Origin of the sequence: Promicromonospora sp. NPDC023805 (genome assembly GCF_040639635.1) — a bacterium.
Classification (GTDB): domain Bacteria; phylum Actinomycetota; class Actinomycetes; order Actinomycetales; family Cellulomonadaceae; genus Promicromonospora.
In genome coordinates this window covers 1-57,671 of record NZ_JBFAAH010000032.1, presented here as the reverse complement: position 1 = coordinate 57,671, position 57,671 = coordinate 1, and the positions used below count along the sequence as shown (strand labels likewise).

General features: G+C 69.6%; 42 protein-coding genes (1 of these 42 running past the window's edge). 38 read left to right on the top strand and 4 right to left on the bottom strand.

Going from position 1 to position 57,671, the window contains the following annotated elements:
- The 35 genes from AB0F70_RS24240 to AB0F70_RS24070 all read left to right on the top strand — a co-directional run.
- Positions 1-651, top strand: the 3' portion of a protein-coding gene (locus AB0F70_RS24240; RefSeq protein ID WP_357454624.1) for a demethylmenaquinone methyltransferase. Its footprint begins 45 nt before the window's first position; only the last 651 of its 696 coding nucleotides appear in the window; its start codon lies off the left edge, out of view; it ends in the stop codon at positions 649-651.
- Positions 652-835: 184 nt separating this feature from the next.
- Positions 836-2,143: a geranylgeranyl reductase family protein gene (locus AB0F70_RS24235; protein WP_357454621.1), complete on the top strand. Its 1,308-nt coding sequence runs from the start codon at positions 836-838 to the stop codon at positions 2,141-2,143.
- 58 nt (positions 2,144-2,201) lie between these two features.
- Positions 2,202-2,561 carry an NADH-quinone oxidoreductase subunit A gene (locus AB0F70_RS24230; protein WP_020016036.1) on the top strand — a complete coding sequence of 120 codons (360 nt, stop codon included), beginning with the start codon at positions 2,202-2,204 and terminating at the stop codon, positions 2,559-2,561.
- Between the two features lie 80 nt (positions 2,562-2,641).
- On the top strand, positions 2,642-3,193 hold the full coding sequence (locus tag AB0F70_RS24225) for an NADH-quinone oxidoreductase subunit B family protein (protein WP_357454617.1): 552 nt from the start codon (positions 2,642-2,644) through the stop codon (positions 3,191-3,193).
- The gene (locus tag AB0F70_RS24220; RefSeq protein WP_357454614.1) at positions 3,190-3,957 is read left to right on the top strand and encodes an NADH-quinone oxidoreductase subunit C; all 768 of its coding nucleotides are present in this window, start codon (positions 3,190-3,192) and stop codon (positions 3,955-3,957) included. Before AB0F70_RS24225 ends, AB0F70_RS24220 begins: the two co-directional genes overlap by 4 nt.
- On the top strand, positions 3,954-5,309 hold the full coding sequence (locus tag AB0F70_RS24215) for an NADH-quinone oxidoreductase subunit D (protein ID WP_357454611.1): 1,356 nt from the start codon (positions 3,954-3,956) through the stop codon (positions 5,307-5,309). Before AB0F70_RS24220 ends, AB0F70_RS24215 begins: the two co-directional genes overlap by 4 nt.
- Positions 5,306-6,118, top strand: a complete 813-nt coding sequence (nuoE, locus tag AB0F70_RS24210) for an NADH-quinone oxidoreductase subunit NuoE (RefSeq protein WP_357454608.1) — start codon at positions 5,306-5,308, stop codon at positions 6,116-6,118. Before AB0F70_RS24215 ends, nuoE begins: the two co-directional genes overlap by 4 nt.
- Positions 6,119-6,123: 5 nt before the next feature.
- On the top strand, positions 6,124-7,473 hold the full coding sequence (gene nuoF / locus AB0F70_RS24205; protein WP_357454647.1) for an NADH-quinone oxidoreductase subunit NuoF: 1,350 nt from the start codon (positions 6,124-6,126) through the stop codon (positions 7,471-7,473).
- Complete coding sequence (locus AB0F70_RS24200) at positions 7,470-10,076, top strand: NADH-quinone oxidoreductase subunit G (protein WP_357454605.1); 2,607 nt, start codon at positions 7,470-7,472, stop codon at positions 10,074-10,076. The genes nuoF and AB0F70_RS24200 overlap by 4 nt, the downstream gene beginning before the upstream one ends.
- A complete protein-coding gene (gene nuoH, locus AB0F70_RS24195) occupies positions 10,073-11,383 on the top strand; it encodes an NADH-quinone oxidoreductase subunit NuoH (RefSeq protein WP_357454602.1) in 1,311 nt (436 codons plus the stop codon). Before AB0F70_RS24200 ends, nuoH begins: the two co-directional genes overlap by 4 nt.
- Before the next feature lie 55 nt (positions 11,384-11,438).
- Positions 11,439-12,266, top strand: a complete 828-nt coding sequence (gene nuoI / locus AB0F70_RS24190) for an NADH-quinone oxidoreductase subunit NuoI (RefSeq protein ID WP_357454644.1) — start codon at positions 11,439-11,441, stop codon at positions 12,264-12,266.
- Positions 12,263-13,027, top strand: coding sequence for an NADH-quinone oxidoreductase subunit J (locus tag AB0F70_RS24185; RefSeq protein ID WP_357454599.1), 765 nt, complete (start codon positions 12,263-12,265; stop codon positions 13,025-13,027). The genes nuoI and AB0F70_RS24185 overlap by 4 nt, the downstream gene beginning before the upstream one ends.
- Positions 13,027-13,326, top strand: coding sequence for an NADH-quinone oxidoreductase subunit NuoK (nuoK, locus tag AB0F70_RS24180; RefSeq protein ID WP_116673522.1), 300 nt, complete (start codon positions 13,027-13,029; stop codon positions 13,324-13,326). Before AB0F70_RS24185 ends, nuoK begins: the two co-directional genes overlap by 1 nt.
- A gap of 19 nt (positions 13,327-13,345) precedes the next feature.
- Positions 13,346-15,271, top strand: coding sequence for an NADH-quinone oxidoreductase subunit L (gene nuoL, locus AB0F70_RS24175; protein WP_357454641.1), 1,926 nt, complete (start codon positions 13,346-13,348; stop codon positions 15,269-15,271).
- A gap of 11 nt (positions 15,272-15,282) precedes the next feature.
- Positions 15,283-16,866: an NADH-quinone oxidoreductase subunit M gene (locus AB0F70_RS24170; RefSeq protein WP_357454595.1), complete on the top strand. Its 1,584-nt coding sequence runs from the start codon at positions 15,283-15,285 to the stop codon at positions 16,864-16,866.
- Positions 16,863-18,644, top strand: coding sequence for an NADH-quinone oxidoreductase subunit NuoN (gene nuoN / locus AB0F70_RS24165; RefSeq protein ID WP_357454591.1), 1,782 nt, complete (start codon positions 16,863-16,865; stop codon positions 18,642-18,644). The genes AB0F70_RS24170 and nuoN overlap by 4 nt, the downstream gene beginning before the upstream one ends.
- A complete protein-coding gene (locus tag AB0F70_RS24160; protein WP_357454588.1) occupies positions 18,641-19,729 on the top strand; it encodes a polyprenyl synthetase family protein in 1,089 nt (362 codons plus the stop codon). Before nuoN ends, AB0F70_RS24160 begins: the two co-directional genes overlap by 4 nt.
- A 274-nt stretch (positions 19,730-20,003) precedes the next feature.
- Positions 20,004-26,063, top strand: coding sequence for an Ig-like domain-containing protein (locus tag AB0F70_RS24155; RefSeq protein ID WP_357454585.1), 6,060 nt, complete (start codon positions 20,004-20,006; stop codon positions 26,061-26,063).
- A 141-nt stretch (positions 26,064-26,204) separates the two neighbouring features.
- On the top strand, positions 26,205-27,179 hold the full coding sequence (locus AB0F70_RS24150; RefSeq protein WP_357454582.1) for a MoxR family ATPase: 975 nt from the start codon (positions 26,205-26,207) through the stop codon (positions 27,177-27,179).
- The gene (locus AB0F70_RS24145; RefSeq protein ID WP_357454579.1) at positions 27,176-28,498 is read left to right on the top strand and encodes a DUF58 domain-containing protein; all 1,323 of its coding nucleotides are present in this window, start codon (positions 27,176-27,178) and stop codon (positions 28,496-28,498) included. The genes AB0F70_RS24150 and AB0F70_RS24145 overlap by 4 nt, the downstream gene beginning before the upstream one ends.
- The gene (locus tag AB0F70_RS24140) at positions 28,495-30,951 is read left to right on the top strand and encodes a transglutaminase-like domain-containing protein (protein WP_357454576.1); all 2,457 of its coding nucleotides are present in this window, start codon (positions 28,495-28,497) and stop codon (positions 30,949-30,951) included. The genes AB0F70_RS24145 and AB0F70_RS24140 overlap by 4 nt, the downstream gene beginning before the upstream one ends.
- A complete protein-coding gene (locus AB0F70_RS24135; RefSeq protein WP_357454573.1) occupies positions 30,951-32,681 on the top strand; it encodes an RDD family protein in 1,731 nt (576 codons plus the stop codon). The genes AB0F70_RS24140 and AB0F70_RS24135 overlap by 1 nt, the downstream gene beginning before the upstream one ends.
- The gene (locus AB0F70_RS24130) at positions 32,678-33,517 is read left to right on the top strand and encodes a protein phosphatase 2C domain-containing protein (protein ID WP_357454570.1); all 840 of its coding nucleotides are present in this window, start codon (positions 32,678-32,680) and stop codon (positions 33,515-33,517) included. Before AB0F70_RS24135 ends, AB0F70_RS24130 begins: the two co-directional genes overlap by 4 nt.
- A gap of 1 nt (position 33,518) precedes the next feature.
- On the top strand, positions 33,519-35,210 hold the full coding sequence (locus AB0F70_RS24125; protein ID WP_357454567.1) for an FHA domain-containing protein: 1,692 nt from the start codon (positions 33,519-33,521) through the stop codon (positions 35,208-35,210).
- Positions 35,211-35,279: 69 nt separating this feature from the next.
- Positions 35,280-36,917 (top strand): serine/threonine-protein kinase, encoded by a 1,638-nt coding sequence (locus AB0F70_RS24120; protein ID WP_357454564.1) that lies wholly within the window; start codon positions 35,280-35,282, stop codon positions 36,915-36,917.
- A gap of 63 nt (positions 36,918-36,980) precedes the next feature.
- On the top strand, positions 36,981-37,679 hold the full coding sequence (locus AB0F70_RS24115; protein WP_357454561.1) for a hypothetical protein: 699 nt from the start codon (positions 36,981-36,983) through the stop codon (positions 37,677-37,679).
- Between the two features lies 1 nt (position 37,680).
- On the top strand, positions 37,681-42,156 hold the full coding sequence (locus AB0F70_RS24110) for an FtsK/SpoIIIE domain-containing protein (protein ID WP_357454558.1): 4,476 nt from the start codon (positions 37,681-37,683) through the stop codon (positions 42,154-42,156).
- A gap of 114 nt (positions 42,157-42,270) precedes the next feature.
- Positions 42,271-42,555 (top strand): WXG100 family type VII secretion target, encoded by a 285-nt coding sequence (locus tag AB0F70_RS24105; RefSeq protein ID WP_357454554.1) that lies wholly within the window; start codon positions 42,271-42,273, stop codon positions 42,553-42,555.
- Between the two features lie 150 nt (positions 42,556-42,705).
- Entirely contained in the window at positions 42,706-43,728 is a 1,023-nt protein-coding gene (locus AB0F70_RS24100; RefSeq protein WP_357454550.1) for a hypothetical protein, read from the top strand.
- Positions 43,728-44,540: a hypothetical protein gene (locus tag AB0F70_RS24095; RefSeq protein ID WP_357454547.1), complete on the top strand. Its 813-nt coding sequence runs from the start codon at positions 43,728-43,730 to the stop codon at positions 44,538-44,540. Before AB0F70_RS24100 ends, AB0F70_RS24095 begins: the two co-directional genes overlap by 1 nt.
- A complete protein-coding gene (locus AB0F70_RS24090; protein WP_357454544.1) occupies positions 44,537-44,761 on the top strand; it encodes a hypothetical protein in 225 nt (74 codons plus the stop codon). Before AB0F70_RS24095 ends, AB0F70_RS24090 begins: the two co-directional genes overlap by 4 nt.
- 240 nt (positions 44,762-45,001) lie before the next feature.
- A complete protein-coding gene (locus AB0F70_RS24085; RefSeq protein WP_357454541.1) occupies positions 45,002-45,226 on the top strand; it encodes a hypothetical protein in 225 nt (74 codons plus the stop codon).
- 136 nt (positions 45,227-45,362) lie between these two features.
- The gene (locus AB0F70_RS24080; RefSeq protein ID WP_357454538.1) at positions 45,363-46,766 is read left to right on the top strand and encodes an FAD-dependent oxidoreductase; all 1,404 of its coding nucleotides are present in this window, start codon (positions 45,363-45,365) and stop codon (positions 46,764-46,766) included.
- Positions 46,767-46,921: 155 nt separating this feature from the next.
- Positions 46,922-47,857 carry a zinc metalloprotease HtpX gene (gene htpX, locus AB0F70_RS24075; protein ID WP_357454535.1) on the top strand — a complete coding sequence of 312 codons (936 nt, stop codon included), beginning with the start codon at positions 46,922-46,924 and terminating at the stop codon, positions 47,855-47,857.
- Between the two features lie 117 nt (positions 47,858-47,974).
- The gene (locus tag AB0F70_RS24070) at positions 47,975-48,469 is read left to right on the top strand and encodes a YajQ family cyclic di-GMP-binding protein (protein ID WP_357454532.1); all 495 of its coding nucleotides are present in this window, start codon (positions 47,975-47,977) and stop codon (positions 48,467-48,469) included.
- A gap of 72 nt (positions 48,470-48,541) precedes the next feature.
- Here AB0F70_RS24070 and AB0F70_RS24065 read toward each other — a convergent pair whose 3' ends face one another.
- Both AB0F70_RS24065 and AB0F70_RS24060 read right to left on the bottom strand, forming a co-directional pair.
- A complete protein-coding gene (locus tag AB0F70_RS24065; RefSeq protein ID WP_357454529.1) occupies positions 48,542-49,720 on the bottom strand; it encodes a site-specific integrase in 1,179 nt (392 codons plus the stop codon).
- Positions 49,689-50,354 (bottom strand): hypothetical protein, encoded by a 666-nt coding sequence (locus AB0F70_RS24060; RefSeq protein WP_357454526.1) that lies wholly within the window; start codon positions 50,352-50,354, stop codon positions 49,689-49,691. The genes AB0F70_RS24065 and AB0F70_RS24060 overlap by 32 nt, the downstream gene beginning before the upstream one ends.
- Before the next feature lie 94 nt (positions 50,355-50,448).
- Here AB0F70_RS24060 and AB0F70_RS24055 point away from each other — a divergent pair, with 94 nt between their 5' ends.
- The 3 genes from AB0F70_RS24055 to AB0F70_RS24045 all read left to right on the top strand — a co-directional run bounded on the left by AB0F70_RS24055 (position 50,449) and on the right by AB0F70_RS24045 (position 55,740).
- Positions 50,449-50,652 (top strand): helix-turn-helix domain-containing protein, encoded by a 204-nt coding sequence (locus tag AB0F70_RS24055; protein WP_357454523.1) that lies wholly within the window; start codon positions 50,449-50,451, stop codon positions 50,650-50,652.
- A gap of 463 nt (positions 50,653-51,115) precedes the next feature.
- Entirely contained in the window at positions 51,116-54,730 is a 3,615-nt protein-coding gene (mobF, locus tag AB0F70_RS24050) for a MobF family relaxase (RefSeq protein ID WP_357454520.1), read from the top strand.
- 389 nt (positions 54,731-55,119) lie between these two features.
- Positions 55,120-55,740, top strand: coding sequence for a hypothetical protein (locus tag AB0F70_RS24045; protein ID WP_357454517.1), 621 nt, complete (start codon positions 55,120-55,122; stop codon positions 55,738-55,740).
- Positions 55,741-55,911: 171 nt separating this feature from the next.
- Here AB0F70_RS24045 and AB0F70_RS24040 read toward each other — a convergent pair whose 3' ends face one another.
- Positions 55,912-56,223, bottom strand: coding sequence for a hypothetical protein (locus tag AB0F70_RS24040; RefSeq protein ID WP_357454515.1), 312 nt, complete (start codon positions 56,221-56,223; stop codon positions 55,912-55,914).
- Positions 56,224-57,149: 926 nt separating this feature from the next.
- Positions 57,150-57,572, bottom strand: a complete 423-nt coding sequence (locus AB0F70_RS24035) for a hypothetical protein (protein ID WP_357454512.1) — start codon at positions 57,570-57,572, stop codon at positions 57,150-57,152.
- Positions 57,573-57,671: the final 99 nt, after the last annotated feature.

Genomic DNA, 57,671 nt, shown 5'->3' with positions numbered 1-57,671 from the left:
ATGTTCGACGGGATCGCCGCCCGCTACGACCTGACCAACGACCTGATCTCCCTGGGTCAGGACCGGCGCTGGCGTCGCCTCACGGTCGACGCGGTCGCCGCGATGCCCGGCGAGCGCGTGCTCGACCTCGCCGCGGGTACCGGGACCAGCAGCGAACCCTTCGCCGCCGACGGCGCGTTCGTGGTCCCGTCCGACTTCTCGATCGGCATGCTGCAGGTCGGCAAGGAGCGTCGGCCGGACCTGCCGTTCGTCGCAGGGGACGCGATGCGGCTGCCGTTCGCCGACGCGTCCTTCGACGCGGTGACCATCAGCTTCGGCCTGCGGAACGTGGCGGACACGGACGTGGCGCTGCGCGAGATGCTGCGCGTCGTCCGGCCCGGTGGTCGCGTGGTGATCTGCGAGTTCTCCACGCCGACGTGGAAGCCGTTCCGGGTGGTCTACCAGGAGTACCTGATGCGCGCGCTGCCCGTGGTGGCGAACCTCGTGACCCGCGAGAAGGGCTCGTACGACTACCTCGCCGAGTCCATCCGCACCTGGCACACCCAGGTCGAGCTGGCCCACCTGATGCTCGAGGCCGGCTGGGAGCACGCGGCCTACCGCAACGTGTCCGGCGGCATCGTCGCGCTGCACCGGGCGGTCCGCCCGGTCTGACCCCCTCTGGGACGCAGTCCGGCACCCCGGCAAAGTAAGGGGAACCTTCCTACACAATCCCCCCTAAGTGTGGCTAGGGTGTCGGTGTTGTGACAGGGTTCACAAGGGCTTGTCACGAAGCCCGGTCGAACCCCGCACGGCGAGGTCAGCAACGACCAGCTGCGGGTTCCCAACGGGGGTGAACGTGCGAACTGCAAGACGCGACGACGCGGATGTCATCGTGGTGGGCGCCGGTCCGGCCGGCTCGTCCACGGCGCACTGGTGCGCGGCCGCGGGTCTCGATGTGCTGCTCCTGGAAAAGGGCGAGTTTCCGCGGGACAAGATCTGCGGCGACGGCCTGACGCCGCGTGCCGTGGCCGAGCTGGTCCGCATGGGCGTCCCCACCCGCGAGGACGACGGCTGGATCCGCAACCGCGGCCTGCGCGTCCACGGCGGTGGCCGCTCCTACGAGCTCGACTGGCCGAGCCTCACGACCTACCCCGGCTACGGCATGGCGAAGTCCCGCATGACGCTGGACCAGACCCTTGCCCAGCATGCGCAGGCGAGCGGCGCCAAGCTCCTGCAGCGCACCAAGGTCACCGGCCCGCTCCGGGACGACGACGGCGGCCGCGTGGTCGGCGTGACCGTCCAGCCGCTCGACACCCGGGGCCGCGCCGAAGGCCCGGTCAAGGAGCTCCGCGCCCCGGTGGTCGTGGCGGCCGACGGCGTCAGCTCACGCTTCTCGCTCGCGATCGGGCGGGAGCGCCGCGACGACCGGCCCATGGGGACCGCCGTCCGCGCCTACTACCGCACGCCGCGCCACGACGACCCGTTCATGGAGTCGCACCTCGAGCTGTGGGACGGCGAGCCGGGCAAGAGCGACCTGCTGCCGGGTTACGGCTGGATCTTCCCGCTCGGCGACGGCACGGTGAACGTGGGCCTCGGCAGCGTGCACTCCACGCCCGCGCGCCAGTCAAAGGCGGGTATCGACTACCGGCGTCTCATGGAGACCTGGCTGGCCAAGAGCGCGCCGGAGGGCTGGGACCTGGTGCACGAGCCGGAGCGCGGCCCGATCCGCGGCGCTGCGCTGCCCATGGGCTACAACCGCGGCCCGCTGTACGCGGACGGTGTGCTCCTGGCCGGCGACTCCGCCGGCATGGTGAGCCCGTTCAACGGCGAGGGCATCGCCTACGGGCTGCAGGCCGGCCGGGTCGCCGCGGAGGCGATCAGCCAGGCGCGCCACAAGAGCACCGACGGGGCCCGCGAGGCCACGCTCGGCACGTACGCGGACCGGATGCGCGACGATCTCGGCGGCTACTACACGTTGGGCCGCTGGTTCGTGCGGCTCATCGAGCACCCGGAGATCATGCGGCTCTGCGTCCGCTACGGGCTGCCCCGCAAGGTGGTCATGCAGTTCACGCTCAAGCTCCTGTCCGACTGCTACGAACCGCAGGGCGGCGACTGGGTGGACCGCGTCATCGCGGGTCTGACCAGGGTGGTACCCCGCTCATGAGCAGCCGCACGCAGCGCATCACGCATCCGAAGGGCAAGTCGTCCACGAAGGGCACAGCATGAACCCCTACGTACCGATCCTGATCCTCATGGCGATCGGCGCCGTCCTGGCGCTCGGTGGTGTCGCCGCGAGCGCGATCATCGGTCCCAAGCGTTACAACCGCGCCAAGCTCGACTCCTACGAGTGCGGCATCGAGCCGACGCCGCACGCTGTGGGCGGCGGGCGGCTGCCGATCAAGTACTACCTGGTGGCGATGACATTCATCGTCTTCGACATCGAGGTGGTCTTCCTCTACCCGTGGGCCGTGGACTTCACGACGCTCGCGACGTTCGGGCTGGTGGCGATGCTGGCGTTCCTGGCGTTGATCACCGTGCCGTTCGTCTACGAGTGGCGCCGTGGCGGTTTCGACTGGGTCTGAGCAGGCTGACGACTTTCATGTGCGGCGCCTGACGGCGTCGTGCAGCGACGCCGGGCGGGTCCCGGCAGCAAGGAGGAGACATGGGTGTCGAGGAAGCGCCGTCAGGTTTCCTGCTGACGACGATCGAGGATCTCGCCGGGTACCTGCGCAAGGCTTCGGTGTGGCCGGTCACGTTCGGCCTGGCCTGCTGCGCCATCGAGATGATGGCGGCGGGTGCGTCGCGGTTCGACCTCTCGCGGTTCGGCATGGAGGTCTTCCGTGCGTCGCCGCGGCAGGCCGACCTGATGATCGTGGCGGGACGCGTGAGCCAGAAGATGGCCCCGGTGGTGCGCCAGGTGTACGACCAGATGAGCGAGCCCAAGTGGGTGCTCTCGATGGGTGTGTGCGCGTCGTCGGGCGGGATGTTCAACAACTACGCGATCGTCCAGGGCGTGGACCACGTGATCCCTGTCGACATCTACCTGCCCGGCTGTCCGCCGCGGCCGGAGATGCTGATCAACGCGATCCTCGGGCTGCACGACCAGATCCAGAAGGCGCCGCTGGGCGTGAACCGCATCGAGGCCGCGCGGGCCGCCGAGGCGGCCGCCATGGAGGCCACGCCGACCTTCGAGATGAAGGGTCTGCTGCGATGAGCGACGTCACGCCCGGCGGCGACCAGAAGGCCGTGGCCGGAAGTGCGGTCCAGCCGCCCGAGGGCGCCGCCACGCTCGAGCTCGTCGAGGTCAAGCGCGGCATGTTCGGCGCGGGCGGTTCCGGCGACACCTCCGGGTACGGCGGCCTGATCACCCCGATCGCGATGCCCGCGGCATCGGCCCGGCCGTACGGGAGCTGGTTCGACCAGGTGGTCGACGTCCTGACCGAGGTGCTGACCGACGCCGGTGTGGCGCCGGAGCAGGCGATCGAGAAGGTCGTCGTGGAACTGCACGGCGCCGCGAGCGCCGACGCCCAGCAGGCGGAGCTGACGATCGACGTCGCCCGCGAGCACATCGTCGCCGTCTGCCAGGCGCTGCGGGACGACCAGGACCTGCGGTTCGAGCTGTCGCTCGGCGTGAGCGGCGTGCACTACCCGCACGACGCCGGCCGGGAGCTGCACGCGGTCTACCACCTGGCCTCGATCACGCACTCGCGCCGCCTGCGGCTCGAGGTCGCCGCACCGGACGACGACCCGCACATCCCGTCGACCACCTCCGTGTACCCGTCCAACGACTGGCACGAGCGCGAGACGTTCGACTTCTTCGGGATCGTCTTCGACGGCCACCCCGCCCTGACCCGCATCGAGATGCCGGACGACTGGGTGGGCCACCCGCAGCGCAAGGACTACCCGCTCGGCGGCATCCCCGTCGAGTACAAGGGGGCCACCGTGCCCCCGCCGGACACGAGGAGGAGCTACTCATGAGCGCTCCCACTGCTGCTCCGCACGCCACCCGGCCGGCGGGCAACGATGACATGTCGTCAACGGTCCGCGCCTTCGAGGCCTATGGCGACGGCGACTGGGACGACATCGCGCGCGAGGCGATCGGCGAGGAGCGGATCGTCGTCAACATGGGTCCGCAGCACCCGTCGACGCACGGTGTGCTGCGCCTGATGCTGGAGATCGACGGCGAGACCGTCACCGAGGCCCGCGCAGGCATCGGCTACCTGCACACGGGCATCGAGAAGAACATGGAGTACCGGACGTGGACGCAGGGCACCACGTTCTGCACCCGCATGGACTACGTGGCGCCCCTGTTCCAGGAGGCCGCGTACTGCCTGGCGGTGGAGAAGCTCCTCGGCATCACCGACGACGTGCCTGAGCGTGCCTCCGTGATCCGCGTGCTGATGATGGAGCTCAACCGGATCGCCTCGCACCTGGTCTGTCTCGGCACCGGCGGCAACGAGATGGGCGCCACCACCGTGATGACCGTCGGGTTCACCGCCCGCGAGGAGATCCTGCGCCTGTTCGAGGCGGTCACCGGTCTGCGCATGAACCACGCGTACATCCGCCCCGGCGGGGTCGCGGTGGACACGCCAGAGGGGTTCACCACCCAGGCCCGCGCGGCCCTGAAGAACGTCCGCGGCTACCTCAAGCAGCTGACCGACCTCATGCTCGCCAACCCGATCTTCAAGGCGCGCCTGACCGACGTCGGCGTCCTGAACCTGACCGGCTGCATGGCGCTCGCGATCACCGGCCCCGTGCTGCGCTCCACCGGACTGCCGTACGACGTCCGCAAGGACAACCCGTACTGCGGCTACGAGACGTACGACTTCGACGTCCCGACCGCGAAGGGCGCCGACTGCTACGACCGCGTGGTGCTCCGCATCGAGGAGTGCTACCAGTCGCTCAAGATCGTCGAGCAGGCCATGGAGCGGCTCGACCGTACGGAGGGCGAGCCGGTGATGGTGGCCGACAAGAAGATCGCCTGGCCCGCCCAGCTCGCCGTCGGCGGCGACGGCCAGGGCAACTCCCTTGAGCACATCAAGAAGATCATGGGCACCTCCATGGAGGCCCTGATCCACCACTTCAAGCTGGTCACCGAGGGCTTCCGCGTCCCCGTCGGCCAGGCCTGGCAGACCGTGGAGCACCCGCGCGGGGAGCTCGGCGTGCACGTCGTGTCCGACGGCGGCACCCGCCCCTACCGCGCGCACTTCCGCGACCCCTCGTTCAACAACCTCCAGGGCGTGTCCGTGATGTGCGAGGGCGGCCAGGTGGCCGACGTCGTCGTCGCCGTCGCCTCCCTGGACCCCGTGCTGGGAGGTGTGGACCGATGACCGCAGAACCCGTGGACACCAGGACCCGCTACGACGCTGCGACCCTGGCCACGCTGACCACCGACGCCACGGCGATCATGGCGCGCTACCCGGACCCCCGCTCGGGCCTGCTGCCGATGCTGCACCTCGTGCAGTCGATCGACGGCTACGTGAGCCGGGACGGCATCCTGTTCTGCGCCGAGATGCTCGGCATCACGGCCGCCGAGGTCTCCGCCGTCGCGACCTTCTACACCCAGTACAAGCGGCACCCCAACGGCACCTACACCGTCGGCGTGTGCACCAACACGCTGTGCGCGGTCATGGGCGGCGACGCGATCTTCGACGAGCTGAGCGAGCACCTCGGCGTCGGCCACGACGAGACCACCGACGACGGCGCGATCACTCTCGAACGCGTCGAGTGCAACGCCGCCTGCGACTACGCGCCCGTCGTGATGGTGAACTGGGAGTTCTTCGACAACCAGACGCCCGAGACGGCGACGGCGCTCGCGGACAAGCTGCGCCTCGGCGAGGACGTCGCCCCCACTCGGGGCGCCGCGTCGGTGTGCTCGTTCAAGCAGATGAGCCGGGTCCTGGCGGGGTTCAACGACGGCCGCGCCGACGAGGGTGTCGGCGCGGGTGCGCCGACTCTTGCCGGACTGCGGATCGCCCGCGAGAACGACTGGAGGGCGCCGGACGGTGCCCCCGGGACGACCGACCGGCCGGGCGAGACGATCACCGGCGAGCCGGGCTCGTCCGCCGAGCGTCAGCCCGTGACGCCGTCGGACACCCAGGTCGGCAAGGACAAGAAGCCAGGGGAGGACGCGAAGTGACTTCCATCGCGACGCTGACACCGGTACTCACCGACACGTGGGACAAGGACCGGTCCTGGCGCCTGGCCACGTATGAGCGCGCCGGCGGCTACGCGGGCCTCAAGAAGGCCCTGAAGACGGCGCCCGCCGACCTGGTGCAGGCGGTCAAGGACTCCGGCCTGCGCGGCCGCGGCGGTGCGGGCTTCCCCACGGGCATGAAGTGGGGCTTCCTGCCTCAGCCCGACGGCGGTCCGCGCTACCTGGTCGTCAACGCGGACGAGTCCGAGCCGGGTACCTGCAAGGACATCCCGCTCATGCTCGCCAGCCCGCAGCACCTGATCGAGGGCGTTGCGATCACCAGCTATGCGATCGGCTGCGACCACGCGTTCATCTACGTGCGCGGCGAGGTGCTGCACGTCTACCGGCGGCTGCTGAACGCCGTCGAGGAGGCGTACAAGGCGGGCTACCTGGGCAAGAACATCCAAGGCTCGGGCTTCAACCTCGACGTCACGGTGCACGCAGGGGCGGGCGCCTACATCTGCGGCGAGGAGACGGCGCTGCTCGACTCGCTGGAGGGCCTGCGCGGCCAGCCGCGGCTCAAGCCGCCGTTCCCCGCCGTCGCCGGCCTGTACGCGCGGCCCACGGTGGTGAACAACGTGGAGTCCATCGCATCGGTCCCCGCGATCATCGCAAAGGGCGCCGACTGGTTCTCCTCGATGGGCACCGAGAAGTCCCAGGGGCACGGCCTGTTCTCCCTCTCGGGGCACGTCACCACGCCCGGCCAGTACGAGGCGCCGCTCGGCATCACGCTGCGGGAGCTGCTCGACCTGGCGGGCGGCGTCCGCGAGGGGCACGAGCTGAAGTTCTGGACCCCGGGCGGGTCGTCGACGCCGATCTTCACCGCCGACCACCTCGACGTCCCGCTCGACTACGAGTCGGTGGGCGCCGCTGGGTCGATGCTCGGCACGCGTGCGCTGCAGATCTTCGACGAGACGGTGTGCGTGGTCCGGGCGACGAGCCGCTGGACCGACTTCTACGCGCACGAGTCGTGCGGCAAGTGCACCCCGTGCCGCGAGGGCACCTACTGGCTCAAGCAGGTGCTGCACCGCATCGAGGGCGGCGAGGGCCAGGACGGCGACCTCGAGCTGCTGCTCGACCTGTGCGACAACATCCTGGGCAAGGCGTTCTGCGCGCTGGGCGACGGCGCCGTCTCGCCGATCACCTCCAGCATCAAGCTGTTCCGCGAGGAGTACCAGGCGCACATCGACGGCCACGGCTGCCCGTTCGACCCGAGCAAGTCGGCACTCTTCCCGTACACCCCCAAGACACGGACGACGGCTGCCCTCGCGGGCGCCGGCGCCGGAGGTCACCGATGACCGTCACCACGAACAACCCGAAGACCGAGGCCGCACCGGTCGAGCTGGTCACCTTCACCATCGACGGCACGGAGGTCAGCGTCCCGAAGGGCACGCTGATCATCCGGGCCGCGGAGCAGGCGGGGATCCAGATCCCGCGGTTCTGCGACCACCCGCTCCTGGCGCCCGCCGGCGCCTGCCGGCAGTGCCTCGTCGAGGTCTCCATGCCGGACCGCGAGGGCAATGTGCGGCCCATGCCGAAGCCGCAGGCCTCGTGCACCATGACCGTCGCGCCCGGCATGATCGTCAAGACGCAGCACACCTCCGCCGTCGCGGACAAGGCGCAGCAGGGGGTCATGGAGCTGCTGCTCATGAACCACCCGCTGGACTGCCCGGTCTGCGACAAGGGTGGCGAGTGCCCCCTGCAGAACCAGGCGATGTCGAACGGCCGCACCGACACGCGGTTCGTCGACGTCAAGCGCACCTTCCCCAAGCCGATCGCGCTGTCCACGCAGATCCTGCTCGACCGCGAGCGCTGCGTGCTGTGCCAGCGCTGCACCCGGTTCAGCGAGGAGATCGCGGGCGACGCGTTCATCGCGCTGCAGGACCGCGGCGCGCACCAGCAGATCGGCCGGTTCGACGAGGGCGTGCTCGGGTTCGCGGGCGAGCCCGTAGGCCCCGTGGACCGCCCGGTCGGGGAGGCCACCACCGACACGTCCGGACGGCCGTTCTCGTCCTACTACTCAGGCAACACCGTGCAGATCTGCCCGGTGGGCGCGCTGACCGGGGCGGGTTACCGCTTCCGGTCGCGCCCGTTCGACCTGGTCAGCACCGAGAGCATCGCCGAGCACGACTCCTGCGGCTCCGCGATCCGCATCGACCACCGTCGCGGCCAGGTGCTGCGCCGGCTCTCGGGCGAGGACCCGGTGGTCAACGAGGAGTGGATCACCGACAAGGACCGCTTCGCGTTCACCTGGCAGTCGGCAGCGGACCGCATCACCACGCCGCTGGTCCGGGAGGACGGGAAGCTTCGTCCCGCGTCCTGGGTGGAGGCCCTGGAGATCGCGGCTGCGGGCCTGGCGAGGGCCAGGCAGAGCGGCGGCGTCGGCGTGCTGCCGGGCGGCCGGCTCACCGTCGAGGACGCCTTCGCCTGGTCACGCTTCGCCCGTACGGCGCTCGGTACCAACGACGTCGACCAGCGTTCGCGCGTGCACTCCGCCGAGGAGGCCGCATTCCTGGCGCACGTCGTCGCCGGGTCGGGCGTGGGCGTCACGTTCGGCGACCTCGAGAAGGCGCCAGCGGTTCTGCTCGTCGGCCTGGAGGCCGAGGAGGAAGCGGGCATCACGTTCCTGCGGCTGCGCAAGGGTGCCATGGGTAAGGCGAGGACGAAGGTCTTCTCCGTGGCCCCGTACGCGACGCGCGGGCTGACCCGCCTGAACGGCACGCTCCTGCCTGCCGCACCCGGCACCGAGGCCGAGTGGCTGACGAGCCTGACCACCACCCTGGGCGGCGGCCTGTCCCCGGCGGACGCACCGACGTCCGACATCGACACCAGCGCCCTGGCCCAGCCGGGTGCCGTGATCCTCGTGGGCGAACGCCTTGCGGGCTCGCGCGGCGCGTACGCGGCCGTCGTCGGCCTCGCCGAGGCGACGGGCGCGCGGCTCGCGTGGATCCCGCGCCGTGCGGGCGAGCGCGGCGGCGTCGAGGCCGGCCTGCTGCCCGGCCTGCTGCCGGGCGGTCGCCCGGTGGCGGACGCCGCCGCACGCGCCCAGGTCGCCGAGGCCTGGGGCGCCGAGGTCCCGGAGACCCCGGGCCGCGACACCTCGGGCATCCTCGCGGCGCTCGCGGACGGCACGCTGGGCGGCGCGATCGTCGGCGGCGTCGAGCTCGCCGACCTGCCCGACCCGGCTGCCGCACGCGCGGCGCTCGAAGCGACATCGGCGCGCGGCGGGTTCGTCGTGAGCCTCGAGGTACGTGCCTCGGAGGTGACCGAGCGGGCCGACGTCGTACTGCCCGTCGCGCCGCCCGTGGAGCGCGCCGGCTCGTACTGGAACTGGGAGGGCCGTGTGCGGTCCTTCGGCGCCGCGCTCGAGTCGAGCGCCCTGCCCGACCACCGCGTGCTGCACGTGCTGGCCCAGCACCTGGGTGTGGACCTGCAGGCGGCCTCACCGGCCGAGGCCCACCTCTCCATCGCCATGACGCAGCACAGCGCCTGGACCGGCGACCGCCTGACGGTCCAGGGCGGCGCACCGACCGCACCGCCCGCCGTCGGCTTCGGACAGGCGGTGCTCGCCACCTGGCGGCTCCAGCTCGACGTGGGTCGCGGCCAGGACGGCGAGCAGTTCCTCGCCGGCACGGCCAAGCAGGCGGTCGCCCGCATGTCCGCCGCCACCGCTGCGGGCTTCGGTGTGGCCGACGGCGACCGGGTCGCCGTGAGCACGAAGCGCGGCGCCGTCGAGGTCCCCGCAGCGGTCACCGACGGGATGGTCGACGGCGTCGTGTGGCTGCCGCTCAACAGTGCCACCTGCCGTGTGCACGACACGCTCGGCGCGTCGGCCGGCGACCTCGTCACCGTCACGGTGGCCGCCGCCGTCCCAGATCGCTCGGAAGGAACCGCCCGATGAACCCGGTGATCCTGGCCGCGGCCGCACCCGGCGTGAGCGCCGACTTCTCGCAGGAGACCATCTGGGCCTCCATCGTGAAGGCAGTGCTGATCGTGGTGTTCCTGCTGACCAGCGTGCTCTTCGCCATCTGGTTCGAGCGCAAGGTCGTCGCGCGCATGCAGGTGCGCCCCGGACCCAACTGGCACGGGCCGTTCGGCCTGCTGCAGTCGCTCGCGGACGCCATGAAGCTCCTGCTCAAGGAGGACCTGACCGTCACGCGGGCCGACCGGTTCGTGTACCTGCTGGCGCCGATGATCTCGGTGTTCTGCTCGCTGCTGGTGTTCGCCGTCATCCCGTTCGGGCCGAGCGTGTCGTTCTTCTGGACCGACTGGACCACCCCGGCGCAGCTCACCGACTTCCCCGTCGCGGTGCTGTACGTGCTGGCCGCCGCGTCGCTCGGCGTCTACGGCATCGTGCTGGGCGGCTGGGCCTCCGGGTCGACCTACCCGCTGCTCGGCGCCGTCCGCTCCACGGCCCAGGTGATCAGCTACGAGCTCGCGATGGGCCTGTCGCTGGTCAGCGTGTTCATCATGGCGGGGTCGATGTCGACGTCGCAGATCGTGGACAGCCAGACGCAGATCTGGTGGTTCATCCCGCTGGCGCCCGCGTTCGTGATCTACGTGATCTCGATGATCGGCGAGACCAACCGCCTGCCGTTCGACCTCCCCGAGGCCGAGGGCGAGCTGGTGTCGGGCTACATGACCGAGTACTCGTCGATGAAGTTCGCCTGGTTCTTCCTGGCGGAGTACATCAACATGCTCAACGTCTCGGCGGTCTGCGTCACGCTCTTCCTGGGCGGCTGGCGCGCACCGGTGCCCGACGCGTTCCTTGGCGGTGCCCTCAACGAGGGCTGGCTGCCCGTCATCTGGTTCCTCGCGAAGCTCTGGGCGGTCATGTTCTTCTTCGTGTGGGTGCGCGGCACGCTGCTGCGCCTGCGCTACGACCAGTTCATGGTGTTCGGCTGGAAGGTCCTCATCCCGGTCGCGCTCGCCTGGGTGGTCGTGCTCGCCGTCGTGCAGTGGCTGCAGCGCATCCAGGGCGTCACCTTCCAGCAGTTCATCCCGGTGATCGTCGGGGCCGCCATCGTCTTCATAGCGGTCATGTGGTTCTGGCCCGAGAAGAAGGAAGCGCCACCGGGCGCCGGCAAGAGTGGCGGCGCCGAGAAGGAGCCCGTCGACGCCTTCGCCGGCGGGTTCCCGGTGCCGCCGCTGCCCGGCGAGAAGCTGCCCCCGTCCAAGCGGTTCGGAAAGGAGGTCCACGGTGAGTGAGCGACAGGCGAGTGAGTACCAGCCCCTGCGACCCCAGCCGGGGCCCATCGGGGAGATGTTCGCCCCGGTCGCGGGCTTCGGCGTGACGCTGTCGTCGATGTTCAAGCCCACGGTCACTGAGCAGTACCCGCGCGAGAAGGTGCCCACCCAGCGCCGGTTCCACGGCCGGCACCAGCTCAACCGGTACGCCGACGGGCTGGAGAAGTGCATCGGCTGCGAGCTGTGCGCCTGGGCGTGCCCGGCGGACGCGATCTACGTGGAGGGCGCGTCCAACGCGGCCCTGCCGCAGAACGCGGGCCTGGACGTGAACGCGGACGACTCGCACGGGGCCCACATGAGCCCCGGCGAGCGGTACGGCGCCGTCTACCAGATCAACTACCTGCGCTGCATCTTCTGCGGGCTGTGCATCGAGGCCTGCCCCACACGCGCGCTGACGATGACCAACGACTTCGAGCTGGCCGGCAAGACGCGCGCCGGCATGATCTTCGAGAAGCAGGACCTCCTGGCCCCGCTCTCCGAGGGCATGCTGGCCGCGCCGCACCCGATGGTCGAGGGCAGCACGGACACGAACTACTACAGCGGTGACGTCCTGGGCCCGACGGCGGCGCAGGTCGACTGGGTCCGGGAGCAGCGGCCGGACGACCCGACGCTGGACGCGGCGGAGGCAGTGGTGACGGGCAAGGCCCCGGCGCCCACGCCGAGGCAGCACGAGCTGCGCCCGGACGAGGGTCCCGGCGTGGCCGAGAAGTCCGCCGGTGCGGCGGCCGTCGGTTCCGTGCGGTCCGACGCCGGGGTCGACCCCGCCGAGACCATCGACGAATCCGGCGCGCACACGGGCGCCCACCTGACCGGTGGGCCCCGTGGCACGGAGGTGAACGCGTGACCCCCACCGGCCTCGAGATCTCGGGCGGCGAGACGGTCCTCTTCTGGGCGATCGCGCCCCTCATGGTCCTCGCCGCCCTCGGCCTGCTGTTCGTGAAGCGGGCGGTGCACGCGGCGATGTGCCTCGTGTTCGTCATGGTCAGCATGGCGATCCTGTACATCGCGCAGGAGGCGCCGTTCCTCGGCGTCGTCCAGGTGGTGGTGTACACGGGCGCCGTGATGATGCTGTTCCTGTTCGTGCTGATGCTCGTCGGCGTCGACGCGTCCGACTCGCTCACGGAGACGATCAGGGGCCAGCGCTGGATCGGCCTGCTCATCGGCATCGGCCTCGCGGCGATCCTCGGCGGGGTCGTGGCGAACGCGACGTTCCCGCCCGCCGTCGGCCTGAACGGCGGCGACCCGGGTGGGGTCGCCAACCCGCAGGCACTGGCGCGTGTGCTGTTCGGCGACTACGTGCTGGCCATGGAGGCGGTGGGCGTCCTGCTCGTGACCGCAGCGGTCGGCGCGCTGGTGCTGACGCACCGGCGCCGGCTCGCGCCGAAGCAGACGCAGGCCTCGGTGGCCGAGGCGCGGATCAAGGCGCTGCCCGACGGCGTGGTCCTCACCCCGCTGCCGCCGCCCGGCGTCTACGCCCGGTCCAACGCCATGGACACGCCAGCGCTCGGCCCGGACGGCGAGCAGGTGCCGCAGTCGGTGTCGCGCGTGCTGCGTATCCGCGGGCAGGAGCGGCCGGCGCCGCACACACCGGAGGTCGAGGCCTGATGGACATCACCAACTACGTGGTCCTGGCTGCCGTGCTCTTCGCCATCGGGGCGACGACCGTGCTGCTGCGCCGCAACGCGATAGTCGTGTTCATGGGCGTGGAGCTCATGCTCAACGCGACGAATCTCGCGTTCGTCACCTTCGCCAGGCTGCACGGTGACCTGACGGGCCAGGTACTCGCCTTCTTCGTCATGGTCGTCGCCGCGGCCGAGGTCGTCGTAGGCCTCGCCATCATCGTGACGATATTCCGCACCCGCCGCTCGGCTTCTGTCGACGACGTCAACCTTCTGAAGGGCTGAGGGGGAGACAGTGAACGACGTGATCGGGCTTGCCCCCTGGCTGGTCGGCTTTCCGCTGATCGGCGCAGCGATTCTGCTGCTGGGTGGCAAGGCCACCGACCGCTGGGGCCACTGGCTCGGGGTGCTGGCCTCGGCCGCCGCCGCCGCCGTGGGCTTCATCCTGATGTTCCGCATGATCGGCACGGTGCCCGAGGAGCGCTCCGTCGACCACCACCTGTGGACGTGGTTGTCCGCGGGCGGCCTGGACGTCGACCTCGGTATCCGGCTGGACCCGCTGTCCATGACCTTCGTGATGCTCGTGACCTTCGTGGGCACGCTCATCCACGTGTACTCGGTCGCCTACATGGACCACGACCCGCACCGGCGCCGGTTCTTCGGCTACCTGAACCTGTTCGTCGCGGCGATGCTGACGCTGGTCCTCGCCGACTCCTACCTCCTGCTCTTTGTGGGCTGGGAGGGCGTGGGCCTGGCGTCCTACCTGCTCATCGGGTTCTGGGACACGGGGCGGCCCTCCGCCCGGGAGAACGCGGTGGCGGCGAAGAAGGCGTTCGTCATGAACCGGATCGGCGACATGGGGCTCATCGCCGCCATGGCGCTGCTCTTCGCGAACACCGGTGCACTGGACTTCGGGACCACCCTGTCCGACGACGCCGTCGGCTCGCTCTCCCAGGGCACCGCCACCGCGATCGGCCTGTGCCTCCTGCTCGCCGCGTGCGGCAAGTCGGCGCAGTTCCCGCTGCAGGCCTGGCTGGGTGACGCGATGGCCGGCCCGACGCCGGTGTCCGCGCTCATCCACGCCGCCACGATGGTCACCGCCGGCGTCTACCTCATGGTGCGCTCCGGCCCGATCCTCGAGGCCGCCCCGACGGCGCAGCTCGTCGTGGTGATCGTCGGCGCGGTGACCCTGCTGTTCGGTGCGGTGGTGGGTACCGCGAAGGACGACATCAAGAAGGCGCTGGCCGCCTCCACGATGTCCCAGATCGGCTACATGATGCTCGCCGCGGGCCTCGGCCCGGCTGGGTACGCGTTCGCGATCTTCCACCTCCTCACGCACGGCTTCTTCAAGGCGGGGCTCTTCCTCGGCGCCGGCTCGGTGATGCACGCCATGGACGACCAGACCGACATGCGGCGCTTCGGCGGCCTGTCGCGGTTCCTGCCCATCACGTGGATCACCATGGGTCTCGGCTGGCTCGCGATCCTCGGTATCCCGCCGTTCTCCGGCTTCTGGTCGAAGGACGGGATCATCGAGGCGGCCTTCATGCCCGTCGAGGGCCAGCCGTGGCGGGCCTGGGTGTTCGGCACCGTCGCGGTGCTCGGCGCCGGGATCACCGCGTTCTACATGACCCGCCTGTTCTTCATGACGTTCGGCGGACGCCGTCCGCGCTGGACGGAGAACCAGCACCCGCACGAGGGCTCGCCGCTGATGTGGTGGCCCCTGGTGTTCCTCGGTGTCGGCTCGGCCGCGCTGGGCCTGGTGCTCGGCATGGGCGGCACGTTTGTCACCTGGCTGGAGCCGGTGGTCGGGCACGCCGAGCACCACGAGCCGGTGCTCCCGGTGCCGGTGATCATCGGAGCAACCTTGACGGTAGTGGTGCTCGGGGCGCTGCTGGCGTTCCGGATGTACGCGATGGGCCTCGTGCCGGAGGAGGCGCCGCGCGGCTCCGTCCTGACCCGGGCGGCCCGCAGGGACCTGTACCAGGACGCCGCCAACGAGACGCTGGTGCTGAAGCCGGCGCACGGGGTGGCCCGCCTGGTCCAGGTAGGCGACCGTGACGTCGTCGACCGCGGCTGGAGCCTCCTGCCCCAGACCGTGTCGTGGTTCGGCGCGGTGTTCCGGAAGGCGCAGAGCGGCTACGTCCGCTCGTACGCGGCGGGCATGGCGGGTGGCGTCCTCGTGATCGCCGCGGTCGTATGGCTCGTGTCCGGCCTCGGTGGTGCCCAGTGATCGGAGGAGAGATGTTTCCCTGGCTGACCGCGCTCATCGCGTGGCCGCTGGTCGGCGCGGCCCTGGTGGGTCTGAGCGCGCTCGGCCGCTCCCGCACTGGCCCGGCGAGCGCCGGCATCGGGCTCGCCCGGCCGATCGCGCTCGTGTTCTCGCTGGTCGAGGTGGCGCTGCTCGTCGGCACGTTCGTCGCCTTCGACCCGGGCGCCGCCGCCGAGCACCAGCTCGGCGCGACCTACGCGTGGATCCCGCAGATCGGCGTCTCGTACGCAGTGGCCGTCGACGGTGTCGGCCTGCTGCTCGTCGCGCTGGCAGTGGTGCTCGTGCCGCTGGTGCTGCTTGCCGCCTGGAAGGAGCAGGGGCGCGACGAGGTGCGCCTGCGCAGGTTCGTCGGCCTCGTGCTGCTGCTCGAGGCGTTCATGGTCGCGGTGTTCTGCGCCCGTGACGTGTTCCTGTTCTACGTGCTGTTCGAGGCCATGCTGATCCCTGCCTATTTCCTGATCGGCGGGTTCGGGCAGGGTGCCGGACGGCGCAAGGCGGCCGTCAAGTTCCTGATGTTCAGCCTGGGCGGCGGGCTCATCATGCTCGCAGCGGTCATCGCGCTGTACTTCCTTGGCGTCGGCGCCGGCGTGGACCCGAGCCGGGCGTTCCTCGTGGACGAGCTCGTCGCGGTCGACCTCGGCACCACCGCCGAACGCTTGATGTTCGTCGGGTTCTTCATCGCCTTCGCGATCAAGGCGCCGATGGTCCCGGTGCACAGCTGGCTGCCCGACGTCGCGGGGAACGCCACCCCTGGCACGTCCACCCTCCTGATCTGTGTCCTGGACAAGGTCGGCACCTTCGGGATGCTGACCCTCTGCCTCCCGCTGTTCCCGGAGGCGTCCCGCTGGGCCGCGCCGTTCGTGATCGCGCTCGCCGTGATCTCGGTGCTGTACGGCGCGATCATGGCGATCATGCAGACCGACCTGCTGCGGCTGGTCGGCTGGACGTCGGTGAGCCACTTCGGCTTCATCATCCTGGGCATCTTCACCTTCACGCCGCTGGGGACCGCCGGGTCGAGCTTCATGATGCTCAACCACGGCCTCGCCACCGGCGCGCTGTTCCTGGTGGCCGGGTTCCTCGTGTCCCGGCACCCGGAGAAGTCGCAGAAGATCGCGGACTACGGCGGCCTGCGGTCGGTCACCCCGGTGCTCGCCGGGACGTTCCTGGTGGCAGGGCTCGCGACGCTGTCGCTGCCCGGCCTGGCGACGTTCGTCAGCGAGATCATGGTGCTGATCGGCGCGTTCAACGGGACTCCGGACGGCTCGGCGGCCTGGGCGATCGCGGCGATCCCCGGCGTGGTCCTCGCCGCGGTCTACGTGCTGCTGACCTACCAGAAGATCTTCACTGGAGCACCGGCCGCGGGGCTCGAGGCCCTGCCCGACCTCGGAAGGCGTGAGCGCATCGTCGCGGCACCGCTCGTCGTCGGACTGCTGGTGCTCGGACTTGTACCGGGCCTGGCCCTGACCTACGTGAACGCGCCGGCCGAGCAGTCGGTGGCCCTCACGACGGTCGACGAACCGGCGGATGCCGCCACGCAGATGGGGAGCGACAAGTGACCGAGTTCGTGGCACCCGAGATCGACTGGCTCGCCCTCGCACCGCTCCTCGTGGTGCTGGGCGCGGGCGTGGTCGGCGTGCTCGTCGAGGCGTTCGTGCCTGCAAAGGCCCGCCGTGTGACCCAGATAGTGCTGACCCTCGCCGCGCTGGCGGGCGGGTTCGTGTTCATCGCGATCCTCTGGCCGCAGATTGTGGTGCAGCCCGTGCAGGTGGTCGGGGGCAGCCTGACCCTCACACCCTTCGCGCTCGGCGCGCAGGGCATCATCGCCGTGCTGGCCTTCCTGGGTGTGCTCGTGGTGGCCGACCGTACGGCCACCGGACAGGACGCTTTCGCGCCCGCGGCCTCGGCGGTGCCCGGCACCTCGTACGAGGACCTGGCCCGCCGCTCCGGCCTCGAGCAGACCGAGATCTACCCGCTGCTGCTGTTCGCGACGGGCGGCATGATGCTCTTCGCCTCCACCGACGACCTGATAGTCATGTTCATCGCGCTGGAGGTGCTGTCGCTCCCGCTGTACGTCCTGTGCGCGACGGCGCGCCGGCGTCGGCTCCTGTCGCAGGAGGCAGCGGCCAAGTACTTCCTGCTTGGCGCGTTCGCCTCGGCGCTGTTCATCTTCGGCGTCGCGCTGATCTACGGGTTCGCCGGCACGGTGCGCCTGCTGGAGATCGCGCAGAAGGTGCAGCAGGGCGGCCTGCCGCTGGAGGGGATGACGGTACTGCTCGTCGCCGGCGTCCTGCTCGTCGTGGTCGGCCTGCTGTTCAAGGTCGGCGCAGTGCCGTTCCACGCGTGGACGCCCGACGTCTACACCGGTGCGCCCACCCCGATCACCGGCTTCATGGCCGCGTGCACCAAGGTGGCGGCAGTGGCCGCGCTCGTAGAGGTGCTGTACCGGATCTCGATCGGCGTGCAGGCGGTGGACCCGCAGATCATGCGGCAGCTGCAGATAGTGATCGTCGTGGTCGCGGTCCTGACGATGGCCGTCGGCACGGTCATCGGGTCCGTCCAGACCGACGTCAAGCGCCTGCTGGCCTACTCGTCGATCGCGCACGCGGGCTTCCTGCTGGTGGGCATCGCGGGCTTCAACTCGCAGGTGCAGTCGTCAACGCTCTTCTACCTGCTCGCCTACGGCATCGCCACGATCGGCGCGTTCGGCGTGGTCACGCTGGTGCGTGAGCGCCGGATCACGCCGGGGTCCGGCGAGGACAACGGCCCGGTCGGCGACGACGGCGTGGTGCTCGGCGAGGCGACGGAGATCGCGCAGTGGGCAGGGCTGGGCCGCAAGGCCCCGTGGCTCACCGCCGCCTTCGCACTCTTCCTGCTGTCGATGGCGGGCATCCCGCTCACTGCCGGGTTCATCGCCAAGTTCGGCGCGTTCACCGGTGCCACGACGGGCGGCCTGTGGTGGCTCGCGGTCCTCGGTGTGCTCGCCTCCGTGGTCGCCGTCGCGTTCTACCTGCGGCTCCTGGTGGTCATGGTGTTCCAGCGGGCGGAGGACGAGCCCGCGGAGTCGCAGGTCGCGCTCGTCGAGACCGCGCCAGGAGCCGAGCCCGGCGAGGCCGAGGTCTCGACCAGCGGTAGCGCGGTGACCGGCGGAACCGCGGCGGCCACCCTGACCAAGGTCCAGGTCACGACCGCGCAGCGCGTCGTGGTGACAGTGGTCCGGTCCCGTGGACCGGCCGCCGTGGCCATCGCCGTGTGCGCGATCGCGACAGTGATTCTTGGCGTTTTCCCGTCCCCGGTTCTCTCTCTGGTGGAACAGGCAAGTAAGTTCGTGCCGTGACCTCCGCACCGCTGCCGCCCCAGACGACGACGGGTACCTCCGCGTCGGCTTCTCCGGCCGCTCCGTCGAACCTGCCCGATCCGACCGCGCTCGGCCTGCCGATCTCCGACCCGGAGCTGGCCTCCCGCCTCGCGGAGCGGCTGACGGGGGTCGACGACGCGCTCCTCGAGGCCGTCGCCAGCGCGGACAAGCTGGCCGACGGCGCCTCGCGGCACCTCATCGACGCGGGCGGCAAGCGGTTCCGTCCCCTGCTCACCCTGCTGACGGGTGAGCTGGGTGACGGCGCCGCGCCCGGCGTCGTCGACGCCGCGGTGGTGGTCGAGCTGACGCAGGTCGCCTCGCTGTACCACGACGACGTCATGGACTCCGCGCCCATGCGGCGCGGGGCGCCGTCGGCCCACATGGTGTGGGGCAACTCGGTGGCGATCCTCGTCGGCGACATGCTGTTCGCGCGGGCGTCCGCGCGTGTCGCGGAGCTCGGCCCCGAGGCCGTGATCCTGCAGTCCAGGACGTTCGAGCGGATGTGCCTGGGCCAGCTGCACGAGACCATGGGCCCCGACGACGGCGAGGACCAGGTGGCTCACTACCTCCAGGTGCTGTCGGACAAGACGGCGTCGCTGCTGTCGGCGTCGGCCCGCCTGGGCGCGATGATCGCCGGAGCGCCGAAGGAGCAGATCGAGGCCGTTGGCGCGTACGGCGAGAAGGTGGGCGTCGCCTTCCAGCTCGCCGACGACGTGCTCGACGTCGCCTCGTCCGGTGAGACCTCCGGCAAGACGCCGGGGACCGACCTGCGCGAGCACGTGCCGACCATGCCCGTGCTGCTGCTGCGCCAGCACGTCGCGTCGGACGCCGCCACGGATGACGACCGGGACCTGCTCGCCACGCTCGACGGTGACCTGTCGTCCGACGAGGCGCTGAACGCCGCGCTGGAACGCCTGCGCGCGCACGCCGTCCTGGCGGAGACGCGGGACCTCGCGGTCCAGTGGGCGCGCGCCGCCTCGACCGAGCTGGCGCCGCTGCCGGAGGGTCCGGTCAAGGAGTCCCTTGAGCAGTTCGCCCAGGTACTGGCGGACCGGGCGGTTTGACAAGGGGTTTCGCCTGAGCCCGAAAGTGACCATGCAGTTGCTGCCAGGATCGCGCCTGGTCTGGCGGCAACTGCATGGTCCTTGGCTTGTACCAGAGCGCAATATCGCTGACATGTAGCAGACAGACTCGTACAATCTGGGCGGGTGGCATGGGTAGTCCTGCCCACCGAAAATCAACGACGATTCACCCACCACCCCGGTAGGGTGCTTCCGTTGTGCCTGTGTGGTAACCGGGCGAACAAGACTTCGCTGGAGTGATGAAAGAGGAGGACGCATGAGCTTTGCCTCACGCGTGTACGAGAACCGCAGGTCAGCCGCTTCGATCGGCGTGGTAACCCTCTTCGCCGGAGGGCTCCTGGGCTTCGCACTCCTCTACGACGGCGAGGCCACGGCCGACGTCGAGCTCAACGACTCCGGTGTCTGGGTGACCCAGACGTCGTCCGGCCAGCTCGGCCGGTTCAACTACGACGCGAAGGCGCTGGACGGCGTCCTGCTGGCCAGCTCGGCGAGCTTTGACGTGGAGCAGGACGCGCAGCGGGTGCTCCTGGACAGCTCGAGCGACTCGTCCGCCAGCCCCGTGAACCCGGCCCAGCTCGTCCTGGACGGCTCGATGGAGCTGCCGCCCGGCGCGCAGGTCGCCTCGGGCGGCGCCACGACTGCGGTGTACGACGAGGACGGGGGCCGGCTCTGGGTCCTCCCGTTCGACGGCGCCGTCGGGTTCGACAAGGAGGACCTCAAGCCGACGCTCAAGGTCGGCAAGGGCGGCCGGCTCGCGGTCGGCAAGGAAGGCACCGTGTTCCTCGCGGTGCCGGCTGACGCCAAGCTCTACACGGTGCCGACCGGCGGGCAGGGCGGGCCCGGGGACAGCACGGAGTCCAGCCTCCCCGTGGGGCCCGACGCCAAGGTCGAGGTCACCGCCGTCGGCGACGAGCCGGTGGTGCTCGACCAGTCGAGCGGAAACCTCGTGCTGCCGGGCGGCGAGACCGTCAAGGTGGAGAACGGCGCCGAGGGCAGGCTCCAGCAGCCGTCCGCGAAGACCGACAACGTGGTGCTGGCTACCCCGAACGGCCTCGTCACGCAGCCTCTCGGCGGCGGGGACGCGACGACGCGTGCGGCGCGGGGTGTGCCGTCGGCGCCCGTGCAGCTCGAGGGGTGCACCTATGGTGCCTGGGACTCCGGCCAGGTCATCCGGGACTGCGCAGGCACCGACAACGACGTCGACCAGGTGCTCCAGGGCGTGGCCGTCGGCACGAGCCTGGTCTACCGCGTGAACCGCGACGTCATCGTGCTCAACGACATCGCGGGTGGCACCCTGTGGATGGCCTCCGACCTGTTCGAGAAGGTCAACGACTGGGACATCGTCATGCCCGAGGACGGCGAGGGCAAGAAGACGGAGTCCGAGGAGGCCACACCGCAGCTGGTCGACAACTTCGTCGCCGACCGGAACAAGGTGAACCGGCCGCCCAAGGCCAAGGAGGACTCGTTCGGCGTGCGGCCCGGCCGCACCACGGTGCTCAACGTGCTGGGCAACGACGCGGACCCCGACGGCGACGTGATGACGGTGTCGGTCACGGGCGAGCCGAACGGCGTCGTCGGCGTCGACCGCGTGCTCGACGGCGCAGCCCTGCAGGCCAACGTCCCGGCGGACGCGTCAGGGACCACTACCTTCAAGTACGAGGTGAACGACGGGCGCAAGGGCACGGCCACGGCATCGGTAGCCGTCAAGGTGGTGCCGCTGGAGGAGAACAACCCGCCGCAGCAGATGGGTGAGCCCGTGCTCACGGTGGGTCAGGAAGGCACGGCGAGCATCAAGGTGCTGCCGTACTTCAAGGACCCCGACGGCGACGACCTGTTCCTGTCCAGCGCCGCCACCGCCGACCCTCTCGACGAGGTGCGGGCCCGCCCGGACGGCACCATCGAGTTCCGCGACGGTGGCGGCATGACGGGTCGCAAGGTCGTGGACATCACGGTCTCGGACTCGGGCAACCTGCCGTTCCAGGGCAAGCTGCTCATCCAGGTCGTGGCGAGCAACGTGGCGCCGGTTCCGGTGCAGGACCACGTGAAGGTGCTCGTCGGCGAGCCCGTCACGGTGGAGCCGCTCAGGAACGACTACGACCCGAACGGCGACAAGCTGCGCCTGACGAGTGTCGCCGAGGCCAAGGGCGCGACGATCACGCCCAACTACGCGGCGGGCGTCTTCCGCTTCGTGAGTGACAAGCCCGGCTCCTACGACGTGACGTACCAGATCACCGACGGCCCCAAGCCGACGATGGGACTGGTCCGGGTCGATGTCGAGAACCCACCGGACGACGACCGCCGGCCCGTGGCGGTCACGGACCAGGTGCTGCTGTCGACCGGCGGCACGGCGCTCGTCGACGTGCTCGCCAACGACACCGACCCCGCGGGCGGGGTGCTCGTGGTGCAGGGCGTGGACGTCCCGGACAACGCCCCGGTGAAGGTCGCGGTGCTGAACCACCAGATCCTGAAGATCTCGGAGATCAAGCGGCTCAACGCACCCGTGACGTTCAACTACACCGTCGCGAACGGGACCGGCACCACCACCGGCCAGGTGCGCGTCGTGTCGATCCCGGCTCCCGAGCAGCTCCGGCCACCGGAGGCAGGACCTGACGACGCGATCGTCCACGCGGGCGACGTGGTCACCATCCCGGTGCTGAAGAACGACGCACACCCCGACGGGCTGGAGCTGAAGCTCACCGACGAGCTGAAGGAATCGCCCCCGGCGTCGGCCGGCGAGGCCTTCGTCTCGGAGGACACCGTGCGGTTCAAGGCCGGCAAGGAGGCGGGTACGTACCACGCCGTCTACGAGGTGTCGGACGTGAACGGCCAGAAGGACTCCGCACAGGTCACCATCACGGTGCTGGACAAGCCGGAGAACGCCTCCCCGCAGCTGCCCGACATCACGGCGCGCGTGCTGAGCGGCGGTACCACCCGCATTCCACTGAAGCTGGACGGCAGCGACCCCGACGGCGACTACGTCACGCTGAGCGCCATCTCCGCCGCGGCCGGCAAGGGCACGGCGCGGATCGTCGACGGGTTCGTCGACTACACCGCCGGCGCGCAGAGCACCGGGCTGGACACCTTCTCCTACGAGGTCACGGACACGCGGGGCGCGGTGGGCAAGGGTCTGGTGCGGGTGGGCATCGTGCCGAAGCCCGCCAGCAACCAGCCGCCGCAGGCCGCGGACGACGAGACCATGGTGCGGCCGGACCGTACGGTCGCGATCCGCGCGCTCGAGAACGACACCGACCCGGACGGCGACGAGATCGGCCTGGTGTCCAAGGGCTTCGAGGGCACAGGTGACCTGAAGCCCAAGGTCGTGGAGGACGACGTCGTCGTCACCGCGCCGAGCAAGGAGGGTTCCCACTCCTTCTACTACGGCATCCAGGACAGCTTCAAGGCTCCTGCGGGCGGGGCCATCACGGTGAACGTGAAGAGCGACGCGCCGCTGCTGCGCCCCGTCGCCTATGACGACGTGGTGACCTCGGACGACGTGCAAGGCGACTCGAGCGTGACCGTCGACGTGCTGGCCAACGACGTCGACCCGGACGGTGTGGCGGCCGAGCTCGAGGTGGCGGTCGACTCGCCTGCGGAGGGCGTGCGCGTTACCGAGAAGGGTCTGCTCGAGGTGGAGCTCACCGAGAGCACCCAGGTGATCACCTACACGGTCACCGACATGGACGGTCTCAAGGCCAAGGCGTTCGTGCGCGTCCCGGGTGACCAGGAACGCCCTCACCTCAAGCCGGGTCTGGAGCCGCTCAAGGCCACCAGCGGCGAGCCGCTCACCATCGAGCTCGAGGACTACGTGGTGGTGCGCGAGGACCACAAGGTACGCATCACCGAAGGGGAGTCGGTCAAGGGGATCGAGGGCAAGGCGGAGGCCCCTGACAAGGACACGATCGTCTACACGTCGGCCGCCGACTACGCCGGTGCGGCGTCGGTCAGCTTCGAGGTGACCGACGGTGTCGACGCAGAGGACCCCGAAGGGCTCTCCGCCGTCCTCACCCTGCCCATCGACGTCACCCCGTCGACGAACATGCCGCCGAAGATCACCGGTACGCCGGTGCTCGAGGTGGCGGAGGGCGAGGAGAGCTCGGTAGACCTCTCCCGCTACGTCAAGGACCCCGACAAGGACCCGCTGGACTTCCAGGTCAAGGGCAACAACGGCATCACCCCGACGGTATCGGGCACCGCGGTGTCGGCAATGGTCGACCCGTCGGTGTCGAAGGGCACGTTCCACCAGCTGCCCATGACGGTGTCCGACGGCAAGAACCCGCCGGTGAGCGGCGAGCTGACGGTGAAGGTGGTCGGCTCGACCCGCGATCTCGTCCAGACCACTGACGACGTGGTGATCGACGCGCACCAGGGCGAGGCGACGACCATCCCGGTGCTCGCCAACGACACGAACCCGTTCCCCGGCAAGGAACTCACCCTGGTGGGTTCCGCGACGGTCGAGACCGGGTCCGGCGAGGCGTCGTACAGCGGCAACCAGCTGGTGGTGACGCCCGGCGAGGACTTCACCGGAGCGATGGTCGTGCGCTACACGGTGCAGGACGCGACGCAGGACCCGGATCGCGAGGTCGACGGCATAGCGAAGCTGACGGTGCTGGGCAAGCCGGAGGCGCCCCGGGCGCCGCGGGTGGAGGAGGTGCGTTCCGAGACCGTGGTGCTGAGCTGGGAGCAGCCCAACAACAACGGTGCCGACATCACGAGCTACATGCTGCGGACCGACGGCGGTCAGGAGCACGAGTGCGCCACGACCACCTGCACGTTCGACGGGCTGAAGAACAACGTGAAGTACAAGTTCACGGTCACGGCGACCAACGAGGTGGGCGAGTCCGAGCCGTCCCCGGCATCCCGTGAGGCGCGTCCTGACGAGAAGCCCGACCAGCCGAGCCCGCCGACGCTCAAGTTCGGCGACAAGTTCCTCACGGTGACGTGGAAGAACCAGACGTACTCGGACCGGTCGCCGATCGAGTGCGTGAACCTGGAGATCAGCCCGGCCCCGACCGACGGCGTGACCCAGAAGACCTGCCAGCAGGGCAACCAGCTCGTGTGGAGGGGCCTGGAGAACGGAGTCGCCTACACGGTGCGGGTGCAGGCCAAGAACGAGGCCCCGGACCCGTCGGACTGGAGCGAGCCGTCCGCACCGGAGACCCCGGCGGGGAAGCCCGATACTCCGGTGAACCTCGATGCGCAGCGCACGGATGACCTGGGCGGCGAACGGATCGACGTCAGATGGACCCCTGGGGCCAACAACGGCGACGCGATCAGGAAGTACTACGTCGACGTGTACCAGGATGGTTCGAAGGTCAGGACGGTCACGACGGCGGAGTCGCCCATCAACATCGCGGACCTGAACCCGGAGTCGTCCTACACGTTCACCGTGCAGGCCCAGAACAAGGCAGGCCGGTCGCCGGTCAGCGCGCAGTCGAACAGCGAGGTGCCGTACGGCCAGCCGTCGATCCCGTCCAACGTGCGGGCGAGCAATCCTGCCGACCATCGTGCGACCGTGACCTGGAGTGCGATCCCGGCCGACCAGTTCCGCGGGCCGGCGCATCGGTACGAGGTGTCGGCGAACGGTGGCGGCAATCCGAGTGCCGGCAACAACACGTCGTACGTCTACGAGGGCCTGAACAACGGAACGTCGTACACGTTCCAGGTACGGGCCTGCAACCAGTACATGTGCTCGGACTGGTCGTCCGCGTCGAACGCAGAGGTCCCGTACGGCCCGGTGCCGACGCCGACGATCAGCGCCGACGGCGGTGACCGGCAGGTCACGTTCACGTGGGACGGAACGCGCACCAATGGGCGGAACATCAAGTCGGTCGTTGTCTCGGGCGCGATCGACAGCCGTGCGCCGAACGGAACTCAGTCGAAGACCGGAATCGGCTACAGCCAGACCGAGCGTGCATGCGTCGAGGTGACGGACGAGGCGAACCAGACGGCGAGCGCCTGTGCTGAAGCGACGTCGGACCCGAGGCCCAACCCCACGGCGACGGTCACCCACGGCAGCCGCATCGACAATAACCAGTGCAGCCACTCGTCCTGCGCCTACTACTACGTCAACTTCACGGACTTCACGCCGGGTAACCACGACGTGGCCTGCTGGGCGGGAGACACGCCCGAGGTCAGTGGCTGGCACGACATCGTCACGCACGGTCGGTCCTGGGGCAGCAGCGACGTCAGGTCGTACAACTTCGGGGACGGCTCCGGCGGGGTACAGCTCAGGTGCTTCTTCGGCCACCCCGGGGTACCAGTGCGAGTCCTGATCGACGGCCAGGAGTACGGCGTCACGAACTGGTGGAACGGATAGCATTCGGCCGCCGCCCCGTCGGCGGCCACCCGGCCTGACCGGCCGCCGCGCAGACGGCGGCCGGTCACGCGATGATCGATGCGGTTCCACCCAGCAATTTCACCCAGCGAACGAGCAGCAACGAGCAGTAGGGAACATGAGATGACCACGATGACCCCCGAGCAGGCGGCCTGGTTCGCCCAGACCTTCGAGCGGCTCGTCGGCAACGTAGGCCAGGCAGTCCTGGGTAAGGCACCGGTCGTGCGTCTGGCACTGACCTGCATGCTCGCCGAGGGCCACCTCCTGCTGGAGGACGCCCCCGGTACCGGCAAGACCATGCTCGCCCGCTCGATCGCGGCGTCGGTGCAGGGCTCGCACAACCGCATCCAGTTCACGCCGGACCTGCTGCCGTCGGACGTCACCGGTGTGACGATCTACGACCAGAACACCCACAAGTTCGACTTCCACGCGGGTCCGATCTTCGCCTCGATCGTCCTGGCGGACGAGATCAACCGTGCCTCGCCGAAGACCCAGTCCGCCCTCCTGGAGGTCATGGAGGAGGGCCGGGTCACCGTCGACGGTGTCGCGCACGGAACCGGCCGCCCGTTCATGGTGCTCGCCACCCAGAACCCGATCGAGCAGGCCGGTACCTACCGTCTGCCCGAGGCACAGCTCGACCGCTTCCTCATGAAGACCTCTGTGGGCTACCCGGACCACGCCTCCACCGTCGAGATCCTGTCCGGTGCCGCGCTGAAGGACCGCAGCTCCGCGCTGCAGCCCATCATCACCACCAAGGCCGTCACGGAGATGGCCGACCTGGCCGCGAACGTGCACACCGACACCGCGGTGCTCGAGTACGTGTCCCGCCTCGCCGAGGAGACGCGCAACGCGCACGAGGTGCGCGTCGGCGTCTCCGTCCGTGGCGCACTGGCCCTGGTGCGCTGCGCCAAGGTGTGGGCCGCCGCGCACGGCCGCAACTACGTGCTGCCCGACGACATCAAGGAGCTGGCCCAGCCGGTCTGGTGCCACCGCTTCGTGCTCGACCCGGAGGCCGAGTTCGCGGGCGCGCGCCCCGAAGCCGTGCTCTCCCGGATCATGGCCGACGTCGCGGCACCGCAGGAGCGGGCCTCGGCATGAGTGCGACCGGCATCTCACCAGGCCCCGCGTACGGGAAGCGGCAGGAGAGTCCGCGCGGACTGCTCGCGGCCGGCCGCGCCCAGGTGCTGCGTGGCCGGCGTGGCTGGGTGACCGTCGCCGCCGCCGCCCGCTCCCGGGCGGCGGCGGTGGGGCGAGTGGTCGCTCCCGTCCGCCGTACGTTCAGCACGTTCGGGATCGCGGTGACCCTCGTGACCGTCGCTGCCTGGATCGCAGGCCTCGCGCTCGACTGGCTCGAGCTGGTGGTCGCCGCGGTGCTGCTCAGCGTGACGCTCGTGTGTGCGATCGTGTTCGTGCTCGGCAGGTTCAAGTACGACGTGGTGCTTGACCTCGCGCAGGCCCGGGTGACGGTCGGCGACCGCGCCGTCGGACGCCTCGACGTGCGCAACGCGTCCAACCGCTCCTTGCTGCCCTCCGTGATGGAGCTGCCGGTGGGCACCGGGACCGCGGCGTTCCCGGTGCCGCGCCTGCGGGGCGGCGGCACGCACGAGGAGATCTTCACCATCCCGACCCGGCGCCGCAGCGTGATCACGGTGGGTCCGGTCAAGTCGGTGCGTGCCGACCCGCTCGGACTGCTGCGCCGCGAGATGACGTGGACGGACGAGCAGGAAGTCTTCGTGCACCCGCGTGTCAAGAACCTCACCGGCTCCTCGACGGGCTTCCTCAAGGACCTCGAGGGCCGGGTCACCAACGACATCACGAGCTCGGACGTGAACTTCCACGCCCTGCGCGACTACGTGCCGGGCGACGACCGGCGGCACATCCACTGGAAGACGACGGCGCGCACCGGCCAGCTCATGGTCCGGGTCTTCGAGGAGACCCGGCGTTCGCACCTCGCGGTGCTGCTGTCCACGCGCGCCGAGGACTACGCGCACGAGGACGAGTTCGAGCTCGCCGTGAGCGTCTGCGGCTCCCTGGGCCTGCAGGCCATCAAGGAGGACCGCGGCGTGACCGTGCTCGTCAACGAGGCGACGCTGCACGGGGACCACCGCACCCGGCTCATGGACGACCTGTCCCGCATCGAGCTCGAGTCCCGCAAGACGAAGCTGGTGGACCTCGCCCGTTCTGCAGGGATGGCCGCCACCGACTTCTCGGTGATCGCGTTCATCGTCGGCAGCATGGTGACGCCCACCGAGCTGCGCTCGGCCTCCGCACGTGTCCCCGCCGGGGTGCAGGTCATGGCCATCCAGTGCGTACCCGGCGCTTCCCTCGGCCGGCACTCCATCGCCGAGATGGGCGTGCTCACGCTGGGCCGCCTCGCCGACCTACCCCTTGCGCTGAAGAAGATGAGCGACGGATGAGCAACGAGAACACCCGCGGCAACGCCCCGGTCGGCGCAGGCGCCGATCGGGGCCGATCGCCGTACAACACCGGTTCCGGATTCCGCACGGGCACGGGCCGCGGCACCACGCGCCGCAAGGAGGCGGACCGCCCGCGCGCGCTGACCCGCTTCGCTCTGATCGACCTGGCGGCGATGAGCCTGATGTTCGGTGCCGTCATCGTCGGGTTCGGGCCCGTCTGGGGCTCGCTCGGCTACCTGCTGCCCGCCGTCGGCGGCGCCTTCGTCGGGCTGGCGGTGGCCTGGGTGGGTGCCTGGCGCCGCTTCCCCGCGGTAGTGGTGACCGCCCTCGCGGTGGTCGGCTACTTCCTGTTCGGCGCAGCCTTCGCGGTGCCGCACACCGCGATCCTCGGCGTGGTCCCGTCCCTGGAGTCCCTGCGTGAGCTGATGCTCGGCTCCGTGGAGGGCTGGAAGCGGTTCATCACCACCGCGGCGCCCATGCAGTCGTTCCCCGACCTCGGGGTCATCCCCTTCCTGCTCATGCTGCTCGTCGCGCTGATCGCCGGCACCATCGCCTGGCGCGCGAAGCATGCGGTGTGGGCGGTGGTCCCGGTGCTGGCCGGCCTCGTCGGCGTGATCCTGCTGGGCACGGTCGACGTCTCGCTGCCCGTGGTGCAGGGCCTCGTGATCACCATCGTGGCTCTCCTCTGGGGCGCGGTGCGCGTCATGGAGGCACGTGTCGGCACGCACTCGATCACCACGGAGTCCAGCCAGGAGGCCACACGCAGGCTGCGCTGGTACCGGGTTCGTACGGGCGCCACGATCCTGGCCGTCGCGGCCCTCGCCGCCGGCTTCACCGGGCCGATGCTCACGTCGAGCCAGAACCGCGCGGTGCTCCGCGAGACGGTGGTCCCGCCGTTCGACATCCACGAGTACACGAGCCCCCTCGTCGGCTTCCGGTACTACAAGAAGGAGGTCCGCGACCAGGAGATGTTCACGATCAGTGAGCTTCCCGAGAACGGTCGCATCACGATGGCCGCGCTCGACCAGTACGACGGCGTCGTCTACGACGCCGCCGGCGGCGGCGGCAAGACCGGCGTCTACACGCGCGTCGGCGACGAGATCGCCAGCACGGCGAAGGGCACGCCCACGTCGATAGACGTCACGGTCACGGGTTACCGCGGTGTCTGGGTTCCCGAGGTGGGCAGCCTCACGGGCGTCAGCTGGAAGGGCGCCAACGCGGAGGCCCAGACGGAGGGCAGCTACTACAACTCGGAAACTCACACGGCGATCACCACCGCGGGTATCCGGCCGGGCGACTCGTACACCTTGAACACCCGGGTGGTCGAGGAGCCGAGCGAGGAGACACTGAAGAAGAGCAAGATCAACCTCGACTTCGAGCTCCCACCGCTCGACCCGAGCGAGCTGCCGCAGGAGCTGTCGCTCAAGGTGACGCAGTTCACGGGCGCGGAGACCGACCCGGCCGCCAAGCTGTTCCAGATCCGTAACGGGCTGCAGGCGGACGGGGCCCTGTCCAGCGGGCTCGAGAACGAGCCCGCGTCCCGCCCTGGGCACTCCGCGGAGCGCCTCAACACGCTCCTCGCGGAAGAGGACATGGTGGGCGACGACGAGCAGTTCGCCGTGGCGCTCGCCCTCATGGCGCGGCAGGCAGGCATCCCGGCCCGTGTGGTCATGGGCTTCTACCCCGACAAGCAGAGCGAGTACGAGGAGGGCAAGCCCTGGACCGTGCTCGGCAGGGACGCGCACGCCTGGGTCGAGGTGCCGTTCACGGAGTACGGCTGGGTGCCGATCGAGGCGGTTCCGGAGGAGAAGCCTCAGGTGCAGCCCCAGCCGGAGAGCAAGGAGGAGCCCAAGCCCCCGGTGCTCCAGGATCCGGAGCCGCCGGAGGAGCCGGAGCACGCGAAGGCCGGAAGCGTCGAGGACGATGACAAGGAAGAGGCCGAGAACGAGGGCTTCGACTGGGGTCTGCTCGGCATGATCCTGCTGGCCGTCGGCATCCCGCTCCTGGTGATCGCGGGCCCGATCGTCGCGATCCTTGCCTACAAGGCTCGGCGTCGGACCGCGCGGCGCAACGCCGAGCAGCCCGCAGACCGGATCAGCGGTGGCTGGTACGAGGTGGTCGACGTCGTCACCGACCTCGGGACGTCCCTGCCGCGTGGGGCGACCAGGCGGGAGAGCGCCGGCGTGATCGCCGGAGCGCACGCCGTTCCGTCGACCCTCATGCTCGCGCACCGCGCGGACGCGACGGTGTTCGGGATCGACGAGCCCACGCCTGCCGAGGTCGAGGCGTTCTGGGCCGGGGTCGACGAGCTCGTCGGCGGGCTACGCTCCACCGTGGGCACACGACAGCGGGTGCGAGCGGCCCTGTCGCTACGCTCCGTCTGGACACGTGTCGCCGAACGACGTCGGGCCCAGGCGGTGGCCCGGGCGACCGGCACGACGAAGGAGAACTGATGACGGCCGTGGTCTGCGCCGGGTGCGGGGTAAGTCAGCAGGAGGGCGCGCCCTTCTGTGCTGCGTGCGGGCGCGCGTTCCCCCGTACCGGCCTGCCCGTGGTGGAGCCGCAGCAGACTCCCCGCGGGCAGGTGCAGCAGGCCGCCGCGGCCGCGCAGGCCCGGCAGGGCAGTGCTTCGGGAGGGGTGCCGCTCGTGACGAGCCGGCCGCCGATCACCACGGAGGTAGAGGTGTACACGGCCACCCAGATCCCGAGCGCGGGCATGGCGCCGCAGCAGCAGCTGGAGGCGCCCTACGCGCGCGTCGGCAAGCGATTCCTGGCTCTGCTGATCGACGGCGCGATCGCCGGTGTGCTCGGCGGGATCGTCGCGGGGATCGGTCTGCTGTTCATCGAGACCCCGGACCCGCTGGCGGTGCTGTCCCAGGAGCAGCAGGCCGAGATGTTCGCCCAGCTCATGCGGCTCTACCTGATCGCAGGAGCAGTGGCGTTCGCGTTCATGCTGTCCATGTGGATCTGGGAGTCACGGACCGGCCGTACCGTCGGCAACTCCGCGATGGGCCTGCGGACGTTCTCCGCCGACGACCGCGGGCCGCTCGGGTTCGGCCGCGAGCTGATCCGGGTGCTCATGCTCGGTGTCATCTCGCTGATCCCGGTGGCCGGACCGGTCATCGTGCACCTGACCCCCCTGTGGGACAAGGGTGACAAGGTCCAGGGCTGGCACGACAAGGTCGCGCGCTCCGTGGTGGTCGATCTTCGGGCGCCGAAGATCGCGGTGACCACGGGGCTCGCCCCGATCGGCCCTGGCCCCCGCGCGCCGGGAAGGCCCGCGCTGCGGACGGCCACACCGTCGGCGCCGGTTCAGCAGACCGCCCGGCAGATGCCTTCGCAGGCGCCGTCGGCACCGCAGCATCCGGGGACGCCGCCCGTCGCGGCTCCCGACCCGTGGTCGTTCCCGCAGGCGCCCGTGGCTCCGGCTGCCGGCGGCGGCATCATCACCGGCATACCCGGGAGCGCGCCCGGCGCGCCCCCGGTCGCACAGCCGGTCCAGCAGCCACAGCCGGTCCAGCACCAGCAGCCGGTCCAGCAGCAGCACCCGGTCCAGCAGCAGCACCCGGTCCAGCCGGTCCAGCCGGTCCAGCACCAGCAGCCGCTGGAGCCGGCCTGGCCGTCCAAGACCTGGCCGACCCCGTCGGAGCCTGCCGCACCGCCGGTGCGGCAGCCTGTCGCGCCGCCGACCAGGCACGAGCTCCCGCCCCAGCAGCACCCGGAGTCCCGCCCCACCCGCCCGGTCAGCTTCCCGGGGGACGGCGCGGCCCAGGCGCCCGCGCAGGCCGAGGAGTCGTGGGAGGCCACCCGGATGCAGGCGCCGAGCCTGGTGCCCGCAGCGGTCGTGACGGTGGTCCTGGAGCTCGAGTCCGGTGCCCGGCACGTGATCGACGGACCCGCACTGGTGGGCCGTAACCCGCAGGCCGCCGACGGTTCGCCGACGATCCTCGTGCGGGTCGACGACCCGACGAGGTCGGTGTCGAAGAACCACGCAGAGATGGGTGTCGACCCCGCGGGGCTCTGGCTGACGGACCGTGGCTCCACGAACGGCACGGTCGTCTCGGCCCCCGGCCGCTCACCGCAGGTCGCGGAGCCCGGCGCGCGCGTGCGCGTGCCGATGGGTTCGACCATCCACGTAGGTGACCGCCGGATCGTCGTGCACCCCGCCGAGCCGAAGGCATGACGCAGCAGGATCAGGGGCTGACGACGGTCTGGGGCGCTGCCTCGCACCAGGGACGTCGCCGGACCCTGAACGAGGACGGATATCTGGCCACGGGCCGGGTGTTCTTCGTCGCCGACGGCATGGGCGGCCACGAGGCGGGGGAGGTGGCGAGCGCCGAGGCGCTGGCCGCCCTCAGCGCGCTCACCGAGGTGGACCAGGTGGAGCCCGCGCTCGTCGAGGCGTACCTCGAGCTGGCGCAGAAGCGCATCCGCGCGATCGAGACCGACTCGGGCAACGCCCCGGGGACCACGCTCACCGGCGTCCTCCTCGACGAGCGCGAGGACGTGCCCTACTGGCTGTTCGTGAACGTCGGCGACTCCCGCACCTACATGCTGTCCGGTGGTGTGCTCGCGCAGGTCAGCGTCGACCACTCCGAGGTGCAGGAACTCGTCGACGCGGGCACGATCACCATGGACGAGGCCCGTCGCCACCCGCGGCGGAACGTGATCACCCGGGCGCTCGGTGCCCAGGAGGGGGTGCGAGCGGACTTCCGGTACATTCCGGTGGCGCTGCACGACCGGGTGCTGGTCTGCTCGGACGGGCTCACGGGTGAGCTGACGGACGACCAGATCACTACGATCCTGCTGGAGCAGCCAGATCCGGAGCGTGCCGCCGCGTTCCTGGTGGACGCCGCGATCCAGGCAGGGGGCCGGGACAACATCACGGTGGTCGTGATCGACGTGACGGGCGTGGACCACGAGACCTTGGGGTCCTCGACAGCACCACGGCCGGGGACAGAGCCCGACGAGGACACCCTGCCGCGGGAAGAGCACGAAGCAAGAAGCCAGGGGGTCTGACATGACGGTGCACTACAGCGAGGGTTCCGCGCGGGCAGTGGTCCGGAACGGCACGGTAGTCGTGCTGCCCGGGCCGGCGCCCGCCGACGTCGTCGACGCTCTTTGGACCGCGCTCGACAGGGCGGACGGCGGCGTCGCGGCTACCCTCGGCGTGCTCGCAGCGGGCGGTCTGGCGGAGACGCCCCCGTTCGCCGTGGTCTCGCTCTCGGGCAGCGACCCGGTGACGGCGGCGCACGTCGCCGTGCGCGGGACCGGTGTGAAGGTGGTCGTGACCGCCGAGGGCGGCGGCGCGCCCGTCGAGGTGACGGGTGCGGGCGTCGTCACGTGGTCGGAGCGGGTGGTGGACGCCCCGATGTCGTTCGCGATCACCACCGACGAGCCGCCCGCGGACACGGAGTACCCGGTGCAGGCGGCGGTGGTGCGCGCGAGCGCCCTGCGTCGCACGCTCGTGGACGCTCCGGCAGCTCCCGACGCGCTGGTCGCGCCCGCGGAGGAGAAGCCAGGAGCCGTCACGTTCCCGGGCTTCTCGACCCGTGCCGGCAGCTCGCCGGTCCGCACCGATCGACAGGTGTCCGGCGAGACCATGGTGCCGGGGGCGCTGGACGTCCCGATGATCGGCGCCGGATCCGTCCCCTCGTCCGCGAGCCCGTCGGCCCAGCCTGCCGAGCCCGTCGAGACGGCGTCCGCGCCGGTGCTGGAGTCGGTCCCGATGCTCGGGCTCGGTGTGGTCCCTGGTCCCGACGCGCCTGCCGCTGCCCGCGGCGAGGTCGACGAGTCCACGCAGTTCGGTGGTGACGACGACTACGGCCACCTCTTCGGTGACACGGTGATGCGCCGGGTCGAGGACGCCGCGGTGCGACAGGGCGAGGACGAGGAGGAGCACGAGGAGAAGGCCGCTCCTGCGCCTGTCCCGCCCCCGCCGCTCGCCCCCGCCGAACCCGAACCCGTGGCGCTGGAGCCGGTCGATCCTGGCGACGGGCTGATCTCGGGTGTGCCCGGCGGATGGACGCCGCCGGTGCTCGTGCCGGAGCCGCCCGCGGGCGTCACCCCCGGTGCCGCGCAGCGGGCCGCCTCTGTGGGGGAGCCCGCGGCGGAGGCCCTTGCTGAGGTCACCGACCACGACGGCGAGACCATGATGTCCGTGGACATCGCCGCGCTCCGCAAGGACGCGAGCCCGGTCCCCAAGTTCTCCGCGGCCATCGTGCCGGGCGCCCAGCAGATCCTCGGTCTGCCGTGTCCGCAGGGGCACCCCAACCCGCCCACTGCCGACCGCTGCCGCACCTGCGGCGCGGACCTGGACGGCGACGCGGAGCTGGTGTCCCGTCCCGCGCTCGGTCAGATGATCGTGACGGGCGGTGTGCAGCAGGTACCCGGACGTCCGCAGGTGGTCGAGCTGGACCGCCCGGTCGTCGTCGGGCGCCGTCCGCGCACCAACAACGCGTCGGCGGACCGCACACCGCGCCTGGTCACGGTGGCGAGCCCCGACCAGGACATCTCGCGGTCGCACGTCGAGATCACCCTCGAGGAGTGGCACGTGCTGGTCGCGGACCTCGCGACGACGAACGGCACGACCCTGCTGCGGGCGGGCCAGGCACCCAGGCGGTTGCACCCGAACGAGAAGGTGATCGTGGTCGAGGGCGACGTGGTGGACCTCGGCGACGGCGCCACCCTGACGTTCGAGGGCATCTGGTGACCGTTCCGCACGCAGTACTGGTTCCGCACGCAATACAGCTGGTGCCGTGCCACATCATGAGGGAGACAAGTGAGTAGCAAGCGCGCCCCGTCGGCGCCGCCCCACATCGCGGGGTTCGAGTACAAGAAGCTGATCGGTTCCGGTGGCTTCTCGGACGTGTTCCTGTACGAGCAGCAGCGCCCGAAGCGCCTGGTCGCCGTCAAGGTGCTCCTCAAGGAGCACGCGAGCGACTCCCAGCGGGTGGCGTTCGACTCCGAGGCCGACCTGATGGCGATCCTGGGCAACCACCCCTCGATCGTGACCATGTACGAGGCGAGCGTCGCGGACGACGGCCGCCCCTACCTGGCCATGGAGTACTGCTCGCGCCCCAACCTGGGCGCGCGGTACCGCTCGGAACGCTTCTCGCTGGCCGAGGCACTGCGCACCACCATCCAGATCGCCGGCGCGGTCGAGACCGCGCACCGGCTCGGGATCCTGCACCGTGACCTGAAGCCGGCCAACATCCTGGTGACGCAGTTCGGGCACCCGGTGCTCACCGACTTCGGCATCTCCTCCACCTTCGAGCAGGCCTCGGTCGCCGAGGGCATGTCGATCCCGTGGTCGCCGCCGGAGTCGTTCGGCGACCCGCCGGTCGCCGGGACGACGACGGACGTGTGGGCCCTGGCCGCCACCTGCTACACGCTGCTGGCGGGTCGCACGCCGTTCGAGGTGCCCGGCGGGTCCAACACGTCGGCGGACCTTGTCGCGCGCGTCGAGCAGGCACCGTTGCCCCCGATCGGGCGCAACGACGTGCCGCCGTCGCTGGAGCAGGTGCTGCGCATCGCGATGGCGAAGCAGGCCTCCTCGCGCTACCCGTCGGTGCTCGCGTTCGCGCGGGCGCTGCAGCAGGTCCAGGTGGGCCTGGCCCGCGACATGACGCCCATTGACCTCCTTGACGAGACCGGTGCGGTCGCCGAGGAGGAGGGGGACGACGACGGTACGCGGCTGAAGAACGTCACGGCCATCGACCCCGGACAGCGGCCCGAACCGGCGACGCCGTCGGTCGGTGGCGTGCGCACGGCGTCGGGCACCTTCGCGCCGCCCGCGCGCGAGACCTCCGGGTGGGGTCCGCAGCAGGGCGGCACGGCGAGCCGGCGGACGACCGTCCCCGCGGCCTTCGACGTGCCCGTGGCCACTCCCGGTTGGGAGGCCCCGCCCGTCGAGGAGACGGTCCACCGCACCAGGCTGCCCGAGGCGCAGGCGACCCAGGAGCCGGAGGCCGAGCCGGAGGATCCGCCGTCGCGCTCGGGGATGATCTGGCTGGCCGTCGGCGCGGTGGTCCTGGTCGTAGCGGTCGTCGTCGGCTGGATGGTCCTGAACGGCACCGTCGACGAGCCTGACCCGGAAGACACGGCGACCGTCGCGACCGGCGGCGACCCGCCGCCGGATCCCCTGTTCGGCTACGTGCCCCCGGTCCAGGACCTGAAGGGCAAGGTCGTCGGCGACGAGGCAGTCTTCACCTGGAAGGCGCCGAAGGACCTCGTCGAGGGCGACAAGTACGGGTTTCGCGTGCTGTCGGTCACGGAGACGAACCCGCTCCAGCCCGTCGAGACGGGCACCTCCGCGACCGTCCCGCTCGCCGAGGGCGAGCAGACGTGCATCGAGGTGTTCGTCGACCGTGCTGGAAAGCCGTCGAATCCCGTGAAGGCCTGCGCCCCAGCAGGCTGAACGAATTCCGGCCGACCGGCCGACTGACCGGTCGGCCGACCAACGAGGAGGAGAGGGGGAGACGTGGGCGAGCTCATGCTGGAGTTCTGCGGCGAGTGGTTCGATCCTGCGCAGGCGGAGAACGGCTTCGACATCGGCCGCGAGGGTGAGCTCGCGATCGACGACAACCCCTACCTCCACCGGCGCTTCCTACGGGTGACGCACGAGGACAAGATCTGGTGGCTCTCCAACGTGGGGTCGCTGATCTCGGCGACCGTGTGCGACTCGGGCGGTGGCGTGCAGTCCTGGCTGCCACCCGGGCACCGACTGCCGCTGGTGTTTCCCACCACCTCCATCGTCTTCACGGCCGGGCCGACCACCTACGAGATCACTGCCCAGCTCACGGACGCCCCGTACCACGAGGTCCGCTCGGAGGACCCCGACAGCGGCGCCACGACCATCGGCGCCATCAGCTTCACCACCAGCCAGAAACAGCTCATCGTGGTGCTCGCGGAGCCCATGCTGCGGCGCGAGGGCACCGGTTTGAGCGAGATCCCGTCCAGCGCGGACGCGGCTCGCCGCCTGGGCTGGGCCACCACACGCTTCAATCGCAAGCTCGACAACGTCTGCGAGAAGCTCGACCGGATCGGCGTGAAGGGGCTACGTGGTGGCCCCGGGCTGCTCGCCACCAACCGCCGCGCGCGGCTCGTGGAGTACGCGGTCGCCTCCCGCCTTGTCACCCCCGCAGATCTACCCCTCCTTGACCTGAAGGACGACGCCTGACGTGCGCATCAAGCTGACGTTGAACAGACCCGACGAGTCCGCGGTGAACGTCGCGGTCACCGCCGACGCCACCGCCACCGTGCGGGACGTGGCAGAGGCCCTCTTCTCCGGCGACCCCACCCGGGGCGGTGCTGCCGCACCCGAGAACCTCACCCTGCAGGTCGTCGGGGACGGCTCGACCAGCTTCACGAGCGGCCGGGTGCTGACCCCGTCGAACGACCTGGTCCAGGCGGGCCTGCGGTCGGGCTCCGTGGTGTCGATAGTCCGGGTCTCCGAGCAGTTCGTGAACCCCGGACAGGACCGCGGTACGGCGGTGGCGCAGCTCCGCGTCATGGACGGGCCGGACGCGGGACGCGAGTTCCCGCTGCCGGTCGGCACGTCGTACATCGGTCGCGACCGGGGCATGGACATCCGTCTCCAGGACGGGCAGGTCTCCAAGCGGCACGCCCGCATAGTCGTCGGAGAGGCCATCGAGGTGCACGACCTCGCCTCCGCGAACGGCCTCGTCATGGGCGGCAAGCGGATGACGCGCGCCGTGCTGACGTCGTCGGACACCGTGACGATCGGTGAGACCACGCTGTCCGTCGTGGCCCTGCACCGCTCCACGAGCATGGCCCCGACCAGCCCCGTGGTCGAGTTCAACCGGTCCCCGCGCGTGGTCACCCGCTTCGGCGAGGTCAAGATCAAGGCGCCCAAGCCGCCGCGGCCGCCGCAGCCGCAGCGCCTCCCGTGGCTCATGATGCTCGCGCCGATGGCGATGGGCGCGGTCATGTTCTCGTTCACCCGCAATCCGATCTCGCTCATGTTCATGTTCATGAGCCCGGTGATGATGATCGGGATGTACTTCGACCGGAAGGTCAACGCGCGCAAGGAGTTCGAGAAGGCGTCCGAGCAGTTCGACGAGCAGGTGGCCGCCACGGCGGAGCGCATCGACCGCACGCACGCCGTCGAACGAGCGGTCCGGCTCGCGGAGGCGCCGTCGCTCGCGGAGTCGCTCGACGCCGTCCGCCGCCTCGGCGGGCTCATGTGGACGCACCGCCCGGAGCACAAAGCGTTCCTCACCGTGCGGTTCGGCCTCGGGTCGGGGCCCGCGCGCACCGGGTTCGACGAACCACGCGAGAACGACGCGATCCCCGAGCACTGGGAGAAGGTGCTGCAGCTCCAGGACCGGTGCGCGACCATCCATGACGTCCCCATGGGTGCCGGGTTCCGGTTCGGCGGCAACGTCGGCATCGCAGGACCCAGCGGTGTCGTGGAGCCCGTCGGTCGGTCGGTCCTGCTCCAGCTGGTCGCGCTCCACTCGCCCGCCGAGATGGTCGTCACCGCGCTCACCTCTGCCCGGTCGCGCCAGGACTGGGAGTGGCTGGAGTGGCTGCCCCACACCGGCTCACCCCACAGCCCCCTCGGGGCGTCCGACCACCTGGCCGACGATCCCGCCTCCTGCGTCTCCCTGCTGACGCGGCTCGAGGAGCTCGTCGAGGCGCGGGGGGTCAGCCTCGACGGCCCGGCACCCCTGGTGGGGGAGCGGGACGGGGACAAGGACCGCACGGACGAGCCGCCCAAGGCCGTGCTGCCGTCCGTCGTCGTGCTCGTGGAGGACGACGCGCCGGTGGAGCGCTCCCGGCTGGTGCGCCTCGTCGAGCACGGTGCCGCGGCGAGCGTGCACGTGGTGTGGATCGCGCCCACCGTCGAGCAGCTTCCCGCCGCCTGCCGCACCTTCGTGCTGCTGGACTCCACCGCCCAGGAGAACGGCGCCATGACCGGCGAGGTGCACTACGGCCAGCTGGCCTACCCCGTGCGCTGCGACGTCGCCGACCTGCACACCGCACGTGAGGTGGCCAGGATCCTGTCCCCGGTGGTCGACGTCGGCGCGCCCACCGACGACGAGTCCGACCTGCCCCGCGCAGTCTCCTACCTGGCGCTCGCGGGCATCGAGCTCGGCAGCGACTCGAACGGCGTGGTCGAGCGGTGGAAGGAGAACCTCTCGCTCACCCCGCGCGACGGGTCCCCGCCGGTGCGCCGCAAGACACCCACCAACCTGCGCGCCCTCATCGGGCACGACGGCGTGGAGCCGTTCCACCTGGACCTGCGCACGCAGGGTCCGCACGCGCTGGTCGGCGGTACCACGGGTGCCGGAAAGTCGGAGTTCCTGCAGTCCTGGGTGCTCGGCATGGCCGCTGCGCACAGCCCCGACCGGGTCACCTTCCTGTTCGTGGACTACAAGGGTGGCGCCGCGTTCGCGGACTGTGTCCACCTGCCGCACACGGTCGGTCTGGTGACCGACCTGTCGCCGCACCTCGTGCGGCGCGCGCTGTCCTCGCTCCGGGCCGAGCTGCACTACCGCGAGCACCTGCTGAACCGGAAGAAGGCCAAGGACCTCGCGTCACTGGAGCGCACCGGTGACCCCGAGGCGCCGCCGAGCCTGATCATCGTGGTCGACGAGTTCGCCGCGCTGGTCGGCGAGGTCCCGGAGTTCGTGGACGGCGTGATCGACGTCGCCCAGCGTGGCCGGTCGCTCGGTCTGCACCTGATCCTCGCGACGCAGCGCCCCGCCGGCGTGATCAAGGACAGCCTGCGCGCGAACACCAACCTGCGTATCGCGCTGCGCATGGCCGACGAGCACGACTCCAAGGACGTGCTCGGCGACGACATGGCGGCGCACTTCTCGCCGTCGATCCCCGGCCGTGGCGCCGCGAAGACCGGCCCCGGCCGCCTCACCACGTTCCAGACCGGTTATGCCGGTGGGTGGACGACCGGCGAGCCGGAGCGGTCCTCGCTCGACGTCGAGGAGATGGACTTCGGCACCGGACGACGCTGGGAGCTGCCCGCGCCCGAGGTCGTCGACGAGCAGGACCCGGGCCCCAACGACATCGCCCGGGTGGTCTCGACGATCCGCCGCGCGGCGAGCGAGGCGGGCGTGCCTGCGCCGCGCAAGCCGTGGCTGGAGGAGCTCGCGGCCACGTACGACCTGGCGCTGCTGCCCAACCGGCGCACCGACTCACAGCTCGTCCTCGGCGTGCTGGACAACCCGCCGCAGCAGACCCAGCCGACCGTGCACTACGAGCCCGACACCGACGGCAACCTCGCGATCTACGGCACCGGCGGCACGGGCAAGAGCACGACGATGCGCACCATCGCGGTGTCCGCGGGCCTGACGCACCGGGGTGGCCCCGTGCAGGTCTACGGGATCGACTGCGGTTCGGGCGGTCTGCAGATGCTGGAGAACCTGCCCCATGTCGGCGCGATCATCGCCGGCGACGACGAGGAGCGGGTGACCCGCCTGCTGCGCAGGCTGCGCGACACGCTCGACCAGCGCGCCGACCGCTACGCCGCCGTGCGCGCGTCGACCATCGACGAGTACCGGCGCCTCGCGAACAAGCCCGACGAGCCCCGGATCATCGTGCTCGTCGACGGCATCGGAGCGTTCCGTGAGGCCTACGAGACGATCAGCGCGCGTGGCTTCTCGGTCTTCGGGACCTTCACCCAGCTCGCGACCGACGGGCGGCCCGTCGGCATCCACCTCGTCATGAGCGGTGACCGCGCGGTGTCCGTGCCGCCGTCGCTGGCCTCCACCGTGCAGAAGCGGATCATCCACCGGATGGCGAAGGAGGACGACTACGTGATGCTCAACGCACCGAAGGACGTCCTGACGCCGGCGTCGGCGCCCGGACGGGCGATCATGTACGGCCAGGAGGCGCAGATCGCCGTGCTCGGTGGTGACTCCAACGCGGCCGTGCAGTCACGCGAGCTCGCCCGGCTGGAGCAGACCATGCGCTCGGTCGGTGGTGTGCCCCAGGCGCCCGGCGTCGAGCGGCTGCCCGACTCGTTCACGCTCGACCAGCTGCCGCAGCGCACCGGGGACATGGCCACCATCGGCCTGCGGGACCTCGACATCGCTCCGATCGGCCTGCCCATGCGCGGCCCGTTCATGCTGGCCGGCCCGCCCGGGGCCGGACGCACGACGGCGTTCGTGTCGCTGGCGACCGCGCTGCGGCGGAACGGCGGCACCCGTCTGGTGTACCTGACGTCGCGGCGATCGAGCCTGTCCGCGCTGGACCTGTGGGACGTGACCGCGTCGACCCCGGAGGACATAGTGGAGTCGCTCAAGGACCTCACGACGGCCCTCGAGAGCGATCGGCTCGCCCCGGGTACTCTCACCGTGATGATCGAGAACTACACCGAGCTCACGGGCACGCCTGCGGAGAAGCCGATGGAGGCCTTCGTCAAGCTCGCGACCCGCAAGGAGCAGCTGGTCATCGGTGAGTCGGAGTCGTCCACCTGGAGCAAGGCGTTCACGCTGGCCGGAGCCTTCAAGTCCGGCCGCAACGGCCTGCTCCTCACGCCAGGGGACACCGACGGCGAGACGCTCATGAACACGCCGCTGGGCCGGATCCGTCGCAAGGACTTCCCGCCGGGCCGCGGCTTCCTCGTCACGGCAGGCCGGGCAACCAAGATCCACGTCGCCCTACCGGGGTGACGAGGGGCATGGGGAGTACTCCCCATTCCACCGCGTCACGGACCGTGAAATAGTTCGTGACGTCGCAGAAACGGAGGCTGTCCGAGGGGACAGCCACAGAAAAAGGAGCATGACATGGTTGCAGAGGGTGGCAACGTCTTCGGTCTTGACGTAGAGGCAGTACGGAGCCTGGCCAACACGCTCCGTACGCAGGCAGATGGCGTGCGTCAGGTCGTCACGACGATCACGAGCCAGATGTCCCAGACCCAGTGGAACGGCCAGGACGCCACGCAGTTCCAGGAGGAGTGGGACGGCACCCACGCCGCCAAGCTCAATGAGATCGCCGCGGCGCTCGAGGCCTACGGCACCACGGCGGACAACAACGCCAACACCCAGGAGAGCACTTCGTCGGCGCTCTGATCGAGCCCGAGCTCTTCCAAGCAGGAGGGTTCCCGTACACACGGGAGCCAACGTCAAGGGATGCGGGACCATCACGGTCCCGCATCCCTTGATCAGTAGGGGTTGAGCGGCCATCCGAACCTGTCGGTGGCGGAACACGAGGAGGACCACGTGAGCGGGAGCATGTCCGGCGCCGATATCGAGGCGCTGCGTCTCCTTGCCGACAAGTTCGACGAGGGTAGCGAGACGCTCGATACGGTCGCCACGGCCGTCGAGGCCGCGACCCCGCAGGAGGACGGCTGGAGCGGTCCCGACGCGGACGGCTTCAGGCAGGAGTGGACCGGCAGCCACCTGACAAAGCTCCGGGACGCGGCCGCCGCGCTCAGCGACGCCGCCCTCACGGTGCGCGCCAACGCAGACGCGCAGGAGACCACGTCGAACGAGTACAGCGGTGGCACGGGTCCTGGTGGTACGGGTCCTGGCGGCACCGAGGTCGCGGGGGCCTCCAACCGGCCGGGCAGCATCTTCGACCTGATCGAGACCGGTGTCGAGGGAGTGGGCGTCGGGCTGGCCGGACTGGCAGCGTTCAAGTACGGCCGCAACTTGATGAACCTCACGCGTGCCCTGAACACCGCGGGTGACGCTGCGGCCGCCGCAGTGCCCTTCATCCGGCAGGGGATGCTCGTCGACGGGATGGGCATCACGGGCAGGCTGGGCTCTCTGCCCGGCCTTGGCGGCGTCCCAGGGCTGACCCAGGTCGGCAGGTACGCCGGGGCCGCCGGTGGTGTTCTCGGCATCGTCGGCGGGATCGACCAGATGATCAACACCAAGTACGACGGCTGGCGCGGTGGCGTCGACCGGGTGATGGGCGGAATCGGCGTAGCCGGCGGCGTCGCGTCGGTCGGTATGTTCCTGGGTGTCGCGGCGTTCGCCAACCCCGTCGGCATCGGTATCGCCGTCGGAGCCGGCCTGGTCACCGGTGCCTGGGCGCTGGGCAACCTGGTGTATGACAACCGGGAAGCGATCTCCGCGTTCGCCTCCGACCCGATGCCGTATCTGGCTGACGGCGTGAAGGAAGTGAAGGAGTTCGCTGGCGACGCTGTCGAGGGCGTCAAGGACGTGGCCAGCGACGTCGGCGACGCGGTCGGCGATGCTGCCGGTGCCGTCGGTGACTTTGTGGGAGGCTTGTTCTGATGAGCGAGCAAAAGGCGATGCAGTTCGGACCGGACGACGTCGAGGCCGCGCGGGTCACCCTCGCGCAGGCGCGCGACGGCGAGGTCGTTGGAATCGTGATCCTCACGGACGAGGAGGTGTCCATCCTCGACGGGCTCGAGCACGAGCAGCTCGTGCCTACCCCGTGGATCGACGCCCAGGGGGAGGCCGACCGGTCCCTGATGGGTCGGGTAGCGCTCCGGTCGATGGCGTCCCGGGAGCTGGTCGTGCCCGCTGGCACGGACGAGAGCGGCAACGGCGTCATCGCGATCAAGGCACACCCGGGGATCACCGGTCCCCTCGTACTCCGGCGCTCGGCCCGGGAGATCGTCTCGGTGGAGCGGACCAGCTCTAACGGCACGGACTGGCTCTTCGCCTACGTGCACCACGAGGACGACAAGGCCGTCGTGCTCGAGGAGGAGATCTCTGGCCACGGGCATCACGTGTTCTCGGTCTACCCCGAGGCTCTGCTGGGGGAGCGGTTCGAGAAGTTCTTGGACCCCACCAGCGCAGCGCTGATGGGGACTTCCGCGAAGACCTACTCGGCTGAGGCCCTCCAGGCGGCCGTCGCCAGCCTGCCGCAGCTCAAGGAAGCGGTGGCGGTGAGCGTCGTGTCGGGCGTGGCCCGCGGGAGCGACGAACTGCTCAACGTGTCCGTCTACGCAGGACCGCACGGCGTCCACGTGCTGCGCGGTACTGAGCACGACCCAGCACGGGAGCCCGTGACGTACTCGCTGCAAGAGGTCGGTTCACGCGGCCTGCGCGCGCTGCCCGCCGAGGTGATTCCCGCATGAGCGGCCTCGGCAGGTGGAGCCTCTGGATCGGCCTGGGGCTCGTCGTCGTCGCCGTACTCTCCAGCGTGCTGAGCCTCATCCCGGTGGCGGTGATCGCAGGCATTCTGGGCCTGGTCGCGCTCAGCATGGCGGGGTATGAAGCGCTCGACAACGCGACCGACAGGGCCGAGCTCCGCCGTCGGGCAGCCAAGGTCGCTCGCGAGCGCGAGCAGGGGCACTGAGCCCCTGACGCGAGGATTCTCACAGGAACCGCCGCGTCCACCCCCTGAGCGGGGGTGAGGCGCCTTACTCAATCGGTAGAATCGTGAGCGGTCTGCGCTTCCTCGGTCTGCACTGGTGGACCTGGGGCACCCGGTCGCCGGGCTGTCGCAGCACGTGCTGCCGATGGTCCGGATCAGTGGCAACCCTGCCGACGCGGCCGGTCAGATCCCTCGACTACTCGCAGCACTGGAGCGTTCCGTATGAGTCGCGTCATCAAGTGGAGTTTTTGGATCGGCCTCGGCTTTGTCGGCGTGGCGGTGCTCGCCAGGGCACTGGACCTCATTCCGGTCACCGTGATCGCAGGACTCCTGGCACTGATCGCGCTCGGCTTCGCGGGGTACGGTGCGCTCGACGAAGCGGCCGAGAGGTCCCAGCTCCGGCGTCGTGCTGCCAAGGTTGCACGCGAGCGCGAGCAGGGGCGCTAGCCCCTGCTGGGTGCCGATCCTCACAGGAACACCACGTCCACCCCCTGAGCGGGGGTGAGGCGCGCCTTACTCAATCGGTAGAATCGTGAGCGGCCTTCGCTTCCCCTCCTGACCTCGACCGGAAGGCGCCCCTTTCGTGAGCACCACCCGACCCCTGCGTGTCGCCGTCGTCGGCGCCGGCCCTGCCGGCATCTACGCGAGCGACATCCTGTCCAAGACCGACCTCGACGTGAGCATCGACCTGTTCGAGCGCCTTCCCGCGCCGTTCGGTCTGGTGCGATACGGCGTGGCCCCGGACCACCCGCGCATCAAGCAGATCATCGTCGCGCTCCACAAGGTGCTGAGCCGTGGAGACGTGCGCCTGATCGCCAACGTGGACTACGGCGTGGACGTGAAGCTCGAGGACCTGCGCCAGTTCTATGACGCCGTCATCTTCTCGACCGGCTCCATCAAGGACGCCGAGCTGAACATCCCGGGTATCGACCTCAACGGCTCCTACGGCGCCGCTGACTTCGTGTCCTGGTACGACGGCCACCCCGACGTGCCGCGCACCTGGCCGCTGGAGGCGGAGCAGGTGGCGGTGATCGGCGCCGGCAACGTCGCCCTCGACGTGGCGCGCATCCTGGCGAAGCACGCGGACGACCTGCTGCCGACCGAGATCCCGGCCAACGTGCACGAGATCCTGAAGTCCTCGCCGGTCACCGACGTGCACGTGTTCGCACGCCGTGGCCCGGCCCAGGTCAAGTTCTCGCCGCTCGAGCTGCGCGAGCTCGGCCACGTGCCCGACGTCGACATCGTCGTGTACCCGGAGGACTTCGACTTCGACGAGGGCTCCGAGGCCGCCATCAACTCGTCGAACCAGACCAAGCAGGTAGTCAAGACCCTGGTCGACTGGACGCTCAAGGACCCGGCGCAGAACACGGCGTCGCGCCGGCTGCACCTGCACTTCCTGAACTCTCCCGCCGAGGTGCTGGGTGAGAACGGCAAGGTCGTCGGGTTCCGCACCGAGCGCACCGCGCTGCAGGGTGACGGCACCGTCAAGGGCACGGGCGAGTTCACCGACTGGCCCGTCCAGGCCGTCTACCGCGCCGTCGGCTACTTCGGTTCGTCCCTGCCGGAGATCCCGTACGACGACGTCAAGGGCGTCATCACCAACCGCGAGGGCCGGGTCGTCGACATCGACGGCAACCAGGTTCCCGGCGTGTACGCGACGGGCTGGATCAAGCGTGGTCCGGTGGGCCTCATCGGCCACACCAAGTCCGACGCGTCGGAGACCATCCGCCACCTCGTCGAGGATGTCACCGGTGTGGCCGACGGCGAGGCGCCCGGCGACCTGGACGGCGGCCGGACCGCGCCCCAGGGTGCGCCGGAGGCCATCCTGGAGTTCCTCGGCGGCAAGGGCGTCGAGTACGTCGAGTGGGCGGGCTGGGAGCTCCTGGACGCGCACGAGCGGTCGCTCGGCGAGGCCGAGGGGCGCGAGCGCGTCAAGGTCGTCCCCCGCGAGGAGATGGTGACGATCGCCAGGGCTCTGTCGAAGTAGTAGAACTGCAGCGAGACAGAACTGGGGCGGAGCGACCAAGTGGTTCGCTCCGCCCCACTTCTATCTCGCCCTAGTTCTCGCCATGGTTCGCCTTCGACGGCATTGTGGGAACCGCCGCCCGGCGCGGCACGTTCGGCTGGGAGGAAAGGAGTGCGATGCACAAGCACTACAACGGGCTGAAGACCGCTGCGCTGTTCGGTGGCATGTGGGCCGTGATCCTCGGGCTCTGGGCGCTCTTCGGGCGCGGCTCCAGCGGCATGCTGTGGATCTTCGTGCTCATCGGGCTGGGCACCACCGCGTACGGCTACTGGAACTCCGACAAGCTGGCGATCCGCGCGATGCGTGCCTACCCGGTCACTGAGCTGCAGGCGCCGGAGATGCACCGCATAGTGCGCGAGCTGTCCACGGCGGCGCGCCAGCCGATGCCTCGGCTCTACATCTCGCCCACCAAGGCGCCCAACGCGTTCGCGACGGGGCGCGACCCGAAGAATGCCGCGGTCTGCTGCACGGAGGGCATCCTCCAGCTGCTGAACGAGCGCGAGCTGCGCGGCGTCCTGGGGCACGAGCTCATGCATGTCTACAACCGCGACATCCTCACGGCGTCGGTAGCCTCCGCGATGGCGGGCCTCATTACCGCGGCGGCGCAGTTTCTGCTGTTCTTCGGCGGCGGCGACCGCCGCGAGGGCGGCAACCCGCTCGCGGCACTGGCGATGGCGATACTCGCGCCGATCGCCGCGATGCTCATCCAGATGGCGATCTCCCGCACGCGCGAGTACGACGCCGACGAGGACGGCGCCCGCCTCACGGGCGACCCCCTCGCGCTGGCCTCGGCGCTGGCCAAGCTCGAGCAGGGCACGCAGCGTGCGCCGCTGCCGCAGGACCGAGAGCTCACCAACGTGTCCCACGTGATGATCGCCAACCCCTTCCGGGGCGCGGGGATCGGCCGCCTGTTCGCCACGCACCCGCCCATGGCGGACCGGATCCGTCGCCTCGAGGCCATGGCCGGGGGCCCGTCGGGCGGTTACGGCCAGGGCGGTATCGGCGGTCCGACGTCGGGCCCGGACTGGGGCACTCCTCCCGGGATGCTCTGACATCACCTGTTCGCCGCCACGGGATGCGTTCGTCGCGCCCCCTGGCTGCGGATACGGTGGTGCCGAATCCAACTGGGCGTGCAGGGGCGCCCGGGTATGACATAGAAGGAGCACCACATGGCCGACTCGTCGTTCGACATCGTCAGCAAGGTCGACCGCCAGGAGGTCGACAACGCGCTGAACCAGGCGAGCAAAGAGATCTCGCAGCGGTACGACTTCAAGAACGTCGGCGCCTCGATCGCCTGGAGCGGCGAGAGCATAGTGATCGTCGCCAACTCGTCGGAGCGGGTGATCGCTGCCCTCGACGCCTTCGAGATCAAGCTGATCAAGCGCGGCATCTCGCTCAAGGCGCTCGACGTCGGCGAGCGGGAGCCCAAGCCGTCGGGTAAGGAGTACCGCCTCGAGGTCACCCTCAAGGAGGGGCTGGCGGGGGAGTCCGCGAAGAAGGTCACCAAGATCATCCGCGATGAGGGCCCCAAGGGTGTGAAGACCCAGATCACCGGTGACGAGGTGCGTGTGACCAGCAAGTCGCGCGACCAGCTGCAGGAGGTCATGGCCCTGCTGAAGGGCTCGGATTTGGACTTCGCGCTGCAGTTCACGAACTACCGGTGAACATGCAGGTCAGCAGCCTGTTCTGGACTGCCAGTCCGCACACAGTCCGCAAGAGCGGACGATGAGCACGGGCTAACGGGTGGTTGCCGGGATACCGGTGGCCGCCCGTTCGGTCTGCCAGGAGGTCTTCGCGGCCTTGGTCGCGGGCTGTGCGGACAGCACGGTTCGCATGAGCGACGTCGCCGCTGCTCGGGTCTTGTCCTCGGCGCTCGGCCAGAGGTGCGCATATGTGCCGAGCGTGATGGTCGGGCTGGAGTGACCCAGAGCCCGTTGGACGGTGACGACGTCGCAGTTGTCGGCGATCAGGCCCGACGCGTAGAAGTGACGCAGGTCGTGGAGCGTGTAGGCCTCCAGCCCCACCTGACGGCGCGTCGTTCGCCACGCCTGGGACGCGCTGTTGCGGTTCCAGAGTCCGCGCTGATCTCCGTTGGGGTTCCAGAAGATCCACTGCTCGTCACCACGCGGAACGAACTTCTCGATGTGGCTGGAGATCATCGTCAGCAGCTCGCGCGGCACGTGGATGGTCCGCTCCGATCCGTACTTCGGCGGCTCGATCGTTGACGTCGTTGCGGTGGAACCCTGTATCTGCCTGTTGATGGTGATCGTGCGACCGAGAAAGTTGATGTCGCTGACCTGGAGCCCGGCCGCCTCTCCGAGCCGGAGGCCAGCGAACGCGCAGACGGCGATGAACCCCGAGAAGTACTTCGGGGCGACTTCCAGCGCCTTCCGCACGCCGAGCGGTTCGGGAATCGTCATCGCCGCTTCGGCGCGCCTGCGCCGAGGAAGCTTGACGTTCGTCGCCGGGTCGATCCCGATCACGCGATCACGAGTGGCAGCCGCGAAGGCTGCTCGGACGTAGTTGAACCGCGTCGTGATCGTGGACGGCTCCAGGCCCTTCTTCCGGGTCTTGGTGGGCTGAGACATCGCCTTGACCCACTTCTCTAGATGCGAAGGCCTGATGTCCCGCATCCGAACTGATCCGAACGTGACCGACTCGAACGCGGTGGTTGCTGCTTCGGTGGTGCCGGTCGCCCAGACCTGGCGCTCAGACCAGACGCCCCACCACTGGTCGAACGTGAGTGCCCCACGCTTGGGATCGGCGTACGTACCTGTCACAACCGTGGCGGTGACTTCATCCAGCCAGTCCTGAGCGTCGGTCTTGCGATCGAAGTGGCGCGAGTGTTCCTTCTTGGCTTCGTCTCGGTAGCGGGCGCGCCACTTACCGTTCGGTCTCTTCTTGATCGACGCCATCGGTCGTTCCTTCCTGTGGGGTATCCGGGGGTTCTTGGGGGTCTTCGCGAAGTGGGAGGCCACGTTTGGCGCGCCACTGGTCGGGGATGAACCAGACCTGTTCGCGTTCGAGGATGATCTGCTTGACGCGCTCGGGATCGCTCTTGCGGGCCAGTAGCGGATCGCGCTCCCGCTCGACCTGTGATCGGGCCATGTCGGCGATGACCTCGGTGGTGTAGGTCAGGGCGCTGCTGATCTGGTTGTGGTCGGCCATGCGGTCCCAGCCCGGAAGTCGTACGCCGGTGTCGATCGCGTCGTCCAGGTTCCGGCGCTCACGTTCGAACTCGATGAGTGCTTCGGTGGCCTGCTCGGCCAGGGCAAGGGTCTGGCGGGTGCGGGCGGAGACGTCGCGTGTGGCGGTCGCCAGCTCGGGCTCCTGCAAGAGGTCTTCGATACGTATGTCGAGGGCTTCGGCTAGGTCGACGGCCTCGACAAACTTGAGCGGACGTTCCCCCTTCTCGATCGACCAGACCGTGGCCTGGGACCACTTCCAGCCACGCTTGCGCATCCAGTCCGCAAGGGCCTTTTGACTGCGGATGCCTCGATGCTTGGTGAGGTTCTGCCCGACGTGTACGTCTCGTTCGTCTGCTGCCACGCTCCAACGGTACCGGCAATTCTTGTTTACAGCCACTAGAAAATATGTTTCACTAGAATCCGAAGTTAGTTACAACTAGGGAGGCTGGTTCTTCGTGGAAACTGATCCGTTGCTGCGCACGCGGGAGGTCTCTGACCTTCTGGGCGTGCCGGAGAACACGCTGCGGTGGTGGCGGTACATCGGGAAGGGCCCGGACTGGTTCCGGCTCGGCCCGCGCCGGGTGGTCTACCGGCGCTCGAAGGTGATGGCCTGGTTGGCTGCGCAGGAGGCGGCTGGTGCCAAGCACACAGCGGCCTGACTCCTCTCGGGGCGGGCGGATGAACGGGGCTCGGACACTTCGGTGTCCGGGCCCCGTTGTCGTTGGCGGCAACGCCACCGGCCCGCACCGGCCCGCCCCGGCGATGCGCCCCGTGACGTCCGCCGACGCAGCGGAGTGGGTCATCGCCCGGGGGACCCGCCCCGCTGTCCCCTCCTACCTGGCTTACGTGACTAAGCAGCGGCACGTTGCAGCGAACTGGACACATGCAGCGTGTGCACCGAGCGACGGCAGCGGTACGAACTACGGCATGCGGCTGGCAAGTCGCAGGCGGACGACGACGTACGCGGGGTTGGTCACCTGGCAACGCAGCACACCTCAGGCAGTTGACGAGCGACGGAACCGTTGGCGTTGGTACGTTTCGGCACCGTTGGCCGGCGGCCCGCACACCTCGCCCGCACACCCCAAGGGACGGTGATCGGTCGTGGCGGTGAGCATCGTTCCGATGAGCGTCGGCAACGGCACCGAGTACCTGACCGGTTCCGTGGCCAACGCCGACTGCGACACCCCGGACCTTGGCGACGGCTTCGGCCTGGACCCGGTCACCGCGTACTACACGGCTGTGGGCACCCCACCCGGGTACTGGCTCGGAAGCGGCGTCGCGGACCTCGGCGGCGACGTACTGGTCCCGGGGGACCGCGTGACCACCACCCAGCTCCAGCGGCTCCTGGAAGCGGGCCGGGACCCGGTCACGACCGAGCCGTTGGGCAGGGCCTACCCGAAGATCGCGCCGCTGCGTGAGCGGATCGAGAACCGTGCCGCCGCCCTGGACCCGGCGCTGAGCCCGGAAGACCGGAAGGCCGCGGTGGACACGATCGTGCGGGACGAGACGCTGGCCGGAAAGCGGACAGCGGTCGCTGGGTTCGATCTGACGTTCTCCCCAGCGAAGTCGGTCTCGGTGCTGTGGGGCCTCTCGGGCCGGAACACGCAGGCGATCATCCTGGGTGCGCACCGGGCGGCGATGGCCGAGACGATCAAGTTCATCGAGGGCCATATCGCCGCGACGAGGATGGGTACCGATGCCGGGGACGGGTCGATCATGCAGGTGGACGTCTCCGGGGTGATCGCCACCGCGTACGACCACTGGGACTCGCGCGCGCACGACCCGCAGCTGCACACGCACCTGGTGATCGCGAACAAGGTCCGGGCCCTGGTCGATGGCAAGTGGCGCACGCTGGACTCGAGGGCGTTGTTCAACGCGAACGTCGCGTTCAGCGAGCACTACAACGCCGTCCTGGCCGACCGCCTGACCGGCGCCCTGGGCGTGAAGTGGGAGCGACGGGTCCGGGGAAAGGACCGCAGCCCGCGGATGGAGATCGTCGGTGTCAGTGACGAGCTGATCGAAGAGTTCTCCAACCGGTCGGCCGAGATCGAGCACTGCGCCGACCAACTCATCGACGAATACCGCGAGAAGCACGGGCGTACCCCGTCGCCGGGCACGATCAACCGGCTGCGGGAACAGGCCACCCTGGAGACCCGCCCGCCCAAGACCATCGAGTCCCTGGCCGACCTCTCGGCGCAGTGGCGTGTGCGAGCCGGGCGCATTCTGGGGCAGGACCCGACCGAGTGGGCGCAGGGGCTGCTGTCCGCTGCCCTGGCGAACCCAGGGCAGGTGTTCACGGCCGGTGATGTCCCCCAGGACGTGGTGGACATGGCAGCCTCAGTCGTGCTGGGCGTGGTGGGGGACAAGCGGGCCACGTGGAAGCACTGGAACCTCTGGGCCGAAGCCGAACGCCAGACCATGCACTGGCGCATGGCCACTCACGAGGACCGCGTCCAGGTCGTAGCCCGGATCGTCGCCCAAGCCGAAGGCGGCTCGGTCACTCTGACCCCACCCGAACTCGCACCCACACCCCTGGGCATGCAACGCGCGGACGGGTCCAGCACTCTGCGGCCCAAGCACTCGACCGTGTTTACCTCCCAAGCCGTCCTGGACGCCGAGGAACGTCTTCTCGGGCTCATGGACGACCGCACAGCGCCACGCCTGGGCGCCGAGCGGCTGGGGGCCATCCTGAACCAAGGTGTGCGAGACGGTGCGCTGGACGCGTCGCAGGCCGACACTGTCCACGCCGTGGCCAGTTCGGGGCGACGCCTAGACCTGCTGGTGGGTCCGGCCGGGACCGGGAAGACGACCACACTGCGTGCGCTACGCATCCTGTGGGAAGGGCAGCATGGCCCGGGGGCCGTCGTCGGTCTGGCGCCCTCCGCGGCTGCCGCTGACGTCTTGGGCACCGAGCTCGGGATCGAGTGTGAGAACACGGAGATGTGGCTCACCCGCCACCAGCACGGGCGGGCCCGGTTCGAGCCAGGGCAACTGGTCATCGTGGACGAGGCATCCCTCGCCGGCACGCACACCTTGGACCGCCTGACCCACACGGCCGTCGAGGCCGGCGCGAAGGTGCTCCTGGTCGGTGACCCCGCCCAGCTGCCTGCCGTCGAGACTGGCGGCGCCCTGACACTCCTGACTGGCGAGCGCGCCCGGATGACGGGTGACGTCCCGACGCTGATCGAGGTGCACCGCTTCCACGCCGACTGGGAGAAGCGCGCCACACTCCGGCTCCGCGACGGTGACGCAGCCATCCTTGCCACCTACCAGGACCACGACCGCATCCAAGCGGGCACCACCGAGGACATGACCGACGCCGCCTACAGGGCGTGGAAGGCCGACACCGAGACGGGGCGGTCGTCGGTGCTGGTCGTGCCGGACACCGCCACGATGAACGAACTCAACCGCCGCGCCCGCGCCGAACGCGTCCTGACCGGACGCATCTCCGACGGCCAGACGGTGCACCTGGCCGGGCAGACCCGCGCCTCAGCCGGAGACCTCATCCTCACCCGGCGCAACGACCGTACCCTGCGCCACGGGCACGCCGGATGGGTCCGCAACGGCGACCGCTGGCAGATCACCGATGTCCACCACGACGGGTCGGTCACTGCTCAGCGCATCGATCCCAACGCGCACACCGATGCCCGGAACGCCGACCGCCAGCAACTCCGCGGTCAGATGGTCCGCCTGCCCGCCGCCTACGTGGCCGAGCACGTCGACCTCGGCTATGCGATCACCGCACACCGTGCCCAGGGCTTGACCGTCGACACCGCGTACACGGTCGCGAGCCCGAGCATGAGCCGGGAGAACCTGTACGTCGCCCTCACCCGAGGTCGCGCGACGAATACCGTGTTCGTGCCCGTCGACCAGCCCGACCGGAATCAGAACCATGAGCACGCCATCGGCGCGAACATCGACCCGGACCTGCCGGACCTCGACGCGGCCCGTACCGTGCTGGCGGGCATCCTGCACCGGGTCGGCGCCGAATCCTCCGCACACCAGACGCAGCATGACGAGGAGCAGCGCTGGGGTTCCATCGCACAGCTCGCGGCCGAGTACGGCACCATCGCCACCTACGCCCAACGCCCACGCTGGACTCAACTGGTCGCACACACCCTGGCCGGAGAAGGCTTCACCCGACGCGACATCGCACAGGTCGTGGAGTCGGACGCGTTCGGGCCACTGTGCGCCGAACTCCGCCGAGTCGAAGCAGACGGCCACGACGTCTACCGCCTCCTGCCCCGGATCGCCGCCGCCCGGAGCCTGTACGACGCCGACGACATCGCCGCCGTCCTGCACGACCGCCTCACCCATGCCGCCACCCGAAGCAACAATGGACGGGGCCGGATCGCCGGACTGGTCCCACAAGCCCAGGGACAATTCCCACCGGACGTTCGCGAAGCCCTCGACAGGCGCGCCGAACTCATCGAAGACCGCGCTAGCGCCCGTGCCATACGGGCCCTACGTGACCGCGAACCCTGGACCCGACATCTACCACGTCGTCCCCACGAACCGGCCGAACGTGAATGGCTTGACGGCGTCGCCGCCGTGGCCGCGTACCGCGACCTCTACGAAGTGACCGGAGACAGCCTGCTCGGCGGACCACCCACCACACTCATTCAACGCGACCACGCCCGTTCCGTCCAAGCCCTGGTGCGAAACCTGGACAGCGCCAACAGTGCAGAACCGTTCCACTCCCGCCCGAGCCAGGCACCGACTCCCCCGTTCGGATGATTGGCCACGTCCAGTCGGATGTGGTCGTACGCTGCCAGTCGCTAGACCTGACTAGGGCGGCCCACTGAGCATCAGGAGTCGTTAGATCCGCGCGGACGCCAAGCGCGCCGGCGCACGGGTCGACCTTGTGCCGTTGGGTTCGCTTACCCGACACGGCTTCGGCGTGCTCGCTCTCGTAACTTCCCGAGGACGGTGCATGCGGACAGGTCCAGCAGACCTATCGCGCGTTGCGCTGGCTCTCTCCCCCCTGTACCTGTACCTGGACCCTCGCCACTGACGGCGCAATTTGCTTGCACGTGACGGTCAGGGGTGAAATCCTGATCGACGGCCCGCAGGGGGTCCAGGTGGATGTCACTAGTGGGGGAAAGAGACTGATGAAGCATAGGTTCATGGCAATCGTGGGATCGGTAGCGCTTGCGGCCGGTTTCACGGTCGCGGGGCACTCGGCCGCTTTCGGTGCAGATGACAAGCTGGCTGGGTTCGAAGAGGCCGCGCCTGCCGTCGCGACGGCGGAGGACGCTGCTGAAGCGATCTACGTCGACGAGGACGGCACCCCTCTCCAGGTTGACGAGAACGGCAACCCTCTACAGATGGCTGCCTCGTCGGATCCCGGAAAGTCGAGATTCGCAGCGGCTGCGGTCGGCTGCACGCCCGTCTCAGGGGTCGACCTTCCGCATGTCTCGACCTGGTCTACCGGGCCAGCAGTTCAGGCGCACGGATGGTGGAAGCGGGGCAACTGTGATGGTGACACGGCGCACGTTATGGTCTGTCTGTACGAGTACTACGAGAACGACAGTGGGACTGAGCATTACTGGGAGCAGAAGGACTGCTCGCCCAACACGCAGCTGAGGCCTGGCGGTGGCAGTTCGAACCGGGTGACGGCGCACGAGGACTGCGATACTCTTGCCACCGTTTCGTGGCGGTCACATGTGACCGTTGATGTTGACTGGGAAGTCGACACGACGGAAGTGCCGCGCAAGCAGGATGAGGTTCCCTGCACTGTGTACTAAAATGGTCCGAACGATCGGGTTGGTTTGACCAGCGAAATGGCATCACCAAGTAGCGCCACCAGCGATGGCTCGCAAGTCTCTAGGCCACTGTTGGTGGCGCTATTTGGCGATTTCAAAAGAAGTGCGGGAGACGTGAGCGAGGAGGACTCCTATTCCCTCTTCCACAAGCGTTCAGATGCCATGGGGTGGCTCGACACGCGTCGCGTAATCCAAAGGAGTGACGGCACCGAAGAGCATGTCGGGTCCCCGGGGCTTTGGGCGCTTCACGACGCGGGTTCCGAGCCAGTTGTGAATGGGGGTTCCTCGCCCGGTCCTGCTTTCTGGTTCCAGGTTGGAATCCGCCCCCTCTCCGTTGGCAGCGCACTCCCCACCCAGGCGCTTCTTCGCTGCGTCGATGACGTTGTGTTGAGCCAAGGCACCTTCCATCCGAAAGTAGTTCAGTTCGTACTGCCCACACAGCTCGTCCGAGTTGGTCGCCAGCACGAAATTGGACTCGCGCCGAGCGTTGAAACCTTGGCCTGGGCCTCCGCGAGCGATTCCGCCGGGCTCAGTTCGGTGCCGGCGACGATAGAGATTTGTTCGGGGATTCCGCTGCCTCAAACATTTGCACAGTATCTAGCTGACGACTTGATGAAGTTTGCCGCGCCGATATTGCTAGAGCCATCCGTTGCAGAGACGGCCACAACTCATTTCCCAGTTGTGGCTCCTGACCATTTCTGGGGCGGCCCGCCTCAGAGTGCAGCCAGGATCCATGGCGCGTTTCGCGGCTGGACTCTTGAACGAGTTGGTTGGTTGGCCAGTTTTATTGCGGATTCCTGTGCTCGAAACGGCGTTTCGCACACTATCGCCGTAACTATATCGATCACCTAATTTGTCAATTTCGCCAAGCGGTCGCCAATCAATCAGAGAATCCCTAGTTCGGCCGCGGTCCGCTGCCCGCACGGGATCGTTTGATCCCCCTCGGTACCCGACGTGTCACATGCCGACGCCTGCGGTGCGTGGGTAGCGCTTGGCCGCCAGGCCCGCGCGGCATGGGAGAGGGTCGCTTGACGTAGCGCCGTAGCAGAGGGGCGGCGTCGATAGCTTCCATGCCTTGGACACAAGCCGCTCACCCTCGGCTGGGGTCATGTCCGTCGCCGATCAGTCGAGCAGCCAGGACTGCAGCGTCGATCCAGGGCGGGCCGGTCCAGGACCACGCCCAGTTGACAGGCGAACCTGGTCGCCGTGCACGAACAGATCAGGCTTGGGGATGTCGCCGTGGATCAGCTGGTTCAGGAGTTGCTTCTCCCAGGCGTCGCGCTAGTCCGCGTGGTCGTCCGCGAGCCGCTGTCATCCAGCCAGTTGCGTGTACCTCCTGCTGAGAATGGGGGCTTTGCTCGCCGCCCTGCCGCAAGATTCAGTGACGAGCGTTACAGGCCGCTCAGGGGAAGTTCGAACCCGGCCGGGCCGTTACCGGTGACGCTGCGCCATCGCGCGCGGCGGCGGCCTTCGTCTCCGCGCGGGTAGGGCAGGCCAGCTTCCAGTGTGGCGGCCTCGATGGCGCGCATGGTGGTGCCGACGCCGGACGGGATCGGCGAATGCTTGATCCAGTGGCCGTTCTGGAGAGTCCACGCCTCGCACCGGGACAGAACCGGCCCGGTGCCGTGCAACACACGCAGGACCACTGGGCCCGGTGCGCTGGCCTCGGCGGTGGCGATCTGTGCGGCCAGCGACGACAACGTAGTGTCGACATCCGGGACCAGGGAACGCAGTACCGACAAGGCCCCGGCCTGGTCGATGGTGCCGGTGGTCTCGTCTGCGGCGCTGCGTACGATCGCGGGTGCGTGCCCCATTGCTTGTCAAGCCCCGGGTTTGATGGAGAGCGGGTTAACTGGTTTCCAGGCTTGCCGGGACCGGGTCGGCCACGGCGTGTAGGGCTTCGTGCTCGGCGG

Excerpts from the sequence above, each read along its gene's own strand:
- AB0F70_RS24105 (WP_357454554.1), top strand. The coding sequence starts at position 42,271 with ATGGTTGCAGAGGGTGGCAACGTCTTCGGTCTTGACGTAGAGGCAGTA.
- nuoI (WP_357454644.1), top strand. The coding sequence starts at position 11,439 with ATGTTCGCCCCGGTCGCGGGCTTCGGCGTGACGCTGTCGTCGATGTTC.
- AB0F70_RS24095 (WP_357454547.1), top strand. The coding sequence starts at position 43,728 with ATGAGCGAGCAAAAGGCGATGCAGTTCGGACCGGACGACGTCGAGGCC.
- htpX (WP_357454535.1), top strand. The coding sequence starts at position 46,922 with ATGCACAAGCACTACAACGGGCTGAAGACCGCTGCGCTGTTCGGTGGC.
- AB0F70_RS24200 (WP_357454605.1), top strand. The coding sequence starts at position 7,470 with ATGACCGTCACCACGAACAACCCGAAGACCGAGGCCGCACCGGTCGAG.
- AB0F70_RS24035 (WP_357454512.1), bottom strand. The coding sequence starts at position 57,572 with ATGGGGCACGCACCCGCGATCGTACGCAGCGCCGCAGACGAGACCACC.
- nuoH (WP_357454602.1), top strand. The coding sequence starts at position 10,073 with ATGAACCCGGTGATCCTGGCCGCGGCCGCACCCGGCGTGAGCGCCGAC.
- AB0F70_RS24045 (WP_357454517.1), top strand. The coding sequence starts at position 55,120 with ATGGCAATCGTGGGATCGGTAGCGCTTGCGGCCGGTTTCACGGTCGCG.
- AB0F70_RS24225 (WP_357454617.1), top strand. The coding sequence starts at position 2,642 with ATGGGTGTCGAGGAAGCGCCGTCAGGTTTCCTGCTGACGACGATCGAG.
- mobF (WP_357454520.1), top strand. The coding sequence starts at position 51,116 with ATGAGCGTCGGCAACGGCACCGAGTACCTGACCGGTTCCGTGGCCAAC.
- AB0F70_RS24230 (WP_020016036.1), top strand. The coding sequence starts at position 2,202 with ATGAACCCCTACGTACCGATCCTGATCCTCATGGCGATCGGCGCCGTC.
- AB0F70_RS24215 (WP_357454611.1), top strand. The coding sequence starts at position 3,954 with ATGAGCGCTCCCACTGCTGCTCCGCACGCCACCCGGCCGGCGGGCAAC.
- AB0F70_RS24125 (WP_357454567.1), top strand. The coding sequence starts at position 33,519 with ATGACGGTGCACTACAGCGAGGGTTCCGCGCGGGCAGTGGTCCGGAAC.
- AB0F70_RS24150 (WP_357454582.1), top strand. The coding sequence starts at position 26,205 with ATGACCACGATGACCCCCGAGCAGGCGGCCTGGTTCGCCCAGACCTTC.
- AB0F70_RS24220 (WP_357454614.1), top strand. The coding sequence starts at position 3,190 with ATGAGCGACGTCACGCCCGGCGGCGACCAGAAGGCCGTGGCCGGAAGT.
- AB0F70_RS24140 (WP_357454576.1), top strand. The coding sequence starts at position 28,495 with ATGAGCAACGAGAACACCCGCGGCAACGCCCCGGTCGGCGCAGGCGCC.
- AB0F70_RS24135 (WP_357454573.1), top strand. The coding sequence starts at position 30,951 with ATGACGGCCGTGGTCTGCGCCGGGTGCGGGGTAAGTCAGCAGGAGGGC.
- AB0F70_RS24085 (WP_357454541.1), top strand. The coding sequence starts at position 45,002 with ATGAGTCGCGTCATCAAGTGGAGTTTTTGGATCGGCCTCGGCTTTGTC.
- nuoK (WP_116673522.1), top strand. The coding sequence starts at position 13,027 with ATGGACATCACCAACTACGTGGTCCTGGCTGCCGTGCTCTTCGCCATC.
- AB0F70_RS24170 (WP_357454595.1), top strand. The coding sequence starts at position 15,283 with ATGTTTCCCTGGCTGACCGCGCTCATCGCGTGGCCGCTGGTCGGCGCG.
- AB0F70_RS24145 (WP_357454579.1), top strand. The coding sequence starts at position 27,176 with ATGAGTGCGACCGGCATCTCACCAGGCCCCGCGTACGGGAAGCGGCAG.
- AB0F70_RS24090 (WP_357454544.1), top strand. The coding sequence starts at position 44,537 with ATGAGCGGCCTCGGCAGGTGGAGCCTCTGGATCGGCCTGGGGCTCGTC.
- AB0F70_RS24065 (WP_357454529.1), bottom strand. The coding sequence starts at position 49,720 with ATGGCGTCGATCAAGAAGAGACCGAACGGTAAGTGGCGCGCCCGCTAC.
- AB0F70_RS24070 (WP_357454532.1), top strand. The coding sequence starts at position 47,975 with ATGGCCGACTCGTCGTTCGACATCGTCAGCAAGGTCGACCGCCAGGAG.
- nuoE (WP_357454608.1), top strand. The coding sequence starts at position 5,306 with ATGACCGCAGAACCCGTGGACACCAGGACCCGCTACGACGCTGCGACC.
- AB0F70_RS24155 (WP_357454585.1), top strand. The coding sequence starts at position 20,004 with ATGAGCTTTGCCTCACGCGTGTACGAGAACCGCAGGTCAGCCGCTTCG.
- AB0F70_RS24130 (WP_357454570.1), top strand. The coding sequence starts at position 32,678 with ATGACGCAGCAGGATCAGGGGCTGACGACGGTCTGGGGCGCTGCCTCG.